The sequence below is a fragment of the Pradoshia sp. Z6_59 genome (assembly GCF_058267515.1).
In genome coordinates this window covers 1-57,671 of the sequence record NZ_JBZCPP010000005.1, presented here as the reverse complement: position 1 = coordinate 57,671, position 57,671 = coordinate 1, and the positions used below count along the sequence as shown (strand labels likewise).

Sequence of the window (57,671 nt, the reverse complement as noted above, 5' to 3'; positions counted from 1 at the left end):
TGAATATTAAAACTATGAATTGCTGTTTAAGCCTATCAAGATACATTTGACCTTAATTATCCATACATGAAGGAACCATCTTTAATCATAAATAGCCATAATCCATGCAAGGATCCACATTAGTGACAAAAGAAAGGCAATAGATATCACCTTTCTAATTAAGAAGGGATATGAACTAAAAGTTAGCTGAGCGTAATAATTGATACCAGATAATATGATAGCTATATATTGAAATAGATATCCTACGAATCCCTTTTTTTCTTCAAATACATTTGCCTCATATAAACCAATCACTACCCTCTGTGAAAATATGGAGGCAAAAGCAAATATAATATTACATGATAGTATTACAAAAATATAAGAACTCGGAATAGGCATAAAACCATCCAAAAAGAGTGCCAATAAAGTTAGACCTATTAATACAGCTATAAATGCACCAACTTTTTTCATATACGACACTTCCTGCTCAATGTTTTCTTACCTACCTGAATTGCTTCTCCATTATTAAATCTATATAGACAAAGCCTCTAAAACGTAAATGTCTTAGAAGCTTTCCTATAATCTTTATAATAGTTATAAATATATTCGTACTAAATATAGGAAAACGATTTATTTTATGTCTTGTTTACTCCCACACTTCCTTTATTTTGCTGACTTTGTTTAGTTGTCTGCTATTTAACACTCTTAGGACGAAAACAAGCGATGAGTGTAATAAATAAGATCAATACCTCACTAAAGATTCCAAATAGTTCATAAAAATCTCTTCCGACATATACCCAGCTGTTCCTGTTAATATTAATCGCTAACATAATTATAACGAGCACGATATTACTCTTTATAAAAAAGGGAAAGCCTCTTTTTAAAGAAAAGACTTTATCATTTAGTTTAGTCATTTCATCTTCAAAATCTATAAAAGTCTTTTTAATTAGATCCTCAATTATTTCAAAATAAGATTCTGCACCAAGGCTTTGAATAATAATTTCATCTGCTTTTACATTTGTGTGATCAATCATCCAAATGCATTTTGTACTTGGAACAAAGAATTCCATACTTACGACACGGCCTCTTTTTGTAAAAACTATGGAATTGATCTCTTGGTTATTCGTAGAGAAGTCCTCAAGAAAATTTTTTACAGATGTTTTGTCACTATTATTATGTATAAATTCCTTTAACTCTTCCTTGTTCATATCTTGAATCAAATCATAATTTATTACTTCCATGGTGATGGTTGTTTCGTATAAATCTAACTTGGAGGTATCTTCTAAGTGATAAAAGCTAATAAAGGATTTATAAAAATCTTCTCCCCAATCGATTATTGAGAAGGTATGGTGGTTATCTTCCACAACTTCTGTCAAGATTTTATCTAGCTTAATTGAATGAATGATTAATGTCTTGGAGTCATTCTCAAAATTAATAGAGTATTGGGACTCACCCAAATATTGTATAATTCTATTCTCAGCCGGACTGTAACTTTGTATATCTATTCCATTGATTTCAGGCTTACTTTTCTCATTTTGTAAGGACCTTTTTGAAATTTCCTTTGCTTTCCTCCTATTTCCTGTTTGAAAAAGTAATCGGACTAACTCTTTTGTTGATAGACTCAACTCATTTTTATCGGCCATTTTATCTCCTCGCTAACAAAATTTTCATTGCAACATAAACATCTAAATCGTATATCGCCGCAAATACAAACAATAGGAAGAAACTAAAAAAACAAAAGATAAACGCAAACAATTTATTTAATATAAATGGAGTTCGATTGAATATAAGTTGTATATGGTAATTCACCCCAGAAAAGAGCATTGCTAAATAATGAAATGTGTAATTAAGAATTCCCTTTTTTTCTTCATATACATTGATTTCATATAAACGGAGTATTATTGTTTGCATGAAGATGGATGCAAACGAAAATATTAAATTCGTAAGTAACACTATTAAAAGATAGGCACTAGGTATTGGAAAATCACTACTAAATAAGAATGCAGGAATGCTGCATACAAGTACAGCTAGGAAAAAACCAATGGATTTATTCATCTAATAATCATATCCTTATTAATGGATTATATTTAGTTTTATTACCGTTAAGAGGCATTTTGTAAAAAGTATAGATAATCAATTAAAGATTCCCGACATAAAAGTTATTATAAAAAGATAGGCACCACATAACAGACATGCGAATGATTTATTTACTATGATCGAAGTTCGATTAAATATAATTTGTACATGATAATTTATCCAGATAGAAATATAGCTATGTATTTATAGTCTAATATAACCCAGACTACCTATCTATTTACTATATTTAATTTGGATTTCTCCCTCCGAAAGCATGCAATGAATGATAAAAACAAAAATAAAATTTCACTTTGAATAATAAGAACTATAAATGACGTATTACCGTTATAACCCCAGCTACTTTTATTTATAAACAAAAGACCTAAACAAAAAATTAGCAACGCATTACTTTTCACAAAAAACGGCAATCCCCTCCTAAATACAAATAACTTGTTCCTCAACCTATTTTCTTTTGATTTGAGAAATTCAGTAAAGAAATCTTTAATTAGTTTCTCGATTTTTTGTAGATATGTTTTAATTTCGATACTTGATATTGTTAATTCCTGTTTCCTAATATCCTCGTTTGCTACAAACCATATACAATCTTTCCCCTGAACGAAAACTTCTGTGAAATTTATACGATTGTCATTCATAAATATAATTTGATTTACCTTTTGTTTATTAACTTTGAAATCTCTTAAAAATTCTTTCGTTGGCTTAGCATTCTTATCCTTTATTAAGTTGTCCACTTTTTCTTCTATGAATTGTTCTAATTCTTCTTCAGCCACAGTATGAATCAGATCAAAAAAATCATAATCAAATTTAATAGAATGAGGTTTGTCTAAATTATCTCGCTCTATGTCTATATCTATATCATAAAATTCTACCAATAATTCCGATAAATTATCATTAAAGGTGTGTATGGAAAAGGTATGCTTATTGTTATCGAACAACTCTACTAGCAGCTTCCCATTTTCATAAGAATAAAAGATAAGCTGTTTTTCACTCATTTTACATATAATCTTCTGTTTCGTATTAGCTATGTATTTCATTACTTGTCCTAAATCTTTTGGTATATTATCTCCCTTATCTAGAGTGCTCAGCATTTCTTTCAATTCTTGAGGATTTAAGTACTCTTTTCCCATTTTCTTGGCCTTTTTTCTATAACCTAATCCAATCATTCCCCTTATCAATTCTTCTGTGGAAATAGTGAAACTTCCTTTTTTCTCCATTATGGTTACCTCCTCAACTAAGCAACGAGACCCAGATTATTTAGAAATCTGTATTAATTGCTGATTAAATCCCATCAGAACTAATTTAATTTGAATTAACTAAAATACGATATCTCTCTAATCAAAGATCATCACAACCCACCCTAGAATCCACATCAATGACAGAAGAAAAACAATAGATAGAATTTTTCTGATAAAGAAGGGAAATAAACTAAATGTTAATTGAACATAATAATTAATGCCAGAAGTTATTATATATATATATTGAAAAAGATAATCAAAGAATCCCTTTTGCTCTTCAAACACATTGGCTTCATATAATCTAATTACTATGGTTTGTGTGAAAACAGAAGCAAAAGCATACATACAATTAAACGATAGTATTATAAAAATATATGAACTTGGTATAGGCATGAAACTATTTAAAAAGAGAGCTATTAAGGTAAAACCAATTATCACTACTATTAGAGCACTAACCTTTTTCATAATAAGCCACTTCCTAATCTATGTATTCCTACCTAATTGTATTTTGTTTTATATTGAAAAAATCGAATATCTGCTGATTTAATTGATTAAGATACTCATCTATTTTAACCGGAATGATAAAAACCTCTTTATTCATGATTCTATTGTAATCAAGATGCCATATAGATTGCTTGTTTGGTAACATGAAGTTAACTTGCCTTAAATCCATTTGATTTCTAATATAGTCCATCTCCATAAAAGATAAGTTATCAAATTGCTGGTTATTATCTTTAAAGTCAGCCAAGAACTCTCTCAAATCAATATCTAATTCCTTATCACTTATCATATGCTCAAGATATTGTGGATTTAAATCATGCAATTCATTGTATAAATCCTCAGACAACATCATTGTCTTAATTTCTCTTCTAAAAGAATCATTAGTATTAGTTAGTCTATAATGCTTTCTTAATGTATCTCCAAACCCTTCCTTTGTTTGTTGTTTAGTAAAATAGTGAGCTTGATTCTTAATTTCTTGGAGTAGCACATTCTCCTCATCTATACAGTGAATAAAGAGTACATGCTCGTCCTTAATGCATCTAACTTTTTTAGTAGATACCATTAACAGATGTAACAGGTCCTCTACTTCTGGAACAAGTAAGGTTGATCGCGTTTCATCCAGGTAACCTTTCCCTTTTAAGGTAGATTCAGTATATTCTATAAAACGATCCACAGTCTCTTCGTCTTTACTACTATTTTTCAAGTTGATTATTACTTCACTAGCTACATTTTCATAACCACATAAGGCTAAAGCAGCAGCCAACTCATTAGAAGATAACTTTAGAGATTTAGTTTGAATCAATTAATTTCCCTCCTAAATTTAATTGAATAATCCAGATACAAAATCTCCTGCATCGGACATTTTATCTTTCAAGGCACTACCGGTTTTATTTGCTGCTTCTTTTAAATCGTCAACTTTGTTCTTCACAGCATTACCAGCTTTATTGGCCATGTCTATTGTATCTTTATAAGTATCTTCAACCGCCTTCCCTGCTTTCTCTCCAATATCTTTTACCTTATCTTCGATTGCAAATGATGCGACTATTCCAACCGTCGCTCCTACGGCCCCTCCAATGATAGTTCCTACTCCTGGACATACGAGTGTACCTAATGCCATTCCCCCACTTGTCAATGCAGCAACACCAACATCAAGCCCTATTCCAGCAGTTGCTCTCCCTATTCTTTCCAAACTAGATTTATGTTTATTCTTATCACTTACTATTTCACCAGCATTAGTAACAAAGGAAAATAACGTACCCACAGCTGGTATCTTCTTAACTAATGCTTTAAATTGATTCACATCTGTAAATTGGCCTAACGTTGCTTTAATATCGATTGGAAAGGCTTTATATGCTCTTAGAGCTTGATCGGAATATTTAAGAATCTTTCCATTTAATAAATCTTCATACTTAACCATATTTAAATGTGGTTTTATCCCAATTAAGCTTCGTAACACTCTACTTGGGGCGTTATTGAATTTTGAAAAATAATTTTGTATAAAAGATACTGAGCTGTTACTGCCTTTCTTAAGGATTCCATGAATGATTTCGGCAAGTTTAGAATTATACTTCCCTTGACTGTTTTGTTTCCAATCCGGATGTGCGCTAATTTTAAATTTACCGTTACCACTTTTCTCTAAAGTAAGTGCCTTTGAAAGGAGTACTACAGCTGCACCAGTCGCCTTTAAAATCTCTGTACCACCCTTGAATTTCCCCATCTTATCCAGCCAATCAGCGACATCTCCTATCACTGTTGAATCGCCTTGTTCTACGGAGAGCTCTACAGCTGAATCAATCATTTCAGTGAGTGTATCATTTTTTTTGAAATAATTATTAATCTCCTTGATCGTATTTTCGTTAATAACGATTCCTTTGCTGGACCATGTTTTAATTTTTTTAATGAAAGAGGATATGTCCTTTAAATCCTCTAAAGATTTTTTTAATTCCTTTACGCTTTGCTGGTCTATTTCATTGAGTTCATCAATTGTTGACTTATTATGAATTCGTGCGGATTCTATGGAGTAATGGATAGAAGTAGTTGATAGAGGAGAAGCACTGACTAAGTCTCTAACCTCATTAAAGTCTTGATTGATATCTTCTATAAGATCTTCTGTCATTCTTTCAATTTTCTTTAAGCCTTGTTCTACATCATGATCGATAAATTCCTGTTTTATTAACCCATTCTTATCCTCGTAATTTAGTATGGAGTCTTTAATCTTTTTAAGCTGTGTTGTGTATTGATCCAGAAACTGATTGATTAGTAGGACAGCCGGAATATGCAATACCGTAAAATGTTCTCTGATTGCATCTCCCATCTTGCCATCAAGTGAATCTTTCGACGAACCGCTTATCTTATTAAGGGAATCTCTCAGGTCGAGGATTTGTTCTTTTTCTTCTTTTTTCTTTTTAATTGAAGTATCAAGCTCAGAAAGAACTTCATTAACGTACAATACCTTCAAGGGATGGACCTCCTAACTTTATGAATTTTTACGGGCAAGTTCCCGATCTGTTTCAAGTAAATCATCTATGCTGGTCCGTGCAGTAACCTCACTATCAGCTAACAAAGCTATATAGTTTTTTAGAATCTGATAATATTCTTCTTCAATTTGTTTAACCTGATTAATTAAATCCATCTTACTATCTGCAAATTGAATATGCGGATTCGTTTTATCAAGAGATTCAATTTTACTCTTCAGATCATTTAGAATAGAATTCGCTCCACTTTTTTCAATATGGATTTCATGCATCCGTTTAACCCCTCCCTATGAATTTCTCAACTGTTCAATTCTCGACCTTTTATTTGATATCGAATTGTTTAAATTCCGATTAACAGCATTGTAATGCTCAATTTCATCTCTAATTCTATCTAGCATATTTTGGATATCCTTATTGCCAATATTCATATATAAATCTTCTATATCATCTCTTCTATCCAGAAACTTATCAGCGTGTTGGCCTTTCCATACACTGCCGGTAAGTTCCGGTTTATGGATATATCTTTTGTTATCAAAATAGTCATCCTGCTTATTCGATATATTCCTGTAAGCACGCTCCAATCGGTCTACCTTTTCATTGTTTTGACGTATCTTATTATTTAATGAAGAGATTTCACCATAAATTAAATTGATCCTATGACTATTATCTTGCATCTTTTCACCTCATTATCTAATTACATAGTCTCCCTAAATACCATATATTGTCATAGTTTATAATAATAAAAATTCAAAAAATACGATACTAAAGTGTTACAATAATTGAATAATTGAGCCTATTTTACTAGCTAAATAACAAACTTTTTACGTTAAACCATATATTTTTCCCTATAAAAACATTATGTATTAAAAATTACTAACCGTATCAATTAAACTGTATTACCTTTTGCGTGGTTTAATAAACCATAAATTTACAATAATATAAACTTAATTTCCTAGTATAGGTACTCTAAAGTAACAGACACCTAATTTGAAAGATGATGACTAAATTTATTCCATAATTAAAAATCACCTTCCTGAATCGGAAGGTGATTTTTAATTAGTATTACAATGCTTTTTTATTAATCGTACTTTTTTCTAAAGGTTCAGCTGTATTTGTTCTACTTCCGATTTTCTTGGTGACGAATAAACCGATCAGACAAATTAGAGCAGCTCCGGCAAGCCAAGCCCAAGTATGTACACCAAAGCCTGTTTCACTTGCGAGTCCGAGTTTCGAGAATACGATATAGAAAGCAGTGACACAGAAAATCATTCCCCAAGCAGCTTCCTGGCGATATCTCCATGGCTCCAGATTTACAAGATTTCTGCTAGGAAGAATATATGCCTCTTCCCTTGGTTTTATTTTACCAATTATCAACATGAGCAGGCAGCTGATAACAAATAGGATAGCCAATTGATACAAGAAGCTCATCTCTGGCTTAATTACAAGCTGAAGGATTGCATACGTTGCAATAAAGAAGGTTATGGAGATTTTAGCCGCGATAGCTGGAACTCTCTTTGTCACATAACCAATAAAGATAATCGTGAAAATCGGTACATTGAAGAACCCGTTTATGACCTGTAAGTATTGGAACAATCCGCTTGGTGCGTACATAATCAGTGGCGCGATAAACATCGAGATCAGAGCAATAAAGACCCCGAACCATTTCCCTTTCCTGACTATTTCCTCATCAGATTTATTTTTTCCAAAGGTTGGCGCATACACATTGATTGCAAATAAAGTTGACGCGCTATTTAAGATTCCATTGAAAACACTTAATACAGATCCAAACATGGCAGCTGCAAACAAGCCGATCAACGGTTTCGGCATTACTTCTGTTACAAGAGCCGAATACATTGTATCTGGGTTAGCTCCCGTATTACCGATAATCTGAAATGCCATAATTCCAGGGATAATAACAATAATCGGTGTAAAGATCTTCATTAAACCGACAAACATAATCCCCTTTTGTCCTTCTTTTAAATCCTTGGCCGCCAAGGCACGTTGAATAATAGATTGATCCGTTCCCCAATAATAGAAGTTCACTAGTAAAAGGCCCGTTAAAGCCGCTCCAAATGGGACAACATCTTGATTGGTACCAATCGCATTAAACTTTTCAGGAGTCGCTGCAACAAATTGTGAAAATCCTTGAGATATGCTGCCGTCTCCTAAAGTAAGCAACGCAAAAATCGGAACTAATAGACCGCCAATGGCCAAAGCAACTCCATTAAACGTATCTGAAATCGCAACCGCTTTCAATCCACCCAATATTGCATAGAAGAAGCCGATTATTCCGATCAACCAAACCATAATCCAAATGCCAGCCTCATAGCTGATATGAAAAGTGCTTTCAACGTCGAACATTTGGCTTAATGCTATGGCTCCCGAATAAAGGGTCGTTGGCAGCATGTTTAACACATATCCCAACAAGAATAATATCGACACAAACGATTTAACTTGACTGTCATACCGATCTTCCAGAAATTCAGGAATAGTTGTGATTCCTTGTTTTAAATAACGTGGAAGTAAATAAATAGCTACTAACGCCAAAACGAATCCGGACGTAACTTCATAAGCCATATTACTCATATTCCCCGCAAAGGATTGCCCACTCATTCCAACGAATTGTGTGGCATTTAGGTTCGTTAATAGTAGGGACATCCCAATAACGCCCCATGTTAAACTTCTCCCACCTAAGAAATAATTATCCTTAGATACTTTTCCTTTAACCTTTTCTTTCCTCAATTTTGAAAATGTATAGTAGGCAACTACACCCGTAAAGAGAATAAAAGATAGTATGATATACCACTGCACAATAATTTCCCCCTGCTGACTTATTATAAAAACGTTTTCATGGGTATCATAATAAATTTTAGTAAATTAATCAATTTATTTACTAAATATATCGAAAATAAATTAATATCTTTCAAAAAGAATCAAGGGATTATTATCATGATTAATCGGAAATAGCTATCTATATTTTAGGTATTTCATACTTCCACCCCTTACACCTTTCCTTAATAAAACGAAAATAATCTAAAGAAATTTACTAAAAAGTATAGTATACTGAAAGCGCTAAAATAATCGGGTTTTACTTTTAGAAAAGAAAGGGGGAGCTGTCCAATGGCCACGATTAAGGATATCGCAAATATGGTTGGAGTTTCGATTGCGACCGTTTCAAGAGTACTTAATTACGACGACTCTTTATCAGTCAGTGATGAGACGAAAAAAAGGATTTTTGAAGCGGCTGAAGAATTAGACTATCAAAAAAAACCTAAACGCAAACCTAGCACGTATAAAGTAGGAATCGTGAATTGGTATACTGAAAAAGAGGAATTAGACGATCTTTATTATATGGCAATCAGACTTGGCGTGGAAAAGCGCCTGGAATACCACAATATGAAGTTCACTAATTTTTCTATAGAGCATTTGCGTTCCCTCCAAAATGAAGGATTTCAAGGGATTATCGCAATTGGTAAATTCAGCGAAAACCAGGCTGAGGAACTAAAGAGTGTGTCAAGTAACCTTGTTTTTGTAGATAGTTCACCTAATGACGATCAATTCGATTCTGTTATAGTTGATTTCGAAAAAGCCACACGAAATATTCTTCAATATTTTCTGGATCAAGGACACACTAAAATTGGTTACTTAGGTGGGCGGGAAATTTATAAGGACCACACTTCCAAAATCGACGATCCTCGAAGAATTAGTTTTGAACGATTTCTATCGGACATGGGTCTCTATCAGGAAGCTTATGTGTATGAAGGCAAGTTTTCAGTTGATGATGGATACCACCTGATGAAACAAGCAATCAAGGATCATCCAGATGAGATCCCTACAGCCTTTTTTGCTGGAAATGATTCTATAGCGGTTGGAGCATTACGGGCCCTTCAAGATGCAGGTGTCCGCGTTCCGGATCAAGTTAGTATTGTTGGAGTAAATGATATTAGCATTTCAAAATATATGTCTCCCCCCTTAAGCACGGTTAAGGTCTATACCGAATTAATGGGTGAAACGGCAGTCGATTTATTGCTTGAGCAGTTATCTGGAAGACAAATTTCGAAAAAAGTAAGTATTGCTACACAACTTAAAATAAGAGGAAGCTCCAAGTAAAGCGCACAAATAAATGTGCGCTTTTTTGCATGGCAAACTGTTTAGTAAAAATTTTAGTAAAATTAATTGACTCCGTTTACCAATTTTTATTACAATAAAACTGGATACGCTTTCAAAAATAGGAAATATACTCTTGTATAAAGACAGACTGTACGATTCATTAATTATAAAAAGCTTTACCTAAAATTTAGAGGGAAGTGACCAATATGGAGCATCAAAAACTATTATCTGCATTTCACAGTGTTTTCTCAGGAAGTATGAATGATAAGATTCGTACCTTTTTTTCACCTGGCCGAATCAACCTGATCGGTGAGCATACTGATTACAATGGCGGGTATGTTTTCCCATCTGCCATCACCTATGGAACATATGGCTTAGTACGACTGCGCAAAGACCGCACCGTTCGGCTATATTCACTGAATTTCAAAGAGGTCGGGATGATTGAGTTTTCTTTAGATGATCTGGATTATGACCCATCCCATCAATGGGCGAACTACCCTAAGGGTGTACTTCGATATATAGCTGAGAATGGAAACGACCTGCCGAACGGCCTTGATATTCTCATATACGGCAATATTCCGAATGGAGCTGGCCTTTCTTCCTCTGCTTCACTTGAAGTTTTAATTGGCGTAATGGTAAATGAAGTCTTTCAATTGGAGATAAATCGCATCGAGTTAGTAAAGATTGGACAAAAGGTGGAAAACCAGTTTATTGGAGTAAACTCCGGTATTATGGACCAATTTGCGATTGGAATGGGAAAAGCAAAATCAGCTATATTGCTAGATTGTCAGACTCTAAGCTATGAATATGCCCCATTTGATATAGCAGATCATCAGATTATCATCATGAATACGAATAAACGAAGAGAACTGGCAGATTCAAAATATAACGAACGCCGAAGCGAGTGTGAAGCAGCACTTGCAAAACTGCAAACAGCAACTGATATATCTTCACTTGGAGAACTATCTATCGATCTTTTTGATCAACATAAAGCTGTCATTGGTGACTCCACTCTTGAAAAACGGGCACGCCATGCAGTTTATGAAAATGAGCGTACAAAAAAAGCCTTTCAAGCTTTACAGGCAGGTGATCTAGTCCAGTTTGGCATCTATATGAACGAGTCCCATATTTCACTTAGGGATGATTACGAGGTAACTGGACCGGAGCTGGACGCATTAGTGGAAGCAGCCTGGCAGCAAGAAGGTACCGTTGGCTCCAGAATGACGGGAGCCGGTTTTGGAGGTTGCGCGATTGCACTGGTTCAATCAGCTCATATCGAACGTTTCATTCAGGAAGTCGGAGATGCGTTTAAACAAAAAATCGGATATGAGGCAGATTTTTATGTTGCCAGCATTGGTGATGGGACAAAGGAAATTATAACGGAGGCGATTGTATGAGTACTTTAGTTCTTGGTGGGGCTGGTTATATTGGTTCCCATGCCGTATACCAACTAATCGATGAAGGTTACGACACAGTAGTGGTTGATAATTTACAAACAGGCCATAAAGGGGCTATACATCCAAAGGCAAAATTTTATCAAGGAGATATCCGAGACAAGGACTTTTTACGCGAGGTGTTTACGAAGGAAAAAGTAGACGCTGTACTTCATTTTGCTGCCTATTCACTTGTTGGAGAATCTATGGAAAAACCGCTCGAGTATTTCCGTAATAATGTATATGGGACCCAGGTACTGCTTGAAGTGATGAACGAGTACAATGTTAAGCATATAGTCTTCTCCTCTACCGCAGCTACATATGGAGAGCAGAATAAAACACCGATTACGGAGGAAATGCAGACAAATCCAACCAATGCCTACGGTGAGACAAAACTGACAATGGAGAAATTGATGAAGTGGTGTGATACAGCCTATGGCATGAATTATGTGTCGCTCCGTTATTTTAACGTCGCCGGTGCCCGTTCAACCGGGGAAATTGGTGAAGACCATCATCCAGAAACACACTTAATTCCAGTAGTACTGCAAGTAGCATTGGGACAGCGAGAATCTATTTCCATTTTCGGAGATGATTATCCAACGGAGGATGGCACATGTATCCGTGATTATATTCATGTTGAGGACTTAATCGATGCTCATATTTTAGCCTTGAAGTATCTTCAAAATGGCGGAGAAAGTAATATTTTTAATCTTGGCAGCAGCAAAGGTTTTTCAGTCAAGGAGATTGTGGAAGCAGCCAGAGCAGTAACAGGCCACGAGCTGCCTGCTAAAATTGCCCCTAAAAGAGCCGGTGATCCAAGTACGCTGATTGCCTCTTCTGAAAAAGCCGAGCGCATTTTGGGCTGGAGACCGAAGCGGACGTCCATCCAAAACATTATTACGGATGCCTGGAATTGGCATCAGGCCCATCCAAACGGCTATGGAGATAAGTAGTTAAATTGATTAAAAGGGGAAGATATCATGGAGATCTATGCAGCAGTTCAACAACTTTTGGATCAGGCTAAAAGTTTACAAATGCTTGATTCAGCAGATGAAATATACGCCAGAAATCAGATATTGTCACTGATTCATTTAGATGGCTTTTCAGAACATCCAGTAAAGAACGAGCTGTCGATCCCGGATTTATTGGATATTATCGCTGATTATGCTGTTAGGACTGAGATTATTGAGGATTTAATAGTCAATAAAGATATTTTAAAGGCCAAGGTAATGAATGTATTTATGCCAAAACCTTCAGAGCTAAATCGTACATTTCATCAAAAGTATAAAGAATGTCCAGAGGAAGCAACCAAGTATTTTTATGAGTTAAGCCAGAATAGCAACTATATCCAAACTAAACAGATTGCGAAAAACATTAGTTACACGGTTGATACAGATTATGGAGCACTGGATATAACAATCAATTTATCAAAACCTGAAAAGGATCCTAAACAAATTGCATTGGAGCGCGAGCTGAAACCTGTTACATCCAATTATCCAACTTGTCTCCTTTGTATTGAGAATGAAGGATACGCAGGACGGTTAAATCATCCTGCCAGGTCCAACCATCGTATGGTCCAGATTCCACTCGGGGAGGAATCGTGGTATTTACAGTACTCACCATACGTATATTATAATGAGCACTGCATTCTGTTATCAGACCAACATCGTGATATGAAAATTAATTTCCAAACGTTCACCAATTTGCTGATGTTTGTTAAAAAGTTTCCGCATTATTTCTTGGGATCTAATGCAGATATCCCTATTGTGGGGGGATCTATTTTAACCCATGACCATTATCAAGGTGGGCGATATGAGTTTGCAATGGCCCGAGCAAAGGAAGAAGTAACTTTCTCCATTAAAGGGTTCCCTTCTATTTCTGCACATATCGTGAAATGGCCTATGTCCGTAATTCGTATAAAAGGAGCTCGTCTGGAGGAAGTTGCAGGTGCAGCTGATCGAATACTCCAAAAGTGGATTCATTTTAGTGATCCCAAGATTGATCTCGTAGCCTTTTCCGGAGATACTCGTCATAACACCATAACACCGATTGCAAGAATGCGAGATGGCCAGTTCGAGCTTGATCTTGTTCTTCGCAATAATCGAACAAGTGAAGAGCATCCATTAGGAATCTTCCACCCTCACCAGGATGTTCACCATATCAAAAAAGAGAATATTGGTTTAATAGAAGTTATGGGTCTTGCTGTATTGCCGGCCCGCTTACAAAAGGAGCTTATTGAGGTTGAAAAATATCTGCTCAATCAACGCAATGAAGTGGCAGACTATCACCAAGCCTGGGCTGAAGAACTAAAAGTAGTTAACGGAAAAGAAATCACTCCTGAATCCGTAAAAATGATTATCTCTCAGGCAGTCGGTTCCAAATTCCTGAGATGTTTAGAGGATGCCGGTGTATTTAAACGGACTCATGAAGGAAAGCAAGCATTCAAACGATTTATCGATATACTCTAACCGTAAAAAACTTATTAGATGAGAAAAAAGAAGGCCGATTTCTGCCTTCTTTCTTCATTCCATTTACCTATATCAGTTTATGGTTCATTAAAATGGATTTGTTGCAATGAAACTCGCTGTTTTCACGTAAACACGAGGATTCAATTTTAATTGGTCGACTATAAATTCCGCAAGATCCTCAGGCTGAATAAATTTCGAATCATTGTTTTCTTTAATTAAATCGAGGTCGAGAGCCAAATCTGTAGCAACTGTACTAGGTGCCAAAGCTGATACACGAATATTATTACGGCGAACCTCCTGCGCAAGTGATTCGGTAAAGCCAATCACCGCGAATTTTGAGGCACTGTAAGCACTGGATGTAGCTGCTCCATTTAATCCACTCGTGGAAGAAACATTAATGATATCTCCGCCATTCTTTTCGATTAATTGGGGTAGTACCGCTCGTGTTACATAATAAGTACCCATTAAGTTTATATCTATGATCCTTTTCCATTCCTCGGGATCCATCTCCGAAACTGTCCCGAAAGTAGCGATACCAGCATTATTAATTAAAATATCAGCAGTGCCCAAATTAGTTGTTAACACTTCAATCGCTGCTTCTACCTGTTCCTTTGATGAAATATCAGCTGTTGCATAAGCTACTTTTACGCCTAAACTTTCTATTTCAGCAGCTGCCTTTTTAAGATTTTCCTCTGACCTTGCAAGCAAACCAACGTTTACACCCTCTTTAGCCAGTGCAACTGCTGTCGCTTTACCAATCCCTCTAGCTCCACCAGTGATAAACGCAATCTTCCCTTTTAATGTCTGTGCCATGATTAGAATCTCCTTTCAAAATCAACGTTGAAGTTCTCTTCCTCAGTATAATACGCAACGGTTAATAAGACTAAAGGTATGCATCCGCGCTTCCTCCCTATAATGCTAAGTATTTATCTCATAGTCCAAAGTTTGAATTCCTTGCATTCACCTTTCTGGGCAATGACACATAAATTGAATAGGTAGAGTCAGTATTATTTATGATGATTTTATCAATTAGGATTAACCGTAAAGACTATAAAACTTAATTTTTCAGGAAAGGAATAATGCCGTGAATTTAATGTCATTTCGAGGTATTGTAACCGACATGAATGATTTTATGATGGGACAAAACGGGGAATCAGAGGGCTGTTTTAAACAAATTACAGTTGAAGATGGAAATAATGGAATAGTTAATTTCATCATATCTCCGACTACTTACTTTGTAGAACAGGCAATTGTAGGCCTTGGTGATAAAATTACTGGCTATTATGACGGGGATGTACCAGTACCATTGATTTACCCGCCACAATATCGGGCTCTTATCATTGTAAAGGAATATAACGATCAAAATGTTAAAGTAGATTATTTTAACAACCAACTGGTGAGCCGTGACGGTCAATTACAATTAAACCTCTCCCCTTACACTCCTATCATCTTAAGAAATGGGCAGCCATTTTCAAAAAATATCGGAAATCGAAATCTCATCGTCATCTATGGACCAGCTACAAAAAGCATCCCTGCCCATACGACCCCATATCGGATTATTGTTTGGTGCTAACTACACGCCGAAACCTTGTAATTAGTTTAGTTCGGTCTGATTATTTCCTTATGATACTGTCCTGCATTAAAATATAAGCTTTTATGGATGACGATTCTCTAAAGTATTAGAAATTGCTTCACAATGATTCTCTCTATCTTCGTTGGTTAACGCATAAGAACCTACATTCCATGGGATGTAGGTTCTTCCTTTATAAGCCTTTTCTCAATTAAATATTCTACTTGTAATCATTTCTTGGTCCTTTATCCATTATAACTTCCACCATATCTGAAGAACCCATAATAAGTTTAGGTCTATGCTCCGAATTTGGTGCACTGTAAAGTTCCAGTGGGCTTATAATAACTCCCTCTGGCGTATTATGTAGTATTCCTGGCACACAAGAATAGATTGTATCATTATTATTTGCATTCTTCGCTGATATGGTAACGGAAGTTCCATTATGGTTATCTATACTCATGGACACCTTGTATCTGTAGAATGAGCCTGTTCCATTTGACTGGGCAGAATAAACTACAGGAACAATAGCGAGAATATCATCATTTAACCTCAATTTAATTACTTCTGTTTTAGACGATCCGCTATTTCTTCTAACGTCTCCCATATGTTCCACTGCACCATTGCCAAAACTCCTGAGGGGAGGCGTTCCCTCCGCTCCAAACATAGCTACATCTATCTGTCTGCCGTCCTTCGTATAAACTAGTGCATAAATATCATAATCTGTCCCGGTCTTCCAGGATACCGTAGCAGTAATGATTGGTGTTTTCTCGATGATTACTGACTTCTGGCCCTTGTCGAGACTTATATTCCCTTTTACCTTTTCAAGGTTTATCGATGATACTGTATTTTTTCCAGGAGCAATTGGAGTCTTAATTTGTTCTTTTGATTCTTGTTTTTGAGCAGTTTTAGGCTCAGAAGGCTTGTTTTGCACATCAGATTCAACCTCAACACCGTAATTTTTACATAAACCTTCAAGTCCAGAATCAAACCCACGCCAGATTGATTTTGCCTTCGTCTGACCGTTCCTTAGATATAATTCTAACACCACAATCCCATTTTCATTTGTGAAACTGGAAGGGGTTAATTGAATGACCGTATTATCGGTACGTATCTCGGCCTTCAAATTCTTTACATTTGAAAATCCCGTACTATTATCCTCTGTAAGAGTTATAGCTATTTTAGTAATATCTTTTGGAGCCTTACTCATGTCAAAATTAATTACTTGAACTTTAGTATTACCTAGATTTTCAGATGGCAGAAGGGTAGCTACACCGGATGCACTCTCTGGTTGATTATAAAATATAATCCCACTATCTCCTTGTACCTTATCTGAATCTGTTAAAAGAAAAGCTGTTAAAGAAATATCTATTGAATTAGAAATTTCGTAGCTAACAGTAACATTACCTTTTGGAGAGCTTAAAACGGTGTTGGCTCCCATCTGCAGAAATTGATTCATTCAATCTACTCCCCTGCTCCAAATTTACCATTTACTATGATTAAATTGTTTTAGAATGTTATCATTCCAATTAAACGACCAATCCCATACCCAGCTAACACTATTAAAAATCCACCAAAAATATAGATACTCGCTCTAATAAATTCATCTTGCTCATTAATTTTTCTGATGATACTTTGCAAATAATGACCCCTCTCTTTTTCCTATATTTGTATTATATCAGAATTATTAATAGCTAATTACCAAATAACTACAATTTTATCAGTAACTTCTATTTGAACATCCTTCTTTCGCTAACCTATCTAATAAGATGCCAATCTCTATTTAAAATCTTTTTTTCATGCATACTAAATGATCCTCTTGATTTATTTTTCTTAATTTACCTTTATATTGTTTGGGTTTATTTTTATTATAAATTTGAAGAATCAGATAATTTAGTATATCATTTCTTTATTAGACTAAAGTACACACACTAAATTACTATTCACCTAAGGGAGGGCTTATAACAGCATGACTGTATCGACAGAGCTTAAAGACACAGAAACAATTACTGCAAAAAATTATGTTAATGAAGTATTTGAAACAGTCAAAAAGCGAAATCCTAATGAAAGAGAATTTCATCAGGTTGTTAAAGAAATCTTTGATTCACTCGTCCCTTTATTTGCTAGGCATCCAGAATACATGGAGCAAAGTATCCTTGAAAGAGTTGTAGAGCCAGAAAGATTGATAACCTTTCGAGTTCCTTGGGTCGACGATCAAGGCAAGGTACAGATAAACCGTGGATTCCGTGTACAGTATAACAGCGCCATCGGCCCCTATAAAGGCGGCTTGAGATTCCACCCTACTGTTAATGCAAGTATTATTAAATTTCTCGGCTTTGAGCAGATTTTTAAAAACGCTCTTACCGGTCAGCCGATTGGAGGAGGCAAAGGTGGATCTGACTTTGATCCTAAAGGGAAATCTGATGGAGAAATCATGCGATTCACTCAAAGCTTTATGACGGAACTAAGTAGACATATCGGACCAGATATAGATGTACCAGCTGGTGATATTGGCGTTGGAGCCCGAGAAATCGGATTTCTGTTTGGACAGTACAAGAGAATACGCGGAGGCTATGAGGCGGGTATTCTGACAGGAAAAGGACTTGGTTACGGCGGAAGCTTAACTCGAACCGAAGCTACTGGATATGGCACTGTTTACTTTGTACAAGAAATGCTTAAAGAACAAGGGCTTAGCTTTAAGGGAAGTACAGTGGTCGTATCCGGTTCAGGTAATGTCTCCATTTATGCAATCGAAAAGGCTGCACAATTAGGCGCAAAAGTTGTCGCCTGCAGTGATTCTGACGGGTATATTTTCGATCCAAGCGGCATTAACCTAGAAACCGTGAAACGACTAAAGGAAGTTGAGAGGAAAAGAATCTCGGCATATGTAGAAGAACACCCACATGCACAATATACGAAAGGTTGCTACGGAATTTGGTCCATACCGTGCGATATTGCCTTGCCATGTGCCACACAAAATGAAATTAGCGAAAAATCAGCGAAACTTCTGGTTGCAAATGGACTAAAAGCCGTCGGCGAAGGCGCTAATATGCCCTCTAGCTCTGAAGCTATTGATGTGTTTTTAAATAACCATATCCTCTTTGGTCCAGCGAAAGCTGCCAATGCAGGTGGTGTAGCCGTTTCTGCCTTAGAAATGGCACAAAACAGCGCTCGATTATCCTGGACGTTTGAAGAAGTCGATGCAAAATTGCAGGATATTATGACTACCATTTACAAGGAGAGCGTTAAGGCTGCTGAGGACTATGGCCACCCAGGCAATCTGGTTGTTGGCGCTAATATTGCAGGCTTTAAAAAAGTAGCCGATGCCATGATTGCACAAGGAGTTATTTAATATAACTTAATCATAATGGCTTTAATCTTAATTGTTTCATGATCGATAGGACTTTGAGTCAAAAACAATACTTCGATAACTATTAAGATTAGATAAATACAAAAAGGATGCCCTTAAAGCCAGGACATCCTTTTTGCTTGATTTGTAATTCCGATCCATATCTTTTATTGGTATCACTTTAATAACCAGGTACTAAAATTGCAAAATTCCCCTTATGGAAAGATGCTTCTACCTATATGCTCAAGTCGTTATGAATTGGTCCTTTTGATCAAGAAAATAGGCCATCAGCTTCTTACATTGAGGAATAGAAAAGCCTAAAATTGGACCCAATCCAAACGCAATGAACAAGGTTCCAATCCCAACAGGACCTCCTAACATCCAACCAATGAGAAAAACGATAACTTCAATTCCATTTCTGACCAACGGGATACTCCACCCCATTTTTTCAACAATTAATAACATAAAGCTGTCTCTAGGGCCTGCTCCAAAATCAGCAGAAACGTATAATCCAATACCGTATCCCATTAAAATAACACCTATGATAAAGGCAATTGTTGCTCCTGCTAAATTATCAATACTAGGTAATATCCAATTAAAAAGATCAATAAATAAACCAAGCAACATCATATTCAGAAAGGACCCTATTTGGGGCCATGCTTTATTGAAAATTGAACTGATGAACAAAAGCAATAATCCACTTATGATCGACCAAGTTCCTATAGTGAATCCGAATTTAGTAAATAGTCCATAATGAAAAACATCCCATGGTCCAATCCCTAAAAATTTCCCTTTAATGGTTAGTGATATACCAAATGCTAATACCAATAATCCAAGAATAAAAACAGACCAGCGTAACACCCATTTCCTCTTCATAACTCTGTCCCTCTAACTTATATTTTATTTTTTTACTATAACATTAAAGCAGGACAGAATACATAATTTATATTTTCTGAAATACATCTATCTAAGACAATTCAAAAACAAATCACCTTTTTTCAACTCTTCTTAATTCCTTAACTGCCCAATGAATCTTCCCATACAAAAGGAAGTCACTTGGTCTTTAACTGTGACTAAGCTTCTTTTCATATACGTCTATAAACATAGTAAGATAAAACATCTTACTTATGATATGGTTCCCCTCGATTAATTCGAAATGCCCGATACACCTGCTCCACCAAAATTAGCCTCATCAGCTGGTGTGGGAAGGTCATTTTTGAGAAAGATAGGGTGTCATTTGCCCGTTTCATTACGTCTTTACTAAGGCCAAGTGATCCTCCTATGACAAAGGCTATCTTGCTTTTCCCATAAGTGGCGAGTTTATCTATTGTATCTGCCAATTCCTCAGAAGATTTCATTTTCCCCTCAATCGCCAAAGCAATAACATGAGTATCGTCAGAAATTTTTGCGAGGATGCGCTCTCCTTCTTTTGCTTTAACTTGCAGCATCTCCATCTCGCTTAATGTTTCAGGTGCTTTTTCATCGGGTATTTCAATTATGTCTATTTTTGCATAGGCCGATAATCTTTTTACATATTCTTCGATACCCTGTTTTAAATATTTCTCCTTCAATTTACCTACAGTTATTACCGAGATATTCACATGTTACCCTCACTTTACAAACATTTTATCCACAGAAGTTATCCACATATACACAACCTCCGTCCACATATTGTGCCCGAATATTAGTTCGCCACAATATATATAGCGGGTTGTCCACAGTATTCACAGGTGAATTCCTTAGAATTGTTAGTAACTTCTTTATTTTCTTCCTCTGAAATCATATTTATAAAAGGAGGGACTTCCGTCTCATCCACGATCGTATCCAGTCCAACTTCTACATGATCTTTACAGCAATAAATTTTCATATTCATTCTCCTTTTCATGTTGTCTTTAGTTATATTGCTTCATTTTGAGCCAGCATATTTAAAGCAGGGAATTTGAAATCCCCTGCTTTCGTACCTAACTATATCACATTTGAGCTTCAATCAATGTCATTTCGGTTGACGCTTTTTGTCCATTCCTATAGTATGTCACTTTCATTTTATCGCCAATCTGCTTATTTACATATAAATGTTTACGGAGCTCCGGAACATTAGCGATTTTCTTTCCATCCAGCTCCACAATGACATCAAACTCCTTTAATCCGGCTTTAGCGGCTGGAGACCCTGGTTCAATACTTGTAATGACGACACCTTCTGTCACACCAGTAGGTAATTTCAATGTTTCCTGCCGCTGATAGTTAGTCACTTCATTCAAGGAACGAAGGCTAGTTCCCATATAAGCACGTTTCACTTTTCCATGTGCCTCTAAATCCTCAATAATTGGTATAGCATAATTGCTTGGAATCGATAATCCAATTCCCTCAACGGATGACTCGGCTATTTTCATGGAGTTTATCCCAATCACTTGGCCGCCTATATTAATTAAAGCACCGCCGCTATTTCCTGGGTTAATCGCTGCATCTGTCTGAATTACCTCCGCATTCCAGTCCTCCACACCATCTGAATTCACATCAATCGGTATAGTTCTGTTCAAACCCGAGATAATCCCTTGGGTCACGGATCCGGAGAAATTCAAACCTAGTGGATTACCAATTGCAATAACTGGTTCTCCGGCTTTCAGTTTATCAGAATTACCAAATTCGGCAACTACATCAATACCCTTATCATCTATTTGGATAACGGCTAAATCTGTCCATATGTCACTGCCTAAAAGTTCTGCCTTAGTTTTAGTGCCATCAGCTAATGTTACCTCTAATGAAGATGCACCTTCCACCACATGATTATTGGTAACGATAAACGCTTTTCCATTCTCCTTTTTATAGATGACTCCTGAGCCTGTGCCTGCCTCCTGAGTTTCATTGAAAAAGTCGGAGCCTTGGATATTTGTAATCCCGATTACAGCGTCTCCCGTTTTTTCAACAGCTTTAGTGACGTCAGTCGTCACATCCATAGAAACATTTTGAGTTAATTTGGACGTATCATTACCGTTATTTGTACTGGTATTCTGATTTAATCCATTATTATTCAAGTTGCCTGTCAATAGAAGGACTAATAATGCACCAATAATAGCACCGATTAAACCGGAGAGAAAATAACCAGCTTTACTTCCTTTTCGTTTATTCTGCTGCTGTTCTGACTGATTATAATCTTGATCATAATAGCCCATTTTGCCAACATTCCCTTCACTATTTACTTATGTAGGTCTAGTATTTGTTGTTTTCCATTTTATAAACAAAAACAGCATTGAAAGGAAAATTCTAGTTGCAGAGTTTAATGATATGTTTAAGAACTTGTGTGTATTCTCCAAACTTTACCAACATTATATATATTACCTAAAAAAATAACAGAGGAAACCTCCTCTGTTAAACATGTATTAATTCAGTTGGTTCGTCAGGATCCGTATCATACAGGCTAAATTGCTCTCCCGCTCTGATTCCTTTTGTTTCAAGTGTTTGACTGACAGACATACGTGCCAGATCCTTCATATTATTGTCCTTACTTAAATGAGCCAGATAAAATCGTTTGGTCCGGTCACCCGCAACTTCACTCATGGCTATAGCAGCATCCTCATTGCAAACATGGCCTACATCGCTTAGTATCCGATGTTTTACACTCCATGGATATCTCCCCATGCGGAGCATACTTACATCATGATTGCTCTCAAAGATGTACACATCTGCATTTTTAATAATGCCCTTCATTCGATCACTTACATACCCTGTATCTGTAATTGTCACCAGCTTCTTGCCATCCTGATGAAATACATAAAACATCGGCTCTGCCGCATCGTGCGAAACACCAAAGGACTCTACATCAAGGTTGCCAAATGATTTAACAGTCTCCATCCCGAATTCAAATTTCAAATCTGTAGGAATTTCTCCAATTAACCCATCCATCGCTCTCCATGTGTTGGCATTAGCATAAATAGGCAGCTTATATTTACGAGCCAAAATTCCAAGCCCTTTTATATGGTCGCTGTGTTCATGCGTCACAAAAATTCCTGACAAGTCTTCAGGCCTTTTATCAATTTTATTTAATAGCTCGGTCATTTTTTTGCCGCTTAAACCAGCGTCCACTAAAAATGAATGCTCTCCTGATTCCACATAGAGTGAATTCCCCGTGCTTCCACTGGCTAGAACGCTAAATTTCATCGACATTCTTCCTCACTCCGTTACATTTCCTTCTTCTGTATTCAGTACTTGTCCTTCAATACCATTTACGAAATAATCCTCTTGCTTATTTACTGTAAAATGCCATGTTGGCACAAGGACAAGTACTTTTGATTCTGATACTTCTATTAGTGTATAAAAACCAAGCTTACCCTTTGAAACTTCACTTCCAGATGACAAGTATCCTCCATTTAACAGACTTTCTACTGCTTGAATCGGCGGATTAATCTCTTGGTTTTCATTAAATTCCTCAATATCATCGAGGTGTGTTTGAATATACGAAATTACTTCATCATTTTCATTAAGCTTAAATATTAAGGCACCGTTTTTATTATTAAAAAGTAAACGGCTTTTGTAGGTTTGATAATATGTTATTGTCCCATCTTCTTTACGCCAGAATTCATACTCATCACCCGAGTATACATTTTTGTTAATGAAACTTTCTAGCTCAAAATATTTCCCTTCACCAGTACCAATTTTAATTGGTTTATCCAGTGTCGATCGAATGGTTCTTTTATTATCAATAATAAAGGTTTGATTTTTGAGGGTATTTAATTCCTCTTTACTGAATTCCTTAGGCTTAGCACTTATCGTCTTTTCACTTACTCTTACCTGAGTCCCTACATGATACTTGATACCCTCAGCCTTTAGTCTATCTTCAATGGTTGATTCCGAATCCTTATTGATTTCAAGCTTTGCTGCCCTAAAATCCAGGAACTGATATAAGAGGAATACGTCCAGAATTAGAAACACCACAATGAATAAACCTTTTGTTTTATTCCAATCCATCCATAGGTCCTCCTAAATCCTCTTCAGAAATATCTACCCAGCTGCCATCATACTGATAGTACCAGACAGGTTTTAATCCCAAAAGAGTCGTGCCTGAATTATCATTATGAATTAGCTTATAGCCGACAGTCATATCCGTAAGTTTATCTGCATCATATTGTTTACCCTTATCGATTTTGAAGGACTTTAAAGCTTCATTTGCAGAAGGAAGAGTAACTGTGCTTTGATCCAAGGGCTCATCCACAAGATTAAAATAGGAACGTTCATATCTCTTCACATTTTGAGTTCCATATTCCAGGTGAATTTCAGTCATACCTTCCTCATTAAATACAGGAAGTCCATCAATATATAAACGGAAAGCGACTTCTCTGCTAAACTCATCTAATGACACATACCGGTGGCGTGTATCCCAACCGGCATGAATATTGATAAATTCTATGCTGCTTTGCAATATATGAGTTTCCAGCTTTTTCTCATCTTTGGCACCGACAACAAGATTTTTGTATTCAATATTTGATGTTTTTGGGTTCTTTTTCATTATACTCAATCCATCGGTATAGATATCCCCTTCCTGCTTAACAGTGCTTGGTCTGATAAACAGAGCTTCCTTAAAGCTTTTCACATCAGTAGCTTTTGTTAGAAAATCATATTTACTTACTTTTATTTCGCCGGAAGGAACCAGGATTGAGTTATTTTCTGATAGTTTTAGCTTTGTGTAGGGTTTTAGATTTTCAACCCTCGCGTACTCTTGTGTGAAGTCTTCAATCAAATCTTTATCAACGGATGCTTCAATGACTGTTTTCTTTTCACTAGAAACAAAGTAGATAGAATCATTATCGGTATGAATAATAACCCTGTCAAAATTAACATTTGGCAGCTCATTATCTTCTATTTTTAAATAGTTTTTATAAAAAGACAGCGGAACAATATCATTAAATATCAATTCAATGAATCCATCCTTCTCGCTAAACTTTTTGATTGCAGCTGTATTTTTATACTTTGATGATTGATCCTGGAAGTTAAACAAATTCCATTTTTTGATGGAATTAATTGCATGTGTAATCATTTCCTCAGAGTAAGTTCCATAGGATAAATTATCTTTGTGATAAATCATTTTTGTTGGTTTTACGACTTCATCCGGTTCAAGATTACTGAAGATTTTCTCCTGAACATAGTTTGTTTTCTCTGTCTCGTTATAGGTTGGCTGATAAAACCAATATGACCAGGTCAAAAGGCCACTTATCAAAATGAGGGACACCAATAAGATATTTTTAAATCCTTCCCAGCTCATTCCCAATCATCCTCTTGTAATGTTTCATAAGGGAGAGTAAAGAAAATGGTAGTCCCCTTCCCTTCCTCACTAGAAGCCCAAATATGCCCCTTATGTGCTTCAATCATTTCCTTAGCTATCGCGAGACCTAAACCTGTACCGCCCATCTTTCTTGATCTGGCTTTATCTACACGGTAGAATCTTTCAAATATCTTAGCTACATTTTCTTTCGGAATACCCATTCCTTCATCCCTAATGCTAATTTCCACAAATTGTCCGATTACTTGCAGTTTAAATGTAACTTGTCCACCCTCAGGTGAATACTTCAATGCATTCGATATGATATTATCGAGTACTTGAGTAATTTTATCCTCATCTATTTCTACACCAATTGGCTCAGATGGAATTAAACGTTTAAAAGTGACATTTCGTGATTTAGACATTTCAAAACGATCGATAATTCGGTGGAAATAACGGCCAAAATCAACCCATGTTGTAGAAAGCTTATAGTCTGTATTATCGAGCTTTGAGAGCTGCAAGAGATCATTAACCAATCTGATCATCCGCTCTGTTTCTGTTTGAGCTATGTTCAGAAAACGCGGAGCAAGCTCTTTATCTTCCATGGCGCCATCTGCCAGAGCCTCTAGATAGCTTCTCATGGTTGTCAGCGGTGTTCTAAGCTCATGGGAAACATTCGCAACAAATTCTCTTCTCTCTTCATCGATTTTTTCTTGCTCGGTAATATCATGAAGAACAACAATTAACCCATTAATAAAGCCTGTTTCTCTTTGAATAACAGAGAAATTCGCTCTCAAATAAAGCAATTTCTTTTCATTGCTGTAATTAAGGATAATGGACTCCTTCTCACTCAATAATTGATCAAAAGTGTACGTGTCCTCTAATCCTAATACCTCTGTAATTGGCTTAGATAATGACGTTTCACGTGAAACTTTCAGCATTGATAGTGCTGTATCGTTAATCAAAATGACTCGGCCTCTGCGATCTGTTGTTAGCACGCGATCTGTTGTTAGCACGCCATCTGTCATATTAGTCAATACAGAAGAGAGCTTCCTTTTCTCTGCATCAGTTGTCGCCTGTGCATCTTGCAGCTTTTTAGTTAAACTATTGAACGTGATAGCAAGCTGACCAATTTCATCGTATCCATATACCTTAACTTTTCTTGAAAAGTTACCACGTGACATCGCTAAAGCTTGCTTGCGCATGTCGGATATAGGCCGTGTAATGGTCTGAGCCAGTAATATTCCTAAAAAGGCTGTGACTGCAAGAGAAATAATCGTTCCCTTCGCCATTATCGTATTAATTTGTTTTAATTGGGAATAGACATTCTCTATTTTCGTATTCAGATATAAATTCCCTATAATTTGTCCGTCACTCAAAATCGGTTCTGACCAGAGGAGAATTCTTTTTCCTGTCTGTGAATCGATTCTTATTTCTGTTTGAGGCGTTCCTTGATTATTTGCCCTGTCAACAAGCTTTTCAGTTGAACGGCTCCCTATTATATCTTGTTTCTCCGGATCAGATGTACCAATAATTTTTGAATCCTGATCCATTACTCGTATCTCCGTTATATCCCCAGAGGAATAACCCTCCAATGTTGTCTTAATATCCTCTATTAAGGTGGGATCTTCAACTTTGCGGGTTTCCGTTATTTCTTTTTCTAAACTATAGGAAAGAATGGTTACCCGCTCTTGAATAGAGCTCTTAAAATTCTCCAATAGCTGCTGTTCAAGCCCCTGTGCAAAATAAACTCCGATAATTTGCATGGCAACTAAAATAAGCAGCACATAAATCAGTACAAATTTAAAATAAATCGATTTAAAGAAACCAACTTTTCTCATAATTTTTACTCCTGTTCAGGATGACGGAGGTAGTACCCAACTCCTCTTCTTGTAACAATCCATGCAGGATGGCTTGGATTATCTTCTATTTTTTCACGTAGACGTCGAACGGTTACATCAACTGTTCTGACATCTCCATAGTAATCATATCCCCATACTGTCTGCAGAAGATGCTCCCTTGTCATTACCTGGCCTATATGTTTAGCGAGATAAAAGAGCAACTCAAATTCCCTATGGGTTAATTCAATGGTGTCACCTCTTTTGGATACCATATAAGAATCAGGGTGTATCACTAGATTGCCAATCGTAATTTCATTTGTTTCCTCGTTATCTTCCTGTTGATTGGCAGCATGTTTTTGCCTGCGTAAATTCGCTTTTACACGTGCAATTAATTCACGGGTACTGAACGGCTTTGTCACATAATCATCTGCTCCCAGTTCCAGACCAAGCACTTTATCTATTTCGGAATCCTTTGCCGTCAGCATAATTATTGGCATATCATATTTCTTCCGCACTTCCCTGCAAACTTCCATTCCGTCCTGTTGCGGTAGCATGATATCTAATAAGATCAAATCTGGCTGAAGTTCTTCCACCATTTTAATGGCATCATTACCGTCATAGGCACAATACACATCAAATCCTTCTTTTTTCAAGTTAAACTGTAATATATCTGCAATAGGCTTTTCGTCATCAACAACCAGTATCTTTTTATCCATTGTCTAGTTCTCCCTTTTATATAATAAAATGTATATATTAATGACATCTGCGAGTCACGATTTTGCTAAACTATCCTAATCCTACTTTACCATTTCTATTGAAACAGGTCATCTTTTTAAAATGGTATTCCAAATATATACAGCAGTGAATACCAAAAAGGATTAGACTATTATCTAATCCTCAGATTCTATATGAAATATGCTAGTAATCATGATTAATTATCAAAAGGCTGACAAACGCTTTCGCCTGTCAGCCAGTTATTTTTATATACCGTATGGATTGCGGATTATATTCGTTTGATTACGGTCCGGTCCTACAGAAAAGATTGATAATGGAATACCTGTTAACTGAGATACTCTTTCTAGATAAGTACGTGCATTGGCAGGCAGGTCAGACAATGTCTTCACACCCGTGATATCTTCTGTCCAGCCTGGCAGTTCTTCATAGATTGGCTCACATTCAGCCAATATCTTCAGACTTGCCGGGAACTCCTCCAATACTTTTCCATCGTGTCGATAAGCAACACAGATTTTTAATGTTTCGATACCTGTTAAAACATCAATTGAGTTAAGAGAAAGATCGGTGATTCCACTAACACGGCGCGCATGGCGGACAACAACGCTATCGAACCAACCTACTCTTCGCGGACGTCCCGTAGTAGTTCCATATTCTCTTCCTACTTCACGAATTTGATTACCGATTTCGTTATCAAGCTCGGTAGGGAATGGCCCATCTCCAACACGTGTTGTGTAGGCTTTACATACACCCACTACATGATTGATTTTAGATGGTCCGACTCCGGAACCGATTGTCACTCCGCCCGCAACTGGGTTCGAGGATGTAACAAATGGGTAAGTTCCCTGATCAATATCAAGCATTACCCCTTGTGCTCCTTCAAATAAAACACGGCGCCCCTCATCCAAGGCGTCATTTAAAACAACAGAGGTATCACATACATATTGTTTAATTTGCTGTCCATATTCATAATATTCTTCGAAAAAGTCATCCATCGTAAAGCCTTCAGTTTCATAAAAACGTTCCAGCATACGGTTTTTCTCTTCCAAATTTCTTGTCAGCTTCTCTTCAAATACTTCTTTATCTAATAAATCGGCAATCCTGATACCTATACGTGCTGCCTTATCCATATAAGCCGGGCCAATTCCCTTTTTAGTAGTACCGATTTTATTACTTCCTTTTCTCTCTTCCTCTACTTCATCAAGTTTCAGATGATAAGGAAGAATCACATGAGCTCTATTGCTGATACGTAAATTATCTGTGGAAATCCCACGATCGTGCAGATAAGTAAGCTCCTCAATAAGTGCTTTAGGGTCAACGACCATACCATTTCCAATTACTGATATCTTATCCTTATAGAATATACCGGAGGGAATCAAATGAAGCTTATATGTTTCACCATTAAATTTAATTGTATGTCCCGCATTATTTCCACCTTGATATCTGGCAATTACTTCTGCGTTTTCTGAAAGGAAATCTGTAATCTTTCCTTTACCTTCGTCTCCCCACTGTGTACCTACTACTACGACTGAAGACATTCTTTACACCTCCACTAATTTACCAACATCTTGCACTTTGGCATAACAAACAAATTAAGTGTATCAATTACATCGACTAATTTCAAGGAATACACGAACATTTATACGAAAATAGTAAAATATGTTCGTGTATAATTGTAATAAAAATAAACCCACCCTGGTTTGGTGGGTCTATAGACTATTATGCTCCAGAAGGGATGGCATCATCCTGGAATCTTCTTTCTAAATTAACGAACTTATTGTATTCCTTCACAAATGCCAATTGAACCGTTCCAACCGGGCCATTACGCTGTTTCGCAATGATAATTTCAATAACATTTTGGTTTTCTGTTTCTTTATCATAATAATCTTCCCTGTATAGGAAGGCTACAATATCAGCATCTTGCTCAATACTTCCTGACTCACGGATATCAGACATCATCGGACGCTTGTCCTGACGTTGCTCTACACCACGAGAAAGCTGGGAAAGAGCGATAACTGGAACTTCTAGCTCCCTTGCCAGGGCCTTAAGGGAACGGGAAATTTCTGATACTTCCTGTTGTCTGTTTTCGCCTGATCTGCCATTCCCCTGAATAAGCTGGAGATAGTCAATCAGGATCATGCCAAGTCCATGTTCTTGCTTTAAACGGCGGCATTTTGAACGGATTTCACTAATTCGGACACCCGGAGTATCATCTATAAATATACCCGCATTTGATAAGCTTCCCATTGCTAGTGTTAATTTGCGCCAATCTTCGTCTGTCAGAGATCCTGTTCTAAGGTTTTGAGCATTTATATTACCTTCTGCGCAAAGCATACGCATGACCAATTGTTCTGCACCCATCTCCAGACTGAAAATCGCAACATTTTCATCCGTTTTTGTTGCAACGTTTTGGGCAATATTAAGAGCGAAGGCTGTTTTACCAACAGATGGACGGGCAGCAACAATAATTAAATCATTGCGCTGGAAGCCTGCTGTCATGTGATCCAAGTCATTAAAGCCGGTAGGTATTCCAGTTACATCTCCTACTCGGTTATGAAGCAACTCAATATTGTCATAGGTGCGAACTAAAACATCTTTAATGTTGTGGAAGGCTCCGGCATTTTTTCGGGAGGCAACTTCCATAATGCTTTTTTCGGCTTCACCCAAGAGGCTTTCCACTTCATCCTCACGAGAATACCCATCTTGTACAATGCCAGTTGCTGTATTAATTAATCTTCTTAAAACGGACTTTTCTTCAACGATTCGGGCATAATATTCTATATTGGCCGCGGTAGGTACTGATGACGCCAGTTCTGTTAAATAGGGAACTCCCCCAACCTCTTCAAGCTGCTTTGTTGCACTTAGTTCTTCAGTTACTGTAACTAAATCGACAGCCTTTCCTTTGTCGTTTAGCTTCAGCATAACCATGAAGATTTTTTGGTGTGCACTTCTATAAAAATCCTCAGGTATCAAAATCTCAGAGGCAAGTATTAAAGAGGAAGGCACAAGAAAAATTGCTCCTAAAACCGCTTGTTCCGCCTCAACATTTTGTGGTGGAACCAAATCAGTAAAGAGCTCATTCATTCGGCAAACCCCCTTTATATATTTAAACGTAATTATATTTTTTTATTAGCAATTAAAATGGATTGCTATTCTATTGTATATGGAAATGAAGAGAATAGGTACAGGAAATTATTTATTTTAACTTTCATTTGCATTAGTAACTTCTATCATACTAAAAAAAAGTGATGAAATCAGCTAACAAGCTTTTCATCACTTTTTCGGGAAAATTATTTCCTGGGAAAATATTTTATTGTTCTTTCACATGAACATTTAAAGTAGCAGTTACCTCATGATGGAGCTTAACCGGAACTTTTGTGTAGCCGAGAGAGCGAATTGCGTCTTCTAATTCGATTTTACGTTTATCAATTTTATGCTTATGCTGTTTTTGTAATTCATCAGCAATCTGTTTGCTGGTAATGGATCCAAAGATTCTGCCACCTTCTCCAGTCTTCGCTTTTAATTCAATCGTAAGCTTTTCTAATTGCTCTTTTAATTTTTTTGCATTTTCGAGTTCCTCAGCTGCGAGTTGTACTTCTTTATTTTTTTGAATTTCTAGTGTTTTCATATTGCTGCCAGTTGCTTCTACAGCTAATCCTTGTTTCAAAAGGAAATTATGTGCATACCCATCTGCAACATTTTTAATTTCACCTTTTTTTCCTTTTCCTTTAACATCTTTTAAAAATATTACTCTCATGTGTTTGTGCCTCCTTCATATAGCTCATCAATTGCATCTTTCAACATTTGCTCTGCTTCTTCCATTGAAATGTCATCTAGTTGAGTTGCCGCATTTGTAAGATGCCCTCCGCCTCCTAAACGTTCCATAATAACCTGAACATTTATGTCGCCAAGAGATCTTGCACTTATGCCAATGCTAGTTTCTGATTTTGGTGATAACACAAAGGATGCAATTACTTCATCCATTGCTAACAATGTATCTGCAGCCTGGGCAATCAACACCTGATCAGCAAATTCATTTAAATCACCATGAGCAATAGCAATCCCTTTATGATAAAAATAAACATCCTCAATCAGCTTTGCCCGCTTTAAGTAAGTATCTACATCTTCCTTAAGAAGCTTTTGTACAAGGACTGTGTCTGCACCATGGCCTCTTAAAAAAGAAGCTGCATCGAAAGTTCTGGAACCCGTTCTAAATGTAAATGATTTTGTATCTACTATAATACCCGCCAGCAAAGCAGTTGCTTCCAGCATACCCACCTTTACACGCTTCGGCTGGTATTCGATAAGCTCCGTTACTAACTCGGCTGTAGATGATGCATATGGCTCCATATAAACCAGGATAGAATTATCTATAAATTCCTCGCCGCGCCTGTGATGATCAATCACCACGATTTTCTCAGTCCGGGAAACCAGTTTTTCCTCAATAACCATGCTTGGCTTATGAGTATCTACAATAACAAGTAATGTTTTATCGGTTATTAATTCAACGCCAATTTCAGGTGATATAAATCTGGAGTCCAACTCAGGCTTTTGCTTCACTTCGGTTAGAAGTCGTTTAACACTTGAATCTAATTCACTTCTGTCTAGGATAATATATCCTTCACGGTTATTCATTTCAGCAATTTTTAATATCCCTAAGGACGAACCAATAGCATCCATATCCGGAAACTTATGTCCCATTACAATGACTTTATCACTATCAACTATCAAATCACGCAGTGCATGTGAAATTACCCGTGCACGGACTCTAGTTCTCTTCTCCATAGGATTTGTTTTGCCACCATAAAATTTCACTTTTCCATTTGGGAGCTTAATGGCGACCTGATCTCCACCTCTTCCCAGAGCCAGATCAAGACTTGATTGAGCAATGCTGCCCAGTTCAGGTAATGCCGATACTCCGCTCCCCACACCTATACTCAATGTTAATGGAACATTTTGCTTGGCTGTTGTTTCCCGTACATCATCCAGTATAGAAAATTTTGTTTTCTCCAGGTGGTTAAGAATGCTTTCGCTAAAAATAGCGATAAACCGATCAGATGAAATTCTCTTTAAAAAGACTCCATATTCTTTAGCCCAATTATTTAATAAAGAGGTTACAAAGCTATTTAAGCTGCTTTTTCGTTGATCATCCATACCTTGTGTCACATCGTCATAGTTATCCAGATAGATAATTCCAATGACAGTTCGCTCTTCTTCGTACATTTTTTCAATTTCTGTTTGCTCTGTAACATCGAAGAAATAAAGCAATCTTTCCTCCGGCTTATGAACAATTCGAAATTTGCGATTATAAATTGCTACAATATCTTCGCTTTCCTCTCTCTTAACTAAAGGTATTAAAGGTTCTGCAACCTCTGAAATGTTTTTTCCAACGAGGGTATCTTCCTGTAGACACTTAGCCATATAAGGGTTGGTCCATTCAATCACATAATCCTCGTTGAAAAGCAGTATACCTATAGGCATTTCTAATAGAGCTTCTTCCCCCACTTTTTTTAATCGATAGGAAAGAGTGGAAATATAGATTTCCGTTTCTTTTTGTATTCCATATTCAATTTTTAATATTAGAAAGAAAAGAATGCCAAAAAGCAAAGAAGCTACTATTGCAAATATCCAATTATAATAAGCAAGAACTCCGATGATTAATAAAGATACACCCAATAATGCGTAGATGGGATAACGGATCGCTTGCCTGTTTAAATAAGATGGCATAGATTCAGCTCCTAAATAATGTGGATCAATTTATGTATTACTTATCATTATACTTGATAAAACTCTATTATGACCAACAGAGCAATAATTTACCTATTCTCAGGCGTATAATTAATACCCTTCAATAGTACCTATTTAAAACAATAAATGCATACAAAGAATATTATAAAGCATAAATAAAATGATATCCAAAAAACAAGACATTAGATTAAACTATACATTATATTTAAATAATATTTAGGTATAATGTGATTCAATGTCTATAACTTTAAAATAAGTACTCATGTCAATTCTATCTTCTTAAATACAATTAAAAAACGGAAAGGATTCCCTTTCCGTTTTTATGTGTAAAATCTTATTTTTCCTCTGCTACGAATGGTAGAAGAGCCATAGTACGAGCACGTTTGATTGCAATAGTCAATCTACGTTGGTACTTAGCGCTTGTTCCAGTTACACGACGTGGAAGAATTTTTCCACGCTCAGAGATAAACTTTTTAAGAAGATCTACATCTTTATAGTCGATGTGCGTAATGCCGTTTGCTGTGAAATAACAAACCTTACGGCGTTTTGCACGTCCGCCTCTGCGTCCGCCTGCCATATTATTCACTCCCTTTCATTATAATTATATACGTCCGTTCGAATTATCAATGTTAGAATGGAAGGTCATCATCCGAAATATCGATAGTTTGTCCATTACTGCTGAATGGATCATCATCAATCTTCGTATAATTACTGTCCTTCCGTTGATTCTGGTTTTGGTTGCTATTTCCCTGGCCAAATGGATTGGTATCATGACCACCATATTGGCTTCCGCCGCTTTTTTCACCGGCAGATGAACCTTTAGGCTCTAGGAATTGTACGCTCTCTGCTAACACTTCTGTTACATAGACACGTTTTCCATCCTGACCTTCATAATTACGAGTTTGAATACGTCCATCAACTCCAGCAAGATTACCCTTCTTCAGATAATTAGCTGCATTTTCTGCCTGGCGTCGCCAAACAACACAGTTAATAAAATCTGTTTCCCGTTCACCTTGTTGGTTAGAAAATGGGCGATTCACTGCTAATGTGAAGGTTGAAACAGGAACACCATTCGGAGTATAGCGGAGATCAGGATCCTTCGTTAAACGACCTACCAAAATGACACGGTTTATCAACAGAATCAACTCCTAATATTAGAAAATTGTTCCACATGAAACAATTTATGTTCAATCAAAATTACTCTTCTTCTTTAACTACAATATGACGGATGATATCTTCGCTGATTTTAGCAAGACGGTCAAATTCTTGAACAGCCTCTGCATTTTCAGCTTGGATTTTATTGATCATGTAATATCCATCACGGAAATCATTGATTTCATAAGCAAGACGGCGTTTGCCCCATTCTTTTGTTTCAAGAACTTCAGCACCCTTGTCAGCTAAAATTGTGTTAAAACGCTCAACTAAAGCTTTTTTTCCATCTTCCTCAATGTTTGGACGGATGATATACATAACTTCGTATTTTGTCATCACTGTCACCTCCTTTTGGTCTAAACGGCCCTTATGGGCAAGGAGCAATTAATTACAATTACTCACAAGTTAAAAGTATAGCATACATATAGGAAGTTTGCAAATTGATAAAAAGACCGATCATACTGACCGGTCCTCTTGTTTATACATTAAAACGGAAGTGAATAATGTCCCCGTCTTTTACTTCGTATTCTTTACCTTCTAATCTAACTTTTCCGGCTTCTTTCGCTGCATTCATGGAACCAGCTGCCATCAGATCTTCATAAGATACGATTTCTGCGCGAATGAATCCACGTTCAAAATCAGAGTGAATAATTCCAGCACACTGTGGCGCTTTCATCCCTTTACGGAAAGTCCAGGCACGTACTTCTTGAACACCTGCCGTAAAATATGTTGCCAAGCCCAACAATTGATAAGATGCCCGAATTAATTGATCTAAACCAGATTCTTCTATGCCTAATTCTTCAAGGAACATTGCTTTTTCTTCGCCTTCAAGCTCAGCAATTTCAGATTCGATTTTGGCACAAATCACGATTACCTCAGCATTTTCTTTTGCTGCAAACTCACGTACTTGAGTCACGTATTCATTATCGGTCGCATCAGCCACTTCATCTTCATCAACATTAGCAACATATAAAACTGGTTTAATCGTGAGAAGATGTAATCCTTTAACGATTTTGAGCTGTTCTTCCGTGAATTCCACTGCTCTGGCTGGTTTTTCAGCTTCAAATGCTTCTTTTAATAAGGAAAGAACTTCATACTCAACAACAGCTTCCTTATCTTTTTGTTTGGCTAATTTACCAACACGATCAATCCTTTTTTCAACTGTTTCCATATCAGCAAGAATTAATTCAAGATTAATCGTTTCAATATCATCAATTGGATTAACCTTACCTGAAACGTGGGTAATATTTTCGTCAGCAAAGCATCTTACTACATGGCAAATTGCATCTACCTGGCGAATATGAGAAAGGAATTTATTTCCTAATCCTTCTCCTTTACTTGCCCCTTTCACAATTCCTGCGATATCAGTAAATTCAAAGGCAGTCGGTACTGTTTTTTTCGGTATTACAAGCTCTGTCAGCTTTTGCAATCTATGATCTGGTACTTCTACAATCCCTACATTCGGATCAATCGTACAAAATGGATAGTTAGCGGATTCTGCTCCAGCCTGTGTTATTGCATTAAAGAGAGTAGACTTTCCTACGTTAGGCAGACCTACTATTCCAGCTGTTAATGCCACATCATTCACTCCTTATGTGAAAACATATTAAATGTTATATAATCTATATGTGATAAACCTTTACCAATTATAGTGACAAGTCATCTAAAAGACAAGCCGCTATTCTTTTTCATATTAGTATTTAAATTACACTTTATAATGATAGCATACAAGCTGTACATTAAGCTTTGAGATTATGCCTCGTGTTTCTGAAGTATCTTTTTCATCTTCCTAACAAAATCTTTACGGGGCAACATGACACTATGGTCACATCCCTCACACTTAATTCGGACATCCATACCAAGTCTAATAATCTTCCAGCGGTTGATACCACATGGATGAGGCTTTTTCATTTCAACAACATCATTCAATCCAAAATCCTTATCATCCATAGTTTTTAATCCTCCATTATTTAAACTTTACCCTTTATATCCATGAATTATATCAGCATATGGCCAGACCTCCAATTAAAACCAACATCCAGAATAAACAGAAATCTACTTAGACTCCCGTTTCTCTAATTTCTTCCCTTTCATTTCATCATATAAAAATAATGTTTCAGACTAGATTCGCTATAAAGAACCCTTTACTCTTATTACCTCTCTGATGAATTTTACGAAAATGTTTTTTTAATATAACTTATTCAAATCTCTTAGGGCCAAAATACCTATGCGTATGAATAATGATAATGTTTCTTTATTCCTTATGCTTGGGTATACATATGATAAATCAATCTGTTTAAAAGAAACGTTAACCATTTTACTACATCTCGGCTTTGGAAGGTAAAAATGTTAAAAAAAAGACAAGTCTTCTTATCCTGATCACTGAATGAGAAGAATATAAGATTCGAAAATCTGCAATATATTCCAAAGTTCAGTGTATAAAATTCCTATATTTTCCGTATACTGATAGTACTTTTGCAGAGGAGTGGTAATTATGAACATGAGGCCTTCTTTTTTTGAACAACGCAATACAACAAATCGAATATCATATGAGGAAGAGAATGCCCATCATGTTATCTCTAGAGAATTACTCACAATCCTCCCTTCTCATAAAGTACGTCCTGTTGTCATTATTTGTATCGGTACAGACCGTTCAACTGGTGATTCACTTGGTCCTTTAATTGGAACATTGTTAAGTGAAAAAACACTGCCCAATTTTTATATATATGGTACATTAGAGGATCCAATACATGCTGTTAATTTACAGGAAAAACTCAATTACATTCAAAGCATACATGAAAACCCATTTATTATTGGAATAGACGCTTGTCTTGGCAGAGTTAAAAGTGTTGGAGTCATCCAGGTTGGTAAAGGCCCTGTAAAGCCTGGTGCCGGTGTAAATAAAGAGTTGCCCAATGTAGGAGAAGCCCATATTACAGGAATTGTGAATGTTAGTGGATTTATGGAATACTTTGTTCTTCAAAATACTCGTTTAAATTTAGTACTTAAAATGGCTAAAGCCATTACAAAAGGTATTTATTTAGCCGGGTTATCCTATAATCATGCCACTTCCATAACTACAACATTTAATTGGAATTTCGAAGAAGAAAAGGTACATGACAATAATTTATAGAGAAAAATAAAAAACCATTTATATGGTTTTTTATTTTTCTAAAATTTCAAGGAGTCTCTCTAAATCCTCATTGGAGAAAAATTCTATTTCTATTTTCCCTCGCTTATTATTCTGTTTAATGTTCACGGTTGTACCGAAACGTTCTCTTAATTGATTTTCTCTTTCCTGAATAAATATATCCTTAGCAGGGACTTTTTTTGTTTCACGTGGAACACTTTCATTCAAATTTTGAATGATCCCTTCTAATTGCCTAACATTAAGATTTTCCTTGATAACTTTATCAGCCAGAGGTTTAATATCTTTTTTTGATTTCAAGCTTAGCAATGCTCTTCCATGCCCCATTGATAATTTCCCTTGAGAAATATAATCCTGAATCAATGCAGGCAATGATAACAATCGAATATGGTTGGCTATATGAGGTCTGCTTTTCCCCATTCTTTTCGCCAATTCTTCTTGAGTGATATCAAGGTTTCTCAATAATGATTGATAAGCAGCACCCTCCTCTACCGGATTTAAATCTTCCCTTTGAAGATTTTCCAATAAAGCAAGTTCCATCATTTGTCGATCATCAAATTCACGAACTACCGCAGGCACAGACTTCATTTTTGCTTCCTTAGCAGCACGGAAGCGTCTTTCCCCAGCTACTATTTCATAGCCTTTAATACTGCTTTTCCGTACAATAAGAGGCTGTAGAATTCCATGCTGCAGAATTGATTTCTTCAACTCTTCAATAGCATCGGGTTGAAAAGATTTCCTTGGTTGATATGGATTTGGCCGCAAATTTTTAATCGCAATCTCTTGTACCACTTCTTCTTTGCTGACTTCCATGTTAGCAATAAGGGCATCAAGACCTTTCCCTAATCCCTTACCCATTTGCAACCACTTCCTTTGCCAAATCTAAATATACATCCGCTCCACGTGACTTTGGATCATAAATAATAATCGGCTCACCGTGGCTTGGTGCTTCACTTAAACGTACAGTACGTGGAATGATCGTTTTATATACTTTATCCTGGAAGTACTTCTTAACCTCGTCTATGACTTGTATACCCAGGTTTGTCCGGGCATCAAGCATAGTTAATAATACTCCCTCTATTTTTAAATCATGGTTTAAATGTTTCTGAACTAATCTAACCGTATTAAGTAATTGACTGAGGCCTTCAAGGGCGTAGTATTCACATTGCACAGGTATAAGCACAGCATCAGATGCTGTCAGGGAATTGAGAGTTAATAACCCTAAAGATGGAGGACAATCAATAATAATATAATCATACTCATTAACAACAGCTTCTAACGCTCTTTTCAAGCGTACTTCTCTGGATATGGTAGGAACTAATTCTATTTCAGCGCCTGCAAGTTGAATAGTAGCCGGTATGACATCTAGGTTTTCAACTTTCGTTGCCTTAATAACATCAGCAACATCCACATCATCAATAAGTACATCATAAATGCATTGTTCAACATCAGCCTTCTCTATCCCTACTCCACTGGTCGCATTTCCTTGTGGATCAACATCGACTAGCAAAACTTTCTTTCCTATGTACGCCAAGCAGGCCCCCAAATTGACTGAGGTTGTTGTTTTACCAACTCCTCCTTTTTGGTTTGCAATAGATATTACTTTTCCCATGTTGTCACCTGCCTCACTTTACATTCAGACTTATAACGTTTCTATTTTAACATGTTTCTATTTTTCAAAGTTCATATATTTAAAATTATCACACAGAAAGTATCGATTTTTGTAAAAAGGCTGTTAATTATAAAAAAAACTGGCAACCTATCGGATTGCCAAGTTATCTATTAATGAAACTATTATTTACTTTTTTTCGGAATACGGATGGTAATTTGATAAAAATCATCAAACTCTGTTTCCTCTGAGTCCAAGTTAATTCCATTATCCTTAACCATGCTCATTGATTGACGGATCGTATTTACTGCTATTCGCATATCCTTACTGAATGCTTTTCGTATGGCACGAGGCTTTTTGTCTTCATCAGCTGAAAGCAGTTTGTTGACTCGTTCCTCTGTCTGCTTCACATTCAGTCCTTTATCAATGATTTCTTCTACAAGCTTCGCCTGTTTTTCAGGATCTTTTAATGGTATTAAGGAGCGTGCATGCCTTTCTGTGATTGCCTTTTGCATGACCGCATTCTGAACCACCTGCGGCAATTTGAGTAAACGAATTTTATTGGCAACCGTAGATTGTCCTATTCCAAGCCTGTTTGCAAGACCTTCCTGGGTCAATTGATGCAGTTCAATCAATTTACTGTATGCCACAGCTTCTTCAATAGGAGATAATTCCTCACGTTGAAGGTTCTCTATTAAAGCTACAGATGCTGTTTCAGTGTCTGAGAGATTATTAATAATAGCAGGAATTTTATCCCAACCTAATTTACTTATGGCTCGGTATCGACGTTCACCGGCAATTATTTCAAATTGCCCATCATGAATCTCTCTGACAACAATGGGTTGAATAATTCCATGCGTTTCTATAGTCAGAGCGAGTTCTTCAATTTTCTCATCATCAAAAATACTTCTTGGTTGAAAACGATTTGGTACAATTGAAGAAATAGGCAATTTATGGATTTCATCATGGTTTATTTCTTCTTTTTCCGTCTCAATTCCCGATTCCCTGTCAACATTTTGTTCTTTATCTCCAAGTCCAAAAAAACGTGAAAAAGGATGTTTTGTCATCCCTACACCACCTTTAAAAAACTTCCAACTAGCTTAATCATTGGCAAAAATCATATTTAAATAAGTTCAGATTGTCTCATTTTTTGGTAATAGCTATCTTTATTATACCGTTTTTTAGAATATCCGTCTCAATAAAGTTTACTCTAATGGCTGCTTATTTGGTGTTCCCGGTTTTCGTGGATATTTTTTTGGCGTTTCTTTTACTTTATCAATTAAGATAATATGACGTTTGCTGTCTTCCTTTGGCAGTTGGAAATAAAAGTCCTGATCCATTTTACCACCTAAAATTGTCAACGCCTTTTTCCCTGCCAATACTTCATCATCAGCACCGGCACCTTTTAAAGCGATAAATTTGCCTCCTTTTTTTACTAATGGAAGGCATAACTCGCTTAAAACCGATAATCTGGCAACTGCTCTAGCCGTAACATAATCATATTGTTCCCGGTGTGCTGCTAATTTCCCAAATGTTTCTGCACGATCATGATATAAACTGACATCCTGTAAACCCAGCTCATCTGTTAAGGTTTTTAAAAAGGTAATCCGCTTATTTAAAGAATCTACAATAGACAATTTTATAGATGGAAAGCAAATCTTCAGTGGTATACTGGGAAACCCTGCTCCCGCTCCAACATCACATAAAGAAAGATCCTGATTAAAATCAATAAAGAAAGATGGTGAGATGGAATCATAGAAATGTTTCAAATAAACCTCTTCTTTATCCGTAATAGCTGTTAGATTTACTTTTTCATTCCACTCTACCAAAAGTTTAAAATACGTTTCGAATTGGTCAAGCTGAGAGGGAGAAAGAACAATTCCCTTCTCCTCTAATGCATGTTTAAATTCTGATATGTTCATTTATTTACCTCTTAATTTTGGGGTATTTTTGCAATTTTCCCTTGTTCAATATAAACAAGCAAGATAGAAATATCAGCTGGGTTGACACCTGATATACGTGAAGCCTGGGCCATAGATAATGGACGAACCTGTTTTAATTTCTGACGTGCTTCAGAAGCAAGCCCTGTAATAGCATCATAATCAATTAAATCAGGGATTCTTTTGTTTTCCATTTTCTTCAGCTTTTCTACTTGCTGAATCGACTTTTCAATGTAACCCTCATATTTAACCTGTATTTCCACCTGCTCTGCTACATCCTCCGGAACTTCATAGTTTGCAGGAATCAATTGGCTGATATGCTTGTACGATAATTCTGTCCTTCTAAGCAGGTCATTGCCGCGAATGCCATCCTTTAGTTCACTGCTTCCCCATTCTCTTAAATAAGATTGGGTAGTTTCATTTGGTTTAATGATGGTCGCAGCCAGCCTTTCGATTTCATTCTGAATAGCTTGCTTTTTAGTTAAGAAGCGTTCATAACGGTCCTCACTGATCAATCCAATGCGATGGCCTATTTCTGTTAATCTCAGGTCTGCATTATCATGTCTCAGCAATAAACGATATTCAGCACGGGATGTAAGCAATCTGTAAGGCTCATTCGTTCCCTTCGTAACCAGGTCATCAATCAGAACCCCAATATAGGCATCCGAACGGCTCAGAATGATTTCCTCTTCATTCAGAGCTCTGCGGCCTGCATTGATCCCAGCCATTAGCCCCTGTCCAGCAGCTTCTTCATAACCTGATGTCCCATTGATTTGACCAGCAGTATATAAGTTTTTAATATTCTTTGTTTCTAAGGTTGGCCAGAGCTGTGTTGGTACGATTGCATCATACTCAATTGCATAGCCAGCCCGCATCATCTGTACATTTTCAAGTCCCGGTATGGTTGCCAGGATTTCCTTTTGAACATCTTCTGGCAAGCTCGTTGAAAGTCCTTGTACATATACTTCGTTCGTGTCTCTGCCTTCCGGTTCAAGGAAGATTTGATGGCGTGGCTTATCATTAAAACGAACTACTTTATCTTCTATTGAAGGACAATAACGCGGTCCAGTACCCTTAATCATTCCAGAATACATAGGAGAGCGATGTAAATTATTATCGATAATCGTATGTGTTCCTTCATTTGTGTATGTCAGCCAACATGGCAATTGATCCGTAATATAGGTCGTTGTCTCATAGGAAAATGCCCTTGGTACATCGTCGCCAGGTTGTATTTCAGTTTTATTGTAATCAATTGTATCACCGTTCACTCTTGGCGGTGTACCTGTTTTAAAACGGACTAAATCTAGTCCAAGCTCTTCAAGGTGTTCAGATAGCTTGATGGATGGCTGTTGATTATTTGGGCCGCTGGAGTATTTTAATTCTCCTAAAATAATTTCTCCGCGTAAAAAAGTACCTGTTGTAATAACAACTGCTTTTGAATGATAGATAGCCCCTGTCTGTGTAATAACGCCCTTACATTCCCCATCCTCAATAAGTAAGCGATCAACCATCCCTTGCATGAGGGTTAGATTCTTTTCATTTTCGAGCGTTTTTTTCATTTCATTCTGATAGGCGAATTTATCTGCCTGTGCTCTTAACGCACGCACTGCCGGTCCCTTACCAGTATTGAGCATTCTCATTTGAATATGGGTCTTATCAATATTTTTACCCATTTCTCCACCAAGAGCATCAATCTCTCTGACTACGATCCCTTTTGCAGGACCACCTACTGATGGATTACAGGGCATAAATGCAACCATATCCAAATTAATTGTTAATACAAGTGTTTTAGCCCCTTGTCTGGCAGCAGCAAGACCTGCTTCACTCCCCGCATGACCTGCTCCTATTACTATTACATCATATTCACCAGCATGATATGCCATTGTTTTACCTCCTTATTTCCCAAGACAAAACTGCGAAAACAACTGATTGATTAAACTCTCATGGACACTTTCTCCAATAACTTCCCCTAATAGTTCCCATGACTTTGTTAAATCGATTTGAACCAGATCAATTGGTACACCGGCATTAATGCCATCCAGTGCATCATCAATTGCCTGTTTTGCTTTATTCAAAAGGGCTATATGACGTGAGTTAGATACATATGTCGCATCGCCGGAATTTAAATTTCCCTCAAAGAAAAGTCCAGAAATAGCTTCCTCTAAGTCATCTACACCTTTATCCTCTTTTAGCGATGTTAAAATAATCGAATAGTTCTTTGCAACAGCTTTAACTTTATCAATTTCAAGCTTTCCAGGAAGATCTGTTTTGTTAATAAGCACAATGACATCCATCCCATTGACAGCTTCAAACAAACGTTGGTCTTCTTCTGTAAATTCTTCTGCATGATTAAGCACAAGCAGTATTAAATCTGCTTTCTTTAATACCTCTCTGGAACGTTCCACTCCGATACGCTCTACTATATCTTCTGTTTCACGTATTCCGGCAGTATCCACCAAACGAAGCGGGACTCCTCTTACATTAACATATTCTTCAATGACATCCCTTGTGGTTCCTGGAATATCTGTAACAATTGCTTTGTTTTCCTGTACCAAACTGTTTAATAAGGAAGACTTTCCTACATTAGGTCTTCCGACAATTACGGTTGAAATGCCTTCTCTTAAAATTTTCCCCTGATGACTGGTTTGCAGTAATTTTTCAATTTCACCGCTGACATATTCGCAGCGTTCCTTAAATAAGTGATGAGTCATTTCCTCCACATCATCATATTCAGGGTAATCTATATTAACTTCTACCTGAGCCAGTGTTTCAAGGATATCCTGACGCAATTTTTTTATCAATCTTGACAGTTTACCTTCAACTTGCCCTAAAGCCACATTCATTGCTTTATCTGTCTTCGCTCTGATTAAATCCATTACAGCTTCCGCTTGAGACAAATCAATCCGTCCATTTAGAAATGCCCGTTTTGTAAACTCTCCAGGCTCGGCTAAAGTAGCTCCCTGTCTTAAAATAAGCTGAAGTACTCTATTCACGGAAACTAAACCGCCATGGCAATTAATTTCGACGATATCTTCACGAGTAAATGTATTTGGAGCTTTTAAAACGGTCACCATGACTTCTTCTATAATGGTATTCGTTTTAGGATCCACGATATTTCCATAGTGTATCGTATGACTCGGCACTTCAGTCAATCTCTTCCCTTTTGGGCTCCGATAAACAGAGTCTGCGATACTTATTGCTTCATCTCCGCTAATACGAACAATTCCGATTGCTCCCTCTCCCATTGGAGTTGATATCGCAGCAATTGTATCAAAATCCATGAACTATACTCCTTTCATAACAAAATTAAAAATCTATAATAATCGACACATACCATTTGTACCCGCCGCTCTTATCCACAATCACTAAAATGCAATACGTATAATTTTAACTTATCCACATGTGAATAACAAGAATCTAAGTATATTCTTCCTTTTAGATATAAATTATTCAGCTAAATTGTTAACTCGGTTCTTCTATTTGTAAGCTTATATCTACTTTGCCCTAATACTCTCGTTTAGATATCAGAAAGCCCAGTCTTTTTAATTATTAAAATCCAATAAATTCAATTAATTATAACTAGAAGCATTCAAAAAAAAATCTCCGAAATCATTCGGAGATTTTGTTCACGCTATTTATTTGGCGAAATCACGATATGACGATGTGGTTCAGTACCTGCAGAGTACGTTTTGACTTTTTTATTATTCATCAGCGCCGTATGAATCACTTTTCTTTCAAATGAAGGCATTGGCTCCAATGATACTTCTTTTTTTGTATAGATAGCCTTATTAGCCATTTTTTCTGAAAGATTAATTAATGCTTCATTTCTTCGGCTTCGATAATCCTCAGCATCGAGCATGATCGTTATATATTGGGTAGAGTTTTTATTTACTACAAGCTGAGTCAGGTATTGAAGGGAATTTAATGTTTGTCCCCTTTTTCCAATCAGCATGGCTATTTTCTCACCAGATAACTCAAATGTAACAACTTTGCCTTCTTGCTTATGATGAACATGTACCTCTGCACCCATTTTTTCTGCTACATTCTCGATGAATTGCTTTGCTTCTGCTAACGGATCATGCTTAACAGTCACCTTAACGATAGCCGGTCTTGAGCCAAACAGGCCTAAAAACCCTTTTTTTCCTTCATCTACAACTTGAATTTCAGTCTTTTCCTTCGTTGTATTTAATTCCTTAAGAGCAGATTTAACAGCTTCATTAACTGTTTGGGCTGTAGCGGTTACTTGTTTCACTTTTTCTTACCTCCGGCTTTTACATTTGATTTATCGGCTTTTGCTTGCTTTAAATCAGGCCCTTTAATGAAGTAAGTTTGGGCAATCGAGAAAATATTACCAACAACCCAGTATAAAGATAGTGCTGCCGGGAAGTTAATTGCGAATACAATAATCATAATCGGCATAATATATAGCATCATTTGCATAGTTGGATTATCATCCTGTCCAACCATGGATATTTTTTGTTGAATAAAGGTTGTTGCACCTGCAATTAGCGGAAGGATAAAGTATGGATCCTTGTCGCCTAAATCGAACCATAGGAAACTATGATTAGCAATTTCAGTTGTTCTCATAATTGCGTGATAGAACGCAATCAAAATCGGCATTTGAACAAAAATCGGCAAACATCCTGCCAATGGGTTTACCCCGTGTTTTTGGAACAAAGCCATTGTTTCCTGCTGCAGTTTTTGTTGAGTTTCAGCATCCTTAGAGCTGTATTTCTCTTTCAATCTATTCATTTCCGGTTGAATAGCCTGCATCGCTTTTGTACTTTTAATTTGTTTAATCATCAATGGCAAAATCAATAATCTAACCAATATTGTGACTAGAATAATCGATATTCCATATTTATTACCTAATAACTCAGCCATTTTGATTATCAGCCAGGAAAGCGGATAAACAAAGTATTGATTCCAGATACCTGTACTTTCTGAATCTATTGGTTGATTGACTTCACTACATCCTGATAGAACAGCGATGAGAAAAACAACCGAACCAAAGAGAAGCATATGTTTCTTCTTCAAGCCTTATTTCCTCCTAACTACTTAAGAGGCATTAATACCTCTTATATGCCAATGAATGTATTTTAACATCTTTTAGATGTCTACGCCTAAATGTTTTAGGCTTTTTTATAACAGAAAACCTACACTACATTTTTCTCAAGACGCCAGCACGCTTTAATACATGGATTAGACTCGCTTTCGATTCATGGAAGTCCATTTCTGAGGTTGGTTTTCTTGCAACAATGATGTAGTCATTCCCCTTCATGATTCGATCCTCAAGCTCTAAAAAGGATTGCCTTACATAACGTTTAACACGGTTCCGTGTCACTGCATTGCCAATTTTCTTACTCACTGAAAGACCAAGGCGAAAGTTTTCCTGTTCCTTCTTCTTTAATACGTAAATAACAAATTGCCTATTCGCAAAAGATTTACCTTTTTTAAATACTTCCTGGAAATCCTGATTCTTTTTAATCCTGCGCTCTTTGTTCATATATCCACCTGCACCTAACACATACGTTCAACTTTTAAATGGGTTTCGATTTATTTCTAATCCCATTATATTTCCATTGTACATCATTAACAAATTTACGCATTATTAAAACGCCAATCTGTATATAACTTTGAACTGTTTCTCATCTTATTCATTAAAAAACGCTTTAAGCTTAAAAAAAGACCACTGAAATGGTCAGTGGTCTAGGCAGATAATACTTTTCTTCCTTTACGACGACGAGCTGCAAGAACACGACGTCCGTTTTTTGTGCTCATGCGGGCACGGAACCCATGAACTTTGCTGTGTTTACGTTTATTTGGTTGGTACGTTCTTTTCATATTAGTACACCTCCCTGAGGATTACAGTTAAAGACAGTCTTTACAATTATATAGATGGAGATACGTAATTGTCAACTTATACTTTCAAACATTAAAAACTGTCTCCAGATCTACAAACAAATAAATTTATATGAATCAGTTAAATTTCATTTTTAAAATTTACCTTGTCCTCTATGGATAGGTTGTGGATAATTAAATTATCCCTTTTTAACAATCCACACCCCTTTTCGACAGGTTTTGCACAAACACACTTCTTGTGGAAAACTTTCATCCCCATGTACAGAGTCTTGTGGATAAATAACAAAAAACGTTGCAACTCAAGCAAATTTTTGATATCATATTTTTTGTTTTCATTCTTAATAACTTATCCACATAAATAATTATCCACAGATTGTTAATAAGCTGTGGATAGGATTTTGCACAGGAGCGTATAACTTTGTCCACAGGAAGTGGATATTGTCGAAAACCTATATTCCCCATAATGTTCCTTATACATTGTTATTTATATTTATACATTTCCTATTTATATTGTTTTAATTCGAGTTTATTGTGGTTTGGCTGTCTTTGAAGGAGGATTGACGAGTGAAAAATATAGATGAGCTATGGAAGCACTCATTATCAATATTAGAAAAGAAAATAAGCAAGCCAAGCTTTGAAACCTGGCTGAAATCTACTAAAGCTTATTCTTTAAAAAAGGATACACTCACAGTAATTGCGCCAAACGAGTTTGCCCGAGATTGGCTTGAGGAACGTTACTCAGATGTAATAGGTGAGGTTTTATACGAAACTACAGGCGAACAATTGGAAGTTAAATTCATTATTCCTCATAACCAAAAGGAAGAAGAATATGATTTACCAGCTCCAGCCAAAAAGATTAGAAAATCTGATGATCAGAATGAGATACCTCAAACCTTATTAATACCAAAGTATACTTTTGATACTTTCGTTATTGGGTCCGGTAATCGTTTTGCACATGCAGCATCCCTGGCTGTAGCGGAAGCTCCGGCTAAAGCCTATAATCCTCTATTTATTTATGGGGGAGTTGGGCTTGGTAAAACACATTTAATGCACGCTATCGGCCATTACGTATTGGAGCACAACCCATCAGCTAAAGTGGTTTATTTGTCATCCGAGAAATTTACAAATGAATTTATCAATTCAATCCGAGATAACCGTGCTGAAGATTTCCGTAATAAATACCGGAATGTCGATGTACTGCTAATTGATGATATCCAATTTTTAGCTGGAAAAGAATCGACTCAGGAGGAATTTTTCCATACGTTTAATGCACTCCACGAGGAAAGCAAACAAATCGTTATCTCAAGCGATCGTCCTCCGAAAGAGATTCCGACTCTAGAAGATCGGTTGCGGTCTCGTTTTGAATGGGGTCTGATTACTGATATTACGCCGCCAGATCTTGAAACAAGGATTGCAATCCTGCGGAAAAAAGCAAAAGCTGAACGACTGGATATTTCGAATGAAGTCATGATTTATATAGCAAACCAAATCGATTCAAATATTCGCGAGCTCGAAGGAGCCCTGATCAGAGTGGTAGCCTATTCATCCCTAATAAATAAGGATATTAACGCAGATTTAGCTGCTGAAGCTCTAAAGGATATCATTCCGAATTCGAAACCAAAAATTATCGCTATATCGGATATTCAGAGGACAGTTGGAGAATACTTTAATGTAAAATTAGATGATTTTAAAGCTAAAAAACGGACAAAATCAGTTGCCTTCCCTAGACAGATTGCTATGTATTTGTCCAGAGAGCTGACTGACTCTTCTTTGCCAAAGATAGGGGAAGAATTCGGCGGACGTGACCATACAACCGTTATACATGCACATGAAAAAATATCTAAGCTATTACAAATCGATTCTCAGCTACAGGATCATATTAAGGAAATTACTTTAAAACTTAATAGTCACTGATCAACGAAGCAGTTACTAACTGTTGATAATCAATTAAGTTGCTATCAAGATTACTCACAGTCTGTCCACATGTGGATAGACTGTTTTTCGGTCAAATAATCGAGTTATCCACATTTCCACAGGCCCTACTATTACTTCTTCTTTTATTTTTATAAATAAATTAATAAATATGTATCTAAAATCAATCATCATACTGGGAGGATTACTTATGAAAATTACGATTCAGCGCGACCGTCTGGTCCAAAGCGTTACTGATGTTCTTAAAGCGGTATCAACCCGTACCACGATACCAATTCTTACTGGAATAAAAATTAAAGCAAATGAAGAAGGGGTCACCTTAACAGGAAGTGATTCTGATATCTCTATTGAATCGTTCATTCCAGCAGAAGAAGAAGGCAATGAATTAGTTGAAATTAAAGAGTCTGGATCAATCGTTTTACCGGCTCGTTTCTTTGCTGAAATCGTAAAAAAACTTCCAGAAAGCACAGTTGATTTGGAAGTATATGCACATCTGCAAACAATTATTCGTTCAGGAAAAGCTGAATATAAACTAAACGGACTAAATGCTGAAGATTATCCACAGCTTCCTCAAATGGAAGAACAACATATGTATTCAATGCCAATCGATTTACTAAAAAATATTATCCGTCAAACCATTTTTGCAGTGTCCACCTCAGAAACACGCCCTGTGTTGACAGGTGTAAACTGGCGTATAGAAGATGGACAATTAATCTGTATTGCAACAGATAGCCATCGATTGGCCATGAGAAAAACGGTGATTAATGGAAATGGAGATAGCTACAGTGTAGTCGTCCCTGGAAAGAGCTTAAGTGAATTAAGTAAAATCCTCGATGACACGGATGAAGAAATCAAAATTATATTTACAGAAAATCAGGTACTGTTTAAATCAAAAAATTTATTATTCTTCTCTAGATTATTAGAGGGTAATTATCCAGATACTTCTCGATTAATACCGAACGAAAGCAAAACAGATGTTAGAATAAATACAAAGGAACTTCTTCATGCCATTGATCGTGCTTCTTTATTGGCGAGAGAAAGCAGAAATAATGTTGTTAAGCTTTCTACAATTGGAAATTCCTATATCGAAATTTCCTCTCATACACCAGAGGTAGGTACAGTAACAGAGGAAATCGTTACTCAAACAATTGAGGGAGAGGAATTAAAAATATCCTTTAGCGCTAAATATATGATGGATGCACTTAAAGCCTTGAATGTAACAGAAGTAACTATTAATTTTACTGGGGCAATGAGACCATTTGTTCTTAAAGGTGTAGATGACGACAGTATGCTGCAGTTGATTCTGCCTGTTAGAACATATTGATTTAAAAATTTTTGAGAACCTGTTTTTGGATATGCATCGAAACAGGTTCTTTTTGTGCAAAACCAAATTTTTTAGTAAAATAAACTTTTAGAGACTTTTACAGGTGGGATTATTATGATGGAATCAATACGTATTCAAACCGAGTACATTACCCTCGGGCAATTTTTAAAATTAGCGAGTATTATCGACTCTGGCGGGAACGCAAAATGGTTTCTTTCAGAATATGAGGTATACGTAAACGGTGAACTGGACGTTCGCAGAGGCAGAAAGCTCCGGGTTGGAGACCGTATTGAAATCCCGGATGTCGGTTCCTATATTATTACGGATTAAAGTAAAGGATCTAAAGATATGTATCTTGAAAAGATTAGTCTTCAACATTATAGAAACTATGAAAGTCTGACCGCCGAATTTGAAAACAAGGTGAATGTTATACTTGGAGAAAATGCTCAGGGAAAAACAAATGTGATGGAAGCTATGTATGTACTGGCCATGGCTAAATCTCACCGCACCTCCAATGATAAAGATCTTATTCGATGGGACCAGGAATATGCTAAAATAGAGGGAAGAGTACTGAAAAACAGAGGGCCTCTTCCTATGGAATTGATTATTTCCAAAAAAGGAAAAAAAGCTAAAAGTAATCACTTGGAGCAAAAGCGTTTGAGCCAATACATCGGCAATATGAATGTGATTATGTTTGCTCCGGAGGACTTGAACCTGGTGAAGGGCAGCCCTTTAATCAGAAGACGCTTTATAGATATGGAAATAGGACAAGTATCACCTGTTTATTTACATGATATAAACCAATACCAAAAGATTTTGAATCAACGTAATGCATTTTTGAGGCAGGCACAACTGAGCAAAAAAGCTGACGATGCTATGCTTGCAGTTTTAAATGACCAATTCATTCATTATGCTGCAAGAATTCTTTTAAAGAGGTTCGAATTCCTTGAATTGCTTAAGAATTGGGCAAAACCTATCCATAAAGGTATTTCTAGAGGTCTAGAAACGCTGGATATTCAATATAAACCATCCATAGAGGTATCAGAATCTATGGACTTGTCGAAAATAGTAGAAAGATTTCAGGAAAAATTTGATAAAATAAATACGAGAGAAAAAGAACGTGGCACAACATTAATTGGTCCACATAGAGATGACCTGCAATTCTTTGTAAATGGTCATGATGTGCAAACGTTTGGGTCGCAAGGCCAGCAAAGAACAACAGCCTTATCTTTAAAATTAGCTGAAATTGAGCTGATTCATTCAGAAATTAATGAATATCCAATTCTATTGCTTGATGATGTTCTATCTGAACTGGATGATTACAGACAATCGCATTTGTTGAATACCATTCAAGGTAAGGTACAAACCTTTGTAACGACTACAAGTGTAGACGGAATCGATCATCAAACATTGAGAGAAGCTGCAACCTTTCAAGTGAAAAGCGGAACAATGTCCAGATTGAAATGAGGTGGTTAAGATGTATCTTCATGTCGGAAACGATACTGTAATTAAGGCCAGTGAACTAGTTACGGCACTTGATGCCAAAATGCTATCAGATTCACCTGTATTACAGAAATTTCTAGACGAAAATAAGGTTATTGATCTGGCTGAAGGTAATACAAAATCAATTGTGGTTACAGTTCATCACATCTATCTCTCACCAATTGGACTAACTGCTTTGAAAAGGAAATCTGCAAAGATGTCTACGTTGTAACACAATCGATAAAGATACGAAATAAATGCATGAAAAGTGTAGGTGAAATGGTTTGACAATGGAGCAAAAAGAAATACAAAAAGAATCCTATGATGAAAACCAGATACAAATACTTGAAGGGCTAGAGGCAGTACGTAAAAGGCCTGGTATGTATATTGGTTCCACAAGTTCCAGAGGGCTTCACCATTTAGTCTGGGAAATAGTCGATAATAGTATTGATGAGGCACTGGCAGGATATTGTGATGAAATCAATGTATTCATCAATAAAGATAATAGCATTACGGTTAAGGATAACGGTCGTGGTATTCCTGTTGGTATACACGAAAAAGTAGGCCGTCCTGCAGTAGAAGTCATTATGACAACTTTACATGCCGGTGGTAAATTTGGCGGCGGGGGCTACAAAGTCTCCGGAGGTCTTCATGGTGTGGGTGCTTCAGTTGTTAATGCCCTGTCTACTGAATTGTCTGTCCAAGTAGAACGTGAAGGGAAAATTCATCTTCAACGTTTTGAAAGAGGTACACCAAAAGGCGAGCTTGAGATTTTAGGTGAATCCGATCGTACTGGTACAACTATTACATTTAAACCTGATGGTGAAATTTTCACGGAAACACTTATATATGAATATGAGATTTTGGCAGTAAGGTTAAGGGAATTAGCCTTCTTAAACCGTGGTATTAAAATCACTATTAAGGATGAACGTGAAGATGGTAAAGAAAATGAATATTACTATGAAGGCGGCATTAAATCCTATGTAGAGCATCTAAATCGTACGAGAGAGGTACTTCACGAAGAACCAATCTATGTCGAGGGTGCTAAAGACGGGATTTCTGTTGAGGTTGCTTTGCAATACAATGATAGTTTTACAAGTAATATTTATTCATTTGCCAACAATATCCACACTCATGAAGGTGGAACACACGAATCTGGATTTAAAACAGCCTTAACTCGTGTAATAAATGATTATGCAAGGAAATACGGCATGATCAAAGAGAATGACCAGAATTTAACCGGTGAAGATGTTCGTGAAGGCTTAACTGCGATTGTATCGATCAAACATCCTGATCCGCAATTTGAAGGGCAAACAAAAACCAAGCTTGGTAACTCTGAGGCAAGGACGATAACAGATTCCATTTTCTCTGGAAAAATGGAGAAATTCATGCTTGAAAATCCTAGTGTCGCAAGAAAAATTATTGATAAAGGACTAATGGCTGCGAGAGCAAGAGCAGCAGCTAAAAAGGCCAGAGAGCTAACAAGAAGAAAGAGTGCCTTGGAGATTTCCAACTTACCGGGTAAGTTAGCTGACTGTTCCTCAAAGGATCCATCCATTAGTGAAATTTATATCGTTGAGGGTGATTCTGCTGGCGGATCAGCAAAATCTGGCCGTGATCGACACTTCCAGGCCATTTTGCCTTTGCGTGGTAAAATATTAAACGTAGAGAAAGCACGTTTAGATAGAATTCTTGGCAACCAAGAGATCAGAATGATTGTAACAGCTCTTGGAACGGGTATAGGAGAAGATTTTGATATTACGAAGGCACGATATCATAAAGTTGTCATCATGACTGATGCCGATGTCGACGGTGCCCATATCAGAACCTTATTGTTGACGTTCTTCTATCGTTATATGCGACCGATTATTGAAAATGGTTATATCTATATTGCACAGCCGCCTTTATACAAAATACAGCAAGGCAAGCGTATAATGTATGCTTATAATGATCGAGAGCTGGAAAGTATTATGAGTGAGCTCCCGAGCCAGCCAAAACCTGGTCTGCAACGTTATAAAGGTCTGGGTGAAATGAATGCAACACAGTTATGGGATACTACGATGGATCCAGAGCACAGAACTTTGTTGCAAGTTAGTCTAGAAGATGCAATCGATGCTGATGAAACCTTTGAAATGCTTATGGGTGATAAAGTTGAACCGCGTCGAAATTTCATTGAAGAAAATGCGTTACAAGTTAAGAATCTAGATATATAAATTCGATTGATTTTTAAGTATGACTTCAATGGGATTGTTATTGAATTGGGGAATAGCGATCCATACATCTTTTCTGCAGGATAGACAACATCTATCCTGTCTTTTTACATGTATAACTGGATTTTGCGGATAAGAGGAGGTAATTCCATGGCGGAAATGGAAAACTCGAGGGTTAAAGAAATAAATATAAGTCAGGAAATGCGAACATCATTCTTAGATTATGCTATGAGTGTTATCGTTGCCAGAGCACTTCCGGATGTTCGTGACGGGTTGAAGCCTGTTCATAGGCGTGTATTGTACGCTATGAATGATTTAGGTATGACTTCTGATAAAGCATTTAAGAAATCAGCACGTATCGTTGGTGAAGTTATCGGTAAGTATCACCCTCATGGTGATACAGCTGTATACGACACAATGGTTCGTATGGCACAGGATTTCAACCTTAGATATATGTTGGTTGAGGGGCATGGTAACTTTGGATCTGTTGATGGTGACTCAGCTGCGGCAATGCGTTATACAGAAGCCCGTATGTCTAAAATATCAATGGAATTAGTTAGAGACTTAAACAAGGATACAATCGATTATCGTGATAACTATGATGGTTCTGAAAAGGAACCAGTAGTACTTCCATCACGTTTTCCTAACCTGCTTGTAAATGGTTCTTCTGGAATCGCGGTTGGTATGGCTACGAATATTCCTCCACATCAGTTAGGAGAGGTTATTGATGGTGTGCTTGCTTTAAGTAAAGACCCTGAGATCTCTATACAGGAATTGATGGAAATTATCCCAGGTCCGGACTTTCCAACTGCTGGTCAAATTTTAGGAAGAAGCGGTATTCGTAAAGCTTACGAAACTGGCCGTGGTTCCATCACATTAAGAGCAAGATCTTTTATTGAAGAAAAATCAAATGGAAAGCAAGTTATTATTGTAACCGAACTTCCATATCAAGTGAACAAAGCTAAGCTGGTTGAACGTATTGCAGAATTGGTACGTGATAAGAAAATCGAAGGTATTACGGATTTACGGGATGAGTCTGACCGTAACGGTATGCGTGTCGTAATTGAATTAAGAAGAGACACGAATGCGAATGTACTTTTAAATAATTTATATAAACATACAGCGATGCAAACAACCTTTGGTATAAATATGCTCTCTCTTGTTGATGATCAGCCGAAGGTCTTGAATCTGAAGCAAATGCTTTATTACTACTTAGAGCATCAGAAGGTAATTGTTCGCAGAAGAACGCAATTTGAACTTCGTAAAGCAGAGGCTAGAGCGCATATTTTAGAAGGATTACGAATTGCACTCGACCACATTGATGAAATTATAGCCTTAATCCGTGGTTCTCAAACTACTGATATTGCTAGAGAAGGATTAATGACTAAGTTTGAGTTAACTGAAAAGCAAGCTCAGGCGATTTTGGATATGCGTCTGCAAAGGTTAACAGGCTTAGAAAGAGATAAAATTGAAAATGAATATAATGAGCTTATGACGCTGATCGGCGAGTTAAGAGCCATTCTTGCTGACGAAGAAAAGCTATTAGACTTAATTCGTGAAGAGTTAACTGAAATTAAAGAACGGTTCAATGACGAAAGAAGAACAGAAATTGTGTTGGCTGGTCTGGAGCATATTGAGGATGAAGACTTAATCCCTCAAGAAAATATCGTTATCTCTTTAACAAATAAAGGGTATATTAAGCGACTGCCAGCATCCACATACAGAAGTCAGCGCCGTGGAGGACGAGGTATTCAGGGAATGGGTACCAATGAAGATGACTTCGTTGAGCATCTGCTAACAACTTCAACGCATGATACAATTCTCTTCTTTACGAATAAAGGAAAGGTATATCGTTCGAAGGGTTATGAAATCCCTGAATATGGACGGACTGCTAAAGGTCTGCCAATTATAAACTTACTTGAAATTGAAAAAGATGAGTGGATTAATGCGATTATCCCAGTTGAGGAATTTGTAGACGATTGGTTCTTATTCTTTACTACTAAACAAGGGATTTCTAAACGTTCCCCATTATCTTCTTTTGCCAATATTAGAAATAACGGATTGATTGCAGTTGGTTTGCGCGATAACGATGAATTGATTTCCGTTAAATTAACTGATGGTACTCGAAACATCATCATTGGAACAAAAGATGGTCAATTGATCCGATTCCCAGAAACTGATGTGCGTTCAATGGGACGTACAGCAACGGGTGTGAAAGGTATCACATTAAGCGAGAATGATGAAGTAGTAGGTATGGATATTCTCGAAGAAAATGATGATATTTTAATTGTTACTCGCAATGGGTATGGAAAACGGACCGGGGAAGAAGAATATAGAATTCAAAGTCGTGGCGGTAAAGGAATTAAAACCTGCAATATAACTGATAAAACAGGTTCATTAGTATCTGTAAAAACTGTTACTGGTGAAGAAGATTTAATGGTTATTACTGCTGCAGGTGTTATTATCCGTATGGATGTAGGACAGATTTCTCGTTTGGGAAGAAATACAATGGGTGTTAAATTGATTAGACTTGAATCAGGTGATGATCAATATGTGTCTACAGTAGCTAAGGTACAAAAAGAAGAAGACTCTCCTGAGGATGACGAGCTAGAAGAAACAATAGAACAAACAGATTCACAACCAGAAGAACAAACAGAGCAAAGCACAGATGTTGAAACAGTGGATACACCTGAAGAAGAATAATAGGCGATAATACATTTGGTTTATACAAAGTAGCTTTTATTTACAACACCTCTTTTTTAAGGGGTGTTGTTTTTATAACTGATTGTTTAAAGAAATTGTTTGGTGCGGATCATATTATGCCTGTTTTATATAGAGTTGATACATGCTAATAACAGTGTTCAGCTGTGGATTGGAGATGATACGAGAGGCAGAGCTAATAACCTTTAAGCTAATACGATGAGTTGATTATATATGTTTTATAGTTTTTTTATAAAAAGTGTTGCATTTCTATTTAGGAATTGATATACTGATTTAGCTGACCGGGAAACACCGTGAAGCACAAACATTAAATAAAAAAAGTTGTTGACAAAAGGTTGCTAACTTGATATGATAATTAAGTCGCCAAAACGACAACAAAACAGATTGTTCTTTGAAAACTAAACAAAACGAAACGCCAAGCAAGTCTAAAAACAAGAGATTTTTAAAATCTCGTCAATTTGCTTTAAAATTTAGCTAGATCAAACATCTTTCGGAGAGTTTGATCCTGGC

General features: G+C 36.7%; 52 protein-coding genes. 14 read left to right on the top strand and 38 right to left on the bottom strand.

All coding sequences use genetic code 11. From position 1 onward, the window contains the following. Positions 1-81 precede the first annotated feature (81 nt). The 8 genes from AC4D4B_RS07005 to AC4D4B_RS06970 all read right to left on the bottom strand — a co-directional run bounded on the left by AC4D4B_RS07005 (position 82) and on the right by AC4D4B_RS06970 (position 9,094). Positions 82-450 carry a hypothetical protein gene (locus AC4D4B_RS07005; protein WP_490995150.1) on the bottom strand — a complete coding sequence of 123 codons (369 nt, stop codon included), beginning with the start codon at positions 448-450 and terminating at the stop codon, positions 82-84. 221 nt (positions 451-671) lie between these two features. Next, positions 672-1,622, bottom strand: coding sequence for a hypothetical protein (locus tag AC4D4B_RS07000; RefSeq protein WP_490995151.1), 951 nt, complete (start codon positions 1,620-1,622; stop codon positions 672-674). 663 nt (positions 1,623-2,285) lie between these two features. Continuing rightward, positions 2,286-3,287 carry a hypothetical protein gene (locus AC4D4B_RS06995; protein WP_490995152.1) on the bottom strand — a complete coding sequence of 334 codons (1,002 nt, stop codon included), beginning with the start codon at positions 3,285-3,287 and terminating at the stop codon, positions 2,286-2,288. A gap of 514 nt (positions 3,288-3,801) precedes the next feature. Beyond that, positions 3,802-4,611, bottom strand: a complete 810-nt coding sequence (locus AC4D4B_RS06990) for a hypothetical protein (protein ID WP_490995153.1) — start codon at positions 4,609-4,611, stop codon at positions 3,802-3,804. Between the two features lie 18 nt (positions 4,612-4,629). After that, positions 4,630-6,267, bottom strand: a complete 1,638-nt coding sequence (locus AC4D4B_RS06985) for a T7SS effector LXG polymorphic toxin (RefSeq protein WP_490999518.1) — start codon at positions 6,265-6,267, stop codon at positions 4,630-4,632. 18 nt (positions 6,268-6,285) lie between these two features. After that, on the bottom strand, positions 6,286-6,555 hold the full coding sequence (locus tag AC4D4B_RS06980; RefSeq protein ID WP_490995155.1) for a DUF5344 family protein: 270 nt from the start codon (positions 6,553-6,555) through the stop codon (positions 6,286-6,288). Positions 6,556-6,570: 15 nt separating this feature from the next. Then, on the bottom strand, positions 6,571-6,957 hold the full coding sequence (locus tag AC4D4B_RS06975) for a YwqH-like family protein (protein WP_490999517.1): 387 nt from the start codon (positions 6,955-6,957) through the stop codon (positions 6,571-6,573). A gap of 388 nt (positions 6,958-7,345) precedes the next feature. Then, positions 7,346-9,094: a solute:sodium symporter family transporter gene (locus AC4D4B_RS06970; RefSeq protein ID WP_490995157.1), complete on the bottom strand. Its 1,749-nt coding sequence runs from the start codon at positions 9,092-9,094 to the stop codon at positions 7,346-7,348. A gap of 309 nt (positions 9,095-9,403) precedes the next feature. Between AC4D4B_RS06970 and AC4D4B_RS06965 the strand changes: the two genes are divergently transcribed. The 4 genes from AC4D4B_RS06965 to galT all read left to right on the top strand — a co-directional run bounded on the left by AC4D4B_RS06965 (position 9,404) and on the right by galT (position 14,294). Then, positions 9,404-10,393, top strand: a complete 990-nt coding sequence (locus AC4D4B_RS06965) for a LacI family DNA-binding transcriptional regulator (RefSeq protein WP_490995158.1) — start codon at positions 9,404-9,406, stop codon at positions 10,391-10,393. 206 nt (positions 10,394-10,599) lie between these two features. Then, positions 10,600-11,790 carry a galactokinase gene (locus AC4D4B_RS06960; protein ID WP_490999516.1) on the top strand — a complete coding sequence of 397 codons (1,191 nt, stop codon included), beginning with the start codon at positions 10,600-10,602 and terminating at the stop codon, positions 11,788-11,790. Beyond that, positions 11,787-12,779: a UDP-glucose 4-epimerase GalE gene (galE, locus tag AC4D4B_RS06955; protein WP_490995160.1), complete on the top strand. Its 993-nt coding sequence runs from the start codon at positions 11,787-11,789 to the stop codon at positions 12,777-12,779. The genes AC4D4B_RS06960 and galE overlap by 4 nt, the downstream gene beginning before the upstream one ends. Positions 12,780-12,806: 27 nt before the next feature. Continuing rightward, positions 12,807-14,294: a UDP-glucose--hexose-1-phosphate uridylyltransferase gene (galT, locus tag AC4D4B_RS06950; RefSeq protein ID WP_490999515.1), complete on the top strand. Its 1,488-nt coding sequence runs from the start codon at positions 12,807-12,809 to the stop codon at positions 14,292-14,294. Between the two features lie 87 nt (positions 14,295-14,381). On the opposite strand, the gene AC4D4B_RS06945 is transcribed toward galT, so the two are convergent. Then, complete coding sequence (locus AC4D4B_RS06945) at positions 14,382-15,107, bottom strand: 3-ketoacyl-ACP reductase (RefSeq protein ID WP_490999514.1); 726 nt, start codon at positions 15,105-15,107, stop codon at positions 14,382-14,384. 280 nt (positions 15,108-15,387) lie between these two features. On the opposite strand from AC4D4B_RS06945, the gene AC4D4B_RS06940 reads away from it, so the two are divergent. Further along, positions 15,388-15,867: a hypothetical protein gene (locus AC4D4B_RS06940; RefSeq protein WP_490999513.1), complete on the top strand. Its 480-nt coding sequence runs from the start codon at positions 15,388-15,390 to the stop codon at positions 15,865-15,867. 217 nt (positions 15,868-16,084) lie between these two features. Here the strand turns inward: AC4D4B_RS06940 and AC4D4B_RS06935 are convergent, their stop codons facing one another. Continuing rightward, a complete protein-coding gene (locus AC4D4B_RS06935) occupies positions 16,085-17,320 on the bottom strand; it encodes a TerD family protein (RefSeq protein ID WP_490999512.1) in 1,236 nt (411 codons plus the stop codon). A gap of 510 nt (positions 17,321-17,830) precedes the next feature. On the opposite strand from AC4D4B_RS06935, the gene gdhA reads away from it, so the two are divergent. After that, on the top strand, positions 17,831-19,213 hold the full coding sequence (gdhA, locus tag AC4D4B_RS06930) for an NADP-specific glutamate dehydrogenase (protein ID WP_490999511.1): 1,383 nt from the start codon (positions 17,831-17,833) through the stop codon (positions 19,211-19,213). Between the two features lie 240 nt (positions 19,214-19,453). Here the strand turns inward: gdhA and AC4D4B_RS06925 are convergent, their stop codons facing one another. From AC4D4B_RS06925 to AC4D4B_RS06840, 18 genes are all read right to left on the bottom strand, one after another. Continuing rightward, positions 19,454-20,086: a YczE/YyaS/YitT family protein gene (locus tag AC4D4B_RS06925; protein ID WP_490999510.1), complete on the bottom strand. Its 633-nt coding sequence runs from the start codon at positions 20,084-20,086 to the stop codon at positions 19,454-19,456. A 245-nt stretch (positions 20,087-20,331) separates the two neighbouring features. Beyond that, positions 20,332-20,811 carry a 23S rRNA (pseudouridine(1915)-N(3))-methyltransferase RlmH gene (gene rlmH, locus AC4D4B_RS06920; protein WP_490995166.1) on the bottom strand — a complete coding sequence of 160 codons (480 nt, stop codon included), beginning with the start codon at positions 20,809-20,811 and terminating at the stop codon, positions 20,332-20,334. 83 nt (positions 20,812-20,894) lie between these two features. Then, a complete protein-coding gene (locus AC4D4B_RS06915; RefSeq protein WP_490995167.1) occupies positions 20,895-21,077 on the bottom strand; it encodes a CxxH/CxxC protein in 183 nt (60 codons plus the stop codon). 103 nt (positions 21,078-21,180) lie between these two features. Further along, positions 21,181-22,380 carry a S1C family serine protease gene (locus AC4D4B_RS06910; RefSeq protein WP_490999509.1) on the bottom strand — a complete coding sequence of 400 codons (1,200 nt, stop codon included), beginning with the start codon at positions 22,378-22,380 and terminating at the stop codon, positions 21,181-21,183. A gap of 196 nt (positions 22,381-22,576) precedes the next feature. Continuing rightward, a complete protein-coding gene (locus AC4D4B_RS06905) occupies positions 22,577-23,371 on the bottom strand; it encodes an MBL fold metallo-hydrolase (protein ID WP_490999508.1) in 795 nt (264 codons plus the stop codon). A 6-nt stretch (positions 23,372-23,377) separates the two neighbouring features. Next, the gene (locus AC4D4B_RS06900; protein ID WP_490999507.1) at positions 23,378-24,172 is read right to left on the bottom strand and encodes a two-component system regulatory protein YycI; all 795 of its coding nucleotides are present in this window, start codon (positions 24,170-24,172) and stop codon (positions 23,378-23,380) included. After that, a complete protein-coding gene (locus AC4D4B_RS06895; RefSeq protein ID WP_490999506.1) occupies positions 24,159-25,463 on the bottom strand; it encodes a YycH family regulatory protein in 1,305 nt (434 codons plus the stop codon). The genes AC4D4B_RS06900 and AC4D4B_RS06895 overlap by 14 nt, the downstream gene beginning before the upstream one ends. Further along, positions 25,460-27,301 carry a cell wall metabolism sensor histidine kinase WalK gene (walK, locus tag AC4D4B_RS06890; RefSeq protein WP_490999505.1) on the bottom strand — a complete coding sequence of 614 codons (1,842 nt, stop codon included), beginning with the start codon at positions 27,299-27,301 and terminating at the stop codon, positions 25,460-25,462. Before walK ends, AC4D4B_RS06895 begins: the two co-directional genes overlap by 4 nt. A 5-nt stretch (positions 27,302-27,306) precedes the next feature. Further along, a complete protein-coding gene (gene yycF / locus AC4D4B_RS06885) occupies positions 27,307-28,017 on the bottom strand; it encodes a response regulator YycF (RefSeq protein WP_490558485.1) in 711 nt (236 codons plus the stop codon). Positions 28,018-28,281: 264 nt separating this feature from the next. Next, the gene (locus AC4D4B_RS06880; RefSeq protein WP_490995173.1) at positions 28,282-29,571 is read right to left on the bottom strand and encodes an adenylosuccinate synthase; all 1,290 of its coding nucleotides are present in this window, start codon (positions 29,569-29,571) and stop codon (positions 28,282-28,284) included. A 181-nt stretch (positions 29,572-29,752) separates the two neighbouring features. After that, positions 29,753-31,117, bottom strand: a complete 1,365-nt coding sequence (gene dnaB / locus AC4D4B_RS06875) for a replicative DNA helicase (protein ID WP_490995174.1) — start codon at positions 31,115-31,117, stop codon at positions 29,753-29,755. Positions 31,118-31,343: 226 nt separating this feature from the next. Continuing rightward, positions 31,344-31,790, bottom strand: a complete 447-nt coding sequence (gene rplI / locus AC4D4B_RS06870; protein WP_490995175.1) for a 50S ribosomal protein L9 — start codon at positions 31,788-31,790, stop codon at positions 31,344-31,346. Then, the gene (locus AC4D4B_RS06865) at positions 31,787-33,760 is read right to left on the bottom strand and encodes a DHH family phosphoesterase (RefSeq protein WP_490995176.1); all 1,974 of its coding nucleotides are present in this window, start codon (positions 33,758-33,760) and stop codon (positions 31,787-31,789) included. The genes rplI and AC4D4B_RS06865 overlap by 4 nt, the downstream gene beginning before the upstream one ends. 355 nt (positions 33,761-34,115) lie before the next feature. Further along, positions 34,116-34,358, bottom strand: a complete 243-nt coding sequence (gene rpsR, locus AC4D4B_RS06860) for a 30S ribosomal protein S18 (protein ID WP_066109691.1) — start codon at positions 34,356-34,358, stop codon at positions 34,116-34,118. 52 nt (positions 34,359-34,410) lie between these two features. Then, entirely contained in the window at positions 34,411-34,917 is a 507-nt protein-coding gene (ssb, locus tag AC4D4B_RS06855) for a single-stranded DNA-binding protein (RefSeq protein ID WP_066109692.1), read from the bottom strand. Positions 34,918-34,978: 61 nt separating this feature from the next. Next, the gene (gene rpsF, locus AC4D4B_RS06850) at positions 34,979-35,269 is read right to left on the bottom strand and encodes a 30S ribosomal protein S6 (protein ID WP_490995177.1); all 291 of its coding nucleotides are present in this window, start codon (positions 35,267-35,269) and stop codon (positions 34,979-34,981) included. 142 nt (positions 35,270-35,411) lie between these two features. Then, entirely contained in the window at positions 35,412-36,512 is a 1,101-nt protein-coding gene (ychF, locus tag AC4D4B_RS06845; protein ID WP_490999504.1) for a redox-regulated ATPase YchF, read from the bottom strand. 173 nt (positions 36,513-36,685) lie between these two features. Continuing rightward, positions 36,686-36,883 (bottom strand): DUF951 domain-containing protein, encoded by a 198-nt coding sequence (locus AC4D4B_RS06840; protein ID WP_066109702.1) that lies wholly within the window; start codon positions 36,881-36,883, stop codon positions 36,686-36,688. Positions 36,884-37,427: 544 nt separating this feature from the next. Here AC4D4B_RS06840 and yyaC point away from each other — a divergent pair. After that, on the top strand, positions 37,428-38,066 hold the full coding sequence (gene yyaC, locus AC4D4B_RS06835; protein WP_490995179.1) for a spore protease YyaC: 639 nt from the start codon (positions 37,428-37,430) through the stop codon (positions 38,064-38,066). A 30-nt stretch (positions 38,067-38,096) separates the two neighbouring features. Here the strand turns inward: yyaC and AC4D4B_RS06830 are convergent, their stop codons facing one another. The 10 genes from AC4D4B_RS06830 to rpmH all read right to left on the bottom strand — a co-directional run bounded on the left by AC4D4B_RS06830 (position 38,097) and on the right by rpmH (position 47,474). Next, positions 38,097-38,939 (bottom strand): ParB/RepB/Spo0J family partition protein, encoded by an 843-nt coding sequence (locus tag AC4D4B_RS06830; protein ID WP_490995180.1) that lies wholly within the window; start codon positions 38,937-38,939, stop codon positions 38,097-38,099. Then, positions 38,932-39,693, bottom strand: coding sequence for a ParA family protein (locus AC4D4B_RS06825; protein WP_490995181.1), 762 nt, complete (start codon positions 39,691-39,693; stop codon positions 38,932-38,934). The genes AC4D4B_RS06830 and AC4D4B_RS06825 overlap by 8 nt, the downstream gene beginning before the upstream one ends. A gap of 182 nt (positions 39,694-39,875) precedes the next feature. After that, entirely contained in the window at positions 39,876-40,757 is an 882-nt protein-coding gene (gene noc, locus AC4D4B_RS06820; protein WP_490995182.1) for a nucleoid occlusion protein, read from the bottom strand. A gap of 138 nt (positions 40,758-40,895) precedes the next feature. Then, positions 40,896-41,612: a 16S rRNA (guanine(527)-N(7))-methyltransferase RsmG gene (rsmG, locus tag AC4D4B_RS06815; protein WP_490995183.1), complete on the bottom strand. Its 717-nt coding sequence runs from the start codon at positions 41,610-41,612 to the stop codon at positions 40,896-40,898. Between the two features lie 11 nt (positions 41,613-41,623). Continuing rightward, positions 41,624-43,513, bottom strand: coding sequence for a tRNA uridine-5-carboxymethylaminomethyl(34) synthesis enzyme MnmG (gene mnmG / locus AC4D4B_RS06810; RefSeq protein WP_490995184.1), 1,890 nt, complete (start codon positions 43,511-43,513; stop codon positions 41,624-41,626). Positions 43,514-43,525: 12 nt separating this feature from the next. Further along, a complete protein-coding gene (gene mnmE / locus AC4D4B_RS06805; RefSeq protein ID WP_490999503.1) occupies positions 43,526-44,911 on the bottom strand; it encodes a tRNA uridine-5-carboxymethylaminomethyl(34) synthesis GTPase MnmE in 1,386 nt (461 codons plus the stop codon). A gap of 350 nt (positions 44,912-45,261) precedes the next feature. Then, complete coding sequence (jag, locus tag AC4D4B_RS06800) at positions 45,262-45,882, bottom strand: RNA-binding cell elongation regulator Jag/EloR (protein WP_490999502.1); 621 nt, start codon at positions 45,880-45,882, stop codon at positions 45,262-45,264. Beyond that, positions 45,879-46,652 (bottom strand): YidC family membrane integrase SpoIIIJ, encoded by a 774-nt coding sequence (spoIIIJ, locus tag AC4D4B_RS06795; RefSeq protein WP_066109790.1) that lies wholly within the window; start codon positions 46,650-46,652, stop codon positions 45,879-45,881. Before spoIIIJ ends, jag begins: the two co-directional genes overlap by 4 nt. 139 nt (positions 46,653-46,791) lie before the next feature. Continuing rightward, positions 46,792-47,136, bottom strand: a complete 345-nt coding sequence (rnpA, locus tag AC4D4B_RS06790) for a ribonuclease P protein component (protein ID WP_490995187.1) — start codon at positions 47,134-47,136, stop codon at positions 46,792-46,794. A 203-nt stretch (positions 47,137-47,339) separates the two neighbouring features. Continuing rightward, on the bottom strand, positions 47,340-47,474 hold the full coding sequence (gene rpmH, locus AC4D4B_RS06785) for a 50S ribosomal protein L34 (protein WP_066109727.1): 135 nt from the start codon (positions 47,472-47,474) through the stop codon (positions 47,340-47,342). Between the two features lie 582 nt (positions 47,475-48,056). Here rpmH and dnaA point away from each other — a divergent pair. From dnaA to gyrA, 7 genes are all read left to right on the top strand, one after another. Continuing rightward, a complete protein-coding gene (gene dnaA / locus AC4D4B_RS06780; RefSeq protein ID WP_490995188.1) occupies positions 48,057-49,406 on the top strand; it encodes a chromosomal replication initiator protein DnaA in 1,350 nt (449 codons plus the stop codon). Between the two features lie 208 nt (positions 49,407-49,614). After that, positions 49,615-50,748, top strand: a complete 1,134-nt coding sequence (gene dnaN, locus AC4D4B_RS06775) for a DNA polymerase III subunit beta (RefSeq protein ID WP_490999501.1) — start codon at positions 49,615-49,617, stop codon at positions 50,746-50,748. Between the two features lie 114 nt (positions 50,749-50,862). Next, positions 50,863-51,078 (top strand): S4 domain-containing protein YaaA, encoded by a 216-nt coding sequence (yaaA, locus tag AC4D4B_RS06770; protein ID WP_066109738.1) that lies wholly within the window; start codon positions 50,863-50,865, stop codon positions 51,076-51,078. Positions 51,079-51,096: 18 nt separating this feature from the next. After that, entirely contained in the window at positions 51,097-52,215 is a 1,119-nt protein-coding gene (gene recF / locus AC4D4B_RS06765; protein WP_490999500.1) for a DNA replication/repair protein RecF, read from the top strand. 10 nt (positions 52,216-52,225) lie between these two features. Then, complete coding sequence (gene remB / locus AC4D4B_RS06760; protein ID WP_490995191.1) at positions 52,226-52,462, top strand: extracellular matrix regulator RemB; 237 nt, start codon at positions 52,226-52,228, stop codon at positions 52,460-52,462. Between the two features lie 58 nt (positions 52,463-52,520). Further along, positions 52,521-54,443 (top strand): DNA topoisomerase (ATP-hydrolyzing) subunit B, encoded by a 1,923-nt coding sequence (gene gyrB / locus AC4D4B_RS06755; protein ID WP_490995214.1) that lies wholly within the window; start codon positions 52,521-52,523, stop codon positions 54,441-54,443. A gap of 147 nt (positions 54,444-54,590) precedes the next feature. Further along, complete coding sequence (gyrA, locus tag AC4D4B_RS06750; RefSeq protein WP_490999499.1) at positions 54,591-57,143, top strand: DNA gyrase subunit A; 2,553 nt, start codon at positions 54,591-54,593, stop codon at positions 57,141-57,143. Positions 57,144-57,671 lie beyond the last annotated feature (528 nt).

Coding starts and splice junctions, on each gene's coding strand:
- rpsF (WP_490995177.1), bottom strand. CDS start 35,269: ATGACAAAATACGAAGTTATGTATATCATCCGTCCAAACATTGAGGAA.
- walK (WP_490999505.1), bottom strand. CDS start 27,301: ATGAGAAAAGTTGGTTTCTTTAAATCGATTTATTTTAAATTTGTACTG.
- AC4D4B_RS06830 (WP_490995180.1), bottom strand. CDS start 38,939: ATGGGTAAGGGATTAGGGAAAGGTCTTGATGCCCTTATTGCTAACATG.
- AC4D4B_RS06995 (WP_490995152.1), bottom strand. CDS start 3,287: ATGGAGAAAAAAGGAAGTTTCACTATTTCCACAGAAGAATTGATAAGG.
- AC4D4B_RS06910 (WP_490999509.1), bottom strand. CDS start 22,380: ATGGGCTATTATGATCAAGATTATAATCAGTCAGAACAGCAGCAGAAT.
- gdhA (WP_490999511.1), top strand. CDS start 17,831: ATGACTGTATCGACAGAGCTTAAAGACACAGAAACAATTACTGCAAAA.
- remB (WP_490995191.1), top strand. CDS start 52,226: ATGTATCTTCATGTCGGAAACGATACTGTAATTAAGGCCAGTGAACTA.
- rnpA (WP_490995187.1), bottom strand. CDS start 47,136: ATGAACAAAGAGCGCAGGATTAAAAAGAATCAGGATTTCCAGGAAGTA.
- rpmH (WP_066109727.1), bottom strand. CDS start 47,474: ATGAAAAGAACGTACCAACCAAATAAACGTAAACACAGCAAAGTTCAT.
- mnmG (WP_490995184.1), bottom strand. CDS start 43,513: ATGGCATATCATGCTGGTGAATATGATGTAATAGTAATAGGAGCAGGT.
- AC4D4B_RS06880 (WP_490995173.1), bottom strand. CDS start 29,571: ATGTCTTCAGTCGTAGTAGTAGGTACACAGTGGGGAGACGAAGGTAAA.
- AC4D4B_RS06895 (WP_490999506.1), bottom strand. CDS start 25,463: ATGAGCTGGGAAGGATTTAAAAATATCTTATTGGTGTCCCTCATTTTG.
- AC4D4B_RS06825 (WP_490995181.1), bottom strand. CDS start 39,693: ATGGGAAAAGTAATATCTATTGCAAACCAAAAAGGAGGAGTTGGTAAA.
- AC4D4B_RS06900 (WP_490999507.1), bottom strand. CDS start 24,172: ATGGATTGGAATAAAACAAAAGGTTTATTCATTGTGGTGTTTCTAATT.
- gyrB (WP_490995214.1), top strand. CDS start 52,521: ATGGAGCAAAAAGAAATACAAAAAGAATCCTATGATGAAAACCAGATA.
- mnmE (WP_490999503.1), bottom strand. CDS start 44,911: ATGGATTTTGATACAATTGCTGCGATATCAACTCCAATGGGAGAGGGA.
- yaaA (WP_066109738.1), top strand. CDS start 50,863: ATGATGGAATCAATACGTATTCAAACCGAGTACATTACCCTCGGGCAA.
- AC4D4B_RS06945 (WP_490999514.1), bottom strand. CDS start 15,107: ATGGCACAGACATTAAAAGGGAAGATTGCGTTTATCACTGGTGGAGCT.
- dnaB (WP_490995174.1), bottom strand. CDS start 31,117: ATGAATGAGCTCTTTACTGATTTGGTTCCACCACAAAATGTTGAGGCG.
- AC4D4B_RS06960 (WP_490999516.1), top strand. CDS start 10,600: ATGGAGCATCAAAAACTATTATCTGCATTTCACAGTGTTTTCTCAGGA.
- galT (WP_490999515.1), top strand. CDS start 12,807: ATGGAGATCTATGCAGCAGTTCAACAACTTTTGGATCAGGCTAAAAGT.
- AC4D4B_RS07005 (WP_490995150.1), bottom strand. CDS start 450: ATGAAAAAAGTTGGTGCATTTATAGCTGTATTAATAGGTCTAACTTTA.
- AC4D4B_RS06840 (WP_066109702.1), bottom strand. CDS start 36,883: ATGGATGATAAGGATTTTGGATTGAATGATGTTGTTGAAATGAAAAAG.
- AC4D4B_RS06980 (WP_490995155.1), bottom strand. CDS start 6,555: ATGCATGAAATCCATATTGAAAAAAGTGGAGCGAATTCTATTCTAAAT.
- gyrA (WP_490999499.1), top strand. CDS start 54,591: ATGGCGGAAATGGAAAACTCGAGGGTTAAAGAAATAAATATAAGTCAG.
- AC4D4B_RS07000 (WP_490995151.1), bottom strand. CDS start 1,622: ATGGCCGATAAAAATGAGTTGAGTCTATCAACAAAAGAGTTAGTCCGA.
- galE (WP_490995160.1), top strand. CDS start 11,787: ATGAGTACTTTAGTTCTTGGTGGGGCTGGTTATATTGGTTCCCATGCC.
- AC4D4B_RS06940 (WP_490999513.1), top strand. CDS start 15,388: ATGTCATTTCGAGGTATTGTAACCGACATGAATGATTTTATGATGGGA.
- yycF (WP_490558485.1), bottom strand. CDS start 28,017: ATGGATAAAAAGATACTGGTTGTTGATGACGAAAAGCCTATTGCAGAT.
- rplI (WP_490995175.1), bottom strand. CDS start 31,790: ATGAGAGTAATATTTTTAAAAGATGTTAAAGGAAAAGGAAAAAAAGGT.
- AC4D4B_RS06975 (WP_490999517.1), bottom strand. CDS start 6,957: ATGCAAGATAATAGTCATAGGATCAATTTAATTTATGGTGAAATCTCT.
- AC4D4B_RS06935 (WP_490999512.1), bottom strand. CDS start 17,320: ATGAATCAATTTCTGCAGATGGGAGCCAACACCGTTTTAAGCTCTCCA.
- AC4D4B_RS06865 (WP_490995176.1), bottom strand. CDS start 33,760: ATGCCATCTTATTTAAACAGGCAAGCGATCCGTTATCCCATCTACGCA.
- rsmG (WP_490995183.1), bottom strand. CDS start 41,612: ATGAACATATCAGAATTTAAACATGCATTAGAGGAGAAGGGAATTGTT.
- dnaN (WP_490999501.1), top strand. CDS start 49,615: ATGAAAATTACGATTCAGCGCGACCGTCTGGTCCAAAGCGTTACTGAT.
- AC4D4B_RS06915 (WP_490995167.1), bottom strand. CDS start 21,077: ATGAAAATTTATTGCTGTAAAGATCATGTAGAAGTTGGACTGGATACG.
- AC4D4B_RS06925 (WP_490999510.1), bottom strand. CDS start 20,086: ATGAAGAGGAAATGGGTGTTACGCTGGTCTGTTTTTATTCTTGGATTA.
- AC4D4B_RS06905 (WP_490999508.1), bottom strand. CDS start 23,371: ATGTCGATGAAATTTAGCGTTCTAGCCAGTGGAAGCACGGGGAATTCA.
- yyaC (WP_490995179.1), top strand. CDS start 37,428: ATGAACATGAGGCCTTCTTTTTTTGAACAACGCAATACAACAAATCGA.
- spoIIIJ (WP_066109790.1), bottom strand. CDS start 46,652: ATGCTTCTCTTTGGTTCGGTTGTTTTTCTCATCGCTGTTCTATCAGGA.
- noc (WP_490995182.1), bottom strand. CDS start 40,757: ATGACAAAACATCCTTTTTCACGTTTTTTTGGACTTGGAGATAAAGAA.
- AC4D4B_RS06965 (WP_490995158.1), top strand. CDS start 9,404: ATGGCCACGATTAAGGATATCGCAAATATGGTTGGAGTTTCGATTGCG.
- rpsR (WP_066109691.1), bottom strand. CDS start 34,358: ATGGCAGGCGGACGCAGAGGCGGACGTGCAAAACGCCGTAAGGTTTGT.
- recF (WP_490999500.1), top strand. CDS start 51,097: ATGTATCTTGAAAAGATTAGTCTTCAACATTATAGAAACTATGAAAGT.